The following is a 57,149-nucleotide window of genomic DNA, read 5'->3' as shown; positions in this document are numbered from 1 at the left end:
GGCGCGCCATCGCGCGCGGTGGCCGTGCCATTCCAGCGCACCACGACCTGGTCCTCGCGCGCCCAGATGGCCTGTACCCGGGGCACGATGGGTGTGGCCAGGCGCTGAGCGAAGGGACGCACGGCGCGCTCCAGGAAGTCCTCGCGGCCGTGGTAGGTGCCCGCCGCTGGACCGCTGCCCTGGATGGTCCAGACCACCGTGGGCGAGAGCAGGTCGTCGAAGAGACTGCCACGGCCCGCGCTCCAATTCGCGAAGGCCCGTTCGACCAGGCGCTGGTTACGTTCCGTTGTGGATTCGGCTGCGGCGACGCCGCTCCAGGGACTACTCAGCAGGACGAGCGACAGCAGCGCGCGCCCGGTCAGACGATTCGATGGATGCTGCATGGCGGTACCCTCGCGCAGGACGGAATGAGGTGGGCGGCGGCGCCGGCAAACGGCACCTGCCTGGAACCCACCTTAGGCCGCTGGCGGCGTCCGGATAACCCGCACCCGACTGGACACGTCGGTTAGCGCGCCTAACCGCCAGACGTCGCGATCCGCTTCTGACCGGCGGATGAAGCTCAGCGGCCAGCTTCCACGCCGTCTACCCTCAACCCACCAGCGGCGGCGTCCGCGGCGGTACCTGGCGTTTGGAACCGGTCGCCTCGTAGGCGGCGGCGAGCCTGAGCAGATTCGAGTCGTCATAGGCCCGCCCGGCGAAGGTCAGGCCCACCGGCATGCCGATGTCGGCCATCACGCCCATCGGTACGGTGACGGTCGGCACGCCCAGGTGGCGGATGGCGAGGTTACCGTTGGCGACCCAGACGCCATTGCTCCAGGCGATGTCGGCCGAGGCGGGATTGATCTCGGCATCCGCCGGGGCTACGTCGGCCACGGTGGGAAAGAGCACCGCGTCCAGGCCCTGGGCCTGCAGCCAGTCTTCCAGGTCGATCTTGCGCGTGTGCTCCAGGCCGCGCAGGCCGTCGGGGAGGGTGGTGATCTCGCCCAGGGTCTTGAGCCCCCGCTCGGCCATGCGCACGTATTCGGCCATGCCGGCGGCCAGGTCGCCTTCACGGTTGGGCAGGGTGCCGGGTTCGTGGGGAAAGATCAGCTCGCCTTCGACGTCCACCAGCCGGTTCAGGTTGGGATCGTTGTTGTCGCGCAGGAAGGTGTCGAAGCCCCAGGCGGACAGGTCCCAGAGTTCGTCGTGGAGAAAGGCCTGGGAGACGATGCCGCGGTTGAACACCGTGGGCGCGCCGGGGCGGTCGCCTTCGCAATTGGACACCAGCGGAAAGTCCACCTCCACCACGGTGGCGCCGGCCGCTTTCAGGGCGGCGCGGGCCTGTTCCCAGAGGGCGATGACCGAGGGCCGGGTATGGATGCGCTGGCCGGTGGGGCCCCCGATGCCGGGATTGGCGCTGGTGCCGGCCTCCGGGTCCTGGTTGATGAACATGCGCGGCACGCCGAGGCGTTTGCCGGCCAGGGCGCTCGCGTCGACGGCCAGGTCGCTATAGCGGGCCGGGCGGACCTCCGAGGCCTTGGGCAGTGGCACCCAGGGCTGCAGGCGCCAGAGGTCGCCGGAGGTGTCGGGATCGTCCGCCACCACCACGTCGAGCACTTCCAGCAGATCGGCCATGGTGCGGGCATAGGGCACCACCACGTCCATCGTCGGCGTCAGCGGCCAGTTGCCACGCACCGAGATGATCCCGCGCGAGGGGGTATAGGCGCAGAGCCCGTTGTTGGACGCCGGGCCGCGCCCGCTGGACCAGGTTTCCTCGGCCAGGCCGAAGGCGGCGAAGCTGGCCGCGGTGGCGGTGCCGGCGCCGTTGGAGGACCCGGAGGCGAAGGGCGCAGTGAGATAGCCAGCGTTGTAGGGACTTTCCGCGCGGCCATAGACACCACGCTGCATGCCACCGTTGGCCATGGGCGGCATGTTGGTCTTGCCCAGGCAGATGGCACCGGCGGCGCGCAGCCGTTCGATGGTGAAGGCATCGCGCTGGGCGACCAGGTCCTTAAACGCCGGACTGCCGGAGGCGGCGGTCAGCCCCTTGACCAGATAGCTATCCTTGGCGGTGTAGGGGATGCCATCCAGCGGCCCCAGGGTCTCGCCCCGGGCGCGACGGCGATCGGACTCGACCGCTTCGGCCAGGGCCTCGGGATTGCGCACCACCACGGCATTGAGCGCGGTGGCGCTGGCGGGCGGGTCGTAGGCATCGATACGGGCCAGGTAGGCCTCGACCAGCTGCACCGCAGTGGTCTGGCCGGTTTCGAGTGCGCGACGCAACTCGGCGATGGAACGTTCGGTAACTTCGATCATGGTGGGTCGCCGTTGAGGATTCTGGGATACGGAAGAGGCTGCTGTCAGAGGCCTTGAAGGAAAGAAGCACCGGTGCAGTGTACACCCGAAGCCTGCCGGCTTTTGATTGCGTCCGTGCATGGAAGCCTTGCCGAACTGCCCATGCAGGCTAGCCTGCCGATCTCTATGATTGGCCTGAATTGAACCTGTTCGCCGCCCTTGGCGGCGATCCCGTGGCTGGAGTGAATCATGCTGAAACGCCTAGGCAACGAGCGCACGGTGCTGCGCTTCTCCATCGTCGTCACGGTGGTCCTGGCGGTCGTGGGCATCGCCTTCGGGGTGCTGTCGGGTTCTTATGCCGTCGTCTTCGACGGCTTCTATTCGCTGACCGACGCCTTCATGAGTGGCGTGGCGCTGTTGGTGGCCATGCTGATCCATAGACACGGCCAGGAGGCGGAGGGCGACCGGCGACTGGCCGAGCGCTTCAACATGGGGTTCTGGCACCTGGAACCCATGGTGCTCGCCCTCAACGGCAGCGTGCTGTGCATCGTGGCCTGTTACGCGTTGGTCAACTCGATCATCAGCCTGATGAGCGGCGGCAAGGCGCTGGCGTTCGGCATGGCGCTGCTCTATGCGCTGGTTGCGGCCCTGTGCTGCTTTGGCTTCGCCGCCCTCGTGCATCGCTTGAACCGGGACATCCAGTCGGACTTTCTCAAGCTCGACATCAAGAGCTGGATCATGTCGGGCAGCATTTCGGCCGCCCTGGTACTGGCCTTCCTGGTTGGCGCCCTGGCCGAAGGCACGGCCTACGCCTGGATCACGCCATACATCGATCCCCTGGTGCTGTCGATCATCTGCGTACTCATCATTCCCATACCGCTGAAGCTGGTCTGGCAGGCCTTCACGGAAATCCTCATGGTGACCCCGCCGCAACTCAAGCAGCAGGTCGATGAGGTCGCCCAGGGCATGGTCTCGCGCTTCGGCTTTCTCGACTACCGTGCCTATGTGGCCAAGGTCGGCCGAGCCCGGCAGATCGAGCTGTACTTCATCGTGCCGGTGGGCTGGCCGGCCAAGACCCTGGACGAATGGGACGCCATCCGCGACGAGATCGGCGAGGCCATTGGCGGCGAGGGCCCGGACCGCTGGCTGACCATCGCCTTCACCACCGACCCGGCCTGGTCGCGCTAGCCTTGCCGGGCTAGCGGGAGGCGCAGAGGCGTTCGACGTCCGCAGCCAGCTGCTGGAGGATGACGCGGTCTTCGGCCTGGCGCAGGGTGGCTTCGGCCCGGGCCAGCGCCAGGCGGGAATGCCGCAGGCACTCGCGCCTGATCCGCGCATCGCCCTGGACCGCCAGGCGCGCCAGGGATTTCTGCAGCCGCATGCCCACCTCCACCAGGGGCGCCGCGTCGCGGCCCACCGGTAGAAAGAAGTCGTCGAAGAGATCGTCCAGCGACAGCTCCGGCACCTCGATCCGCGGATAGCGAGGCTCGACGGGCTCGCGCCTTTCGGTGAGTTCGGTGAGCAGCCGTTGGGCGCGACCGAGGATGGCGATGGCGGTGCCCGAATCGCTGCGCGAAGGCACCAGCGCCCCGGTGGCGATCTCGCCCAGCACCGTCAGGCCAAAGCGCGGATCCTGGTCGTGCACCCGGCGCGCATCCAGGGTGAAGGCGGCACGCAGGCGAGCGTCCTTTTCCGGCGGCAGGCCTTCCACCCAGAGCAGCGGCTGCGCCGGATCGAGAAAGGCGCCGGGCAGGGCGGCCAGGCGCAGGCGACCGTGGTCGCCGCAGAGGTCCGCCAGCAGCGGCATGTCTACCCGTTGCAGATAACCGGTGCGGTCCGCCAGGACCGGGCGGCCGTTGGCGGGTTCATCGACCGGCGCCGCCACCCCACCCAGGTAAGGATGGGTCAACCAGCGCTGCAGGCTATGCCGGGCGGCGTCTTCGATGCTGTCGCTGGTGGCATCCAGCTGCCCCAGCCGGGAGAGGTGGTCGATCCAACGCAGCAGGGTGAAGACGATCAGCAGGATCACCACCAGGGTGACGGCGAAGAGCACCACGCGGCCGTTGTCGCCGTAGAGGCCGGTGCTCAGGGCGATGATGCCGACCAGGCTGAACAGGAAGGAGCCGAGAAAGGTGGCCAGGGCGTTCTGGGTGGTGCTGTCTTCCAACAGCAACGGATAGGCCCGGGGCGTCACGCTGCTGGCGGCGGCGTTGTAGGCCGTCACCATGGTGCTGAGGGAAAAGGTGGTTACCGCCAGCATGCTGCTGGCGATGATGGTGAGGATCTTGTCGACGGCATCGGCGCCGACTTTGGCCGGCAGACTGGCCGGGATGTGGTCACGCAGGAGCAGGGCGAGGAGGGCGGTCGCCACCCCGGCGACCGAGAACAGGGTGGCGCGGAACCACAGGCGTCGCTGGAGTCCGCGCAGGACCCAGCCCAGGCGGGCCAGCACCGGCCGTCAGCCCATGGCCGGCGGAACGGGGGTGGCGCTCAGCTGGGCAAGACGCTGATCGGCCTGCTGCTGGAGCTTGTCGCGCATCTGCCGCGCGGCTTCCCGGGCGTCGCCGGATTTCAGGCCATTGCGGTCGGCATCCACGGTGGTCAGCACCGCACCGAGGGCACCATGCACCAGACGACCGCCGGCCAGGGTGTCGCTGCGCAGCGGTTCGACGGTGAGCGGCGTGGCGATCACGGCGAGATCCAGGGCTTCCAGGCACAGCTGAGCGGTAGCGATGGGGATCTGCACGGCGTTGGCCGCGGCCAGGTTGAGCGCCTGCTGGCGACGTTCGCCCTCGGCCCCGGCGCCACTGGCCTGACGATCGGCTTCCAGGTAGTTGGCGAAGGCCTGCACATCGGCATCGGCACAGGTGCTCAGAGCTTCCTGCAGGCGCTCGCCCAGGGTGATCAGCTCGGCGTGGCGGGTCACCGGCTGGCGCTGCTGGCTGAGCTTCAAGCCCTTGAGGACCAGCGCGACGCCCAGGCAGGCCGCCACGGTCGCCGCCGCGCCACTGCCCGGGGTGGGCAGGGTGGAACCGGTGCCGTCGCGGAACTGGGCGAGGGTCTGCTGCCAGAGAGTAGAGGTTTCGTTCATGCCAACCGCCTGCGAGCAAAGGGTAAGGGATTCGGTCATGACCGAACGCAGTTTGGATCCTGCGAAACGCCTGAGGTTCGCAAGCTAAGTGCAATAAGCGAAAGGGGTTATTTCGATTTACGTCGTACCTCGGACCCCGTTTCGGTTAAGGTATTCCTGAAACAATAAGTTACAAGGAGTCACCTGTGGATCCTGCTGCGCTCGCCTGGGTCGCCCACGACACCCGGCTGATCTCTTGCTGCCTGGCCGCCATCCTGGCCATCGTCCTGCTGATTGGCGTCACCCGGCTGCCACCCTTCCTGGCCATTCTCATCGGCACCTTCATCGCCGGCCTGGGGGCCGGGCTGCCCGCCGAAGCCGTGGCCAAGGCCTTCAGCAAGGGCGCGGGTGGCATCCTCGGCGAGGCCGGCATCATCATCGCTCTGGGCTCCATGCTCGGTGCGCTGATGGCGGAGTCCGGTGCCGCCGATCGCATCGCCAGCACCCTGCTGGGCCTGGGCAAGGGTCGCAGCCTGCCCTGGGTCATGGCCCTGGTGGCCATGGTGATCGGCCTGCCGCTGTTCTTCGAGGTCGGCCTGGTACTGATGGTGCCCATCATCTTCGTCATGGCGCAGCGCTCCGGGCAGCCGTTGCTGCGCATCGCCATTCCGGCCCTGGCCGGGATGACCACCCTGCATGCGTTGCTGCCGCCGCACCCCGGTCCGCTGATCGCGGTCGGGGCATTGCACGCGGACCTTGGCCTGACCATGCTCCTGGGCCTGGTGATCGCCATCCCTGCGGTGATCCTGGCCGGTCCCCTGTACGGCGGCTGGCTGTCGCAGCGCATGACGATCCAGCCGCCGGCGGAGCTGGGTGAGTTGTTCAGCGCCCGGGATCAGGGCGCGCGCCAGCCGGGTTTCGGTCTGTCGTTGCTGGTGATCCTGTTGCCGGTGCTACTGATGCTGGGCAGCACCTTCGCCAAGGTCGCCCTCGACCCGCACAGCGGTCTGGCGGAGGGGCTGAAGTTTCTTGGCGAACCCCTGATCGCCCTGGGGCTCGCCGTGCTGGCGGCCACCGTGCTGCTCGGCTGGGGCAGTGGCATGCCGCGCGAGCGCGTCGGTGGCGTGCTGCGCAAGAGCCTGGCGCCCATCGCCGCGTTGCTGCTCACCATCGGCGCCGGCGGTGGCCTCAAGCAGACCCTGCTCGACGCCGGGGTCAGCCACACCGTGGCCAAGGTCGCCGAGGGCGCCCATCTGCCCTACATCCTGCTGGCCTGGCTGATCGCCGTGGCGCTGCGCCAGGCGACCGGCTCGGCGACGGTGGCGACCACCACCACGGCCGGTATCCTGGCGCCGGTGGTGGCCGGGCTGGCCGGGCCGCAGGCCTCGCTGATCGCCCTGGCCATCGGCGCCGGCTCGGTGTTCTTCTGCCACGTCAATGACGCCGGCTTCTGGATGGTGCGCGAGTATTTCGGCCTGGAGCTCAAGCAGACACTGTGGGTCTGGTCGGTGCTGCAGACCCTGGTTTCCGTCACCGGTCTTGCCGGTACGCTATTGTTGTCACTCTGGATCTGACGAACCCCTGCCCATGGACAACGACTCCACCCTGCACCGGCCGCGGCGCCGCGATCTCTTCCTCGGATTCTTCGGCCTGGGCATCACCGCCTTCGGTGGGGTACTGCCGCTGGCGCGACGCTACCTGGTGGAGAAGCGGCGCTGGCTGTCGGCGGAGGAATTCACCGAATTGCTCGGCCTCTGCCAGTTCTTGCCGGGCGGCAACATCATCAACCTCTCGGTGGCGGTGGGCATGAGATTCGCCGGCTGGAGCGGTGCCCTGGCCGCTGCCGCCGGACTGCTGGTGGGGCCGACCCTGGTGGTGGTCGGCCTGGGCGTGCTCTACGACCGCTACCATGACGATCCCCTGGTGGGTCACGCCTTCGCCGGACTCGCCGCGGCGGCCGCCGGCCTGCTGGTGGCCATGGCGGTCAAGCTCATTCAGCCCCTGCGTGGTCGCTGGCTGGCCCTGGGCATCGCCTGCCTGGCCTTTCTCGCCCTGGCGCTGTTCAAGCTGCCGCTGCTCTGGACCATGCTGGTGCTCACCCCCATCAGCGTCCTGCTCAGCTATCGGCAGGGCCTATGAGCGCGACCCTGCTGGCCCTGGCGCTGATCTTCACCCAGCTCTCGCTGCTGGCCTTTGGCGGTGGCAACTCGGTGCTGCCGGAGATGCAGCGCCAGGTGGTGACGGTGTACGGCTGGATGAGCGCCGCCGACTTTGCCGCCCTGTTCGCCCTGGCCCAGGCGGCGCCCGGTCCCAACCTGATGATCGTGCCGCTGATCGGCTGGCACGTGGCCGGCTGGCCGGGTCTGCTGGTGACCTCCCTGGCCAAGTTCGTGCCGTCCTCGCTGTTGACCCTCGGCGTGCTGCACCTCTGGCAACGCTTCGCCGACCGCCCCTGGCGCCGTCATCTGCAGGCCGGACTGGTGCCGGTCACCGTCGGCCTGGTAGCTGCCAGTGCCTGGCTGGTGGGCGTGAGCGTGGCCACCACGCCGCTGTGGGTGCTGATCCTGGCGGCGGGTGCTCTGGGGTCGCTATTTACCCGCTGGCATCCGCTGTGGCTGCTGGCCGGCGGGACATTGGTCGGGATAGTGTTTGGTAGCTAAGCCAAAAAAGCTGGGCAAGATCGTCCAGCCATCGACCCGAGGACCTCACCTTGCAGCTAAGCCATCGGCCGGTCCAGGACAGTGACCTGCCCGCCCTATGCGAATTCTCCAAGAACCCCACGGAGCTGATGTTCTGGTTTCCCCGTGCCCAATTCCCGCTCACCCCAGTTCAATTGCAGGCCGCCATCGCGGAGCGTCGCGACAATCGCGTCGTGGTGGCGGATGGGCGAGTGGTGGGATTTTCCAACTTCTGCAGGTGGGCGGATGAGGTGTATGCGATTGGCAATGCCGTCGTTGATCCCGCCTACCGGGGGCAGGGGGTCGGACGTTACCTGCTGAAGATGATGATAGGGCGCGCGTTCGAGACACACGGCGCTCGTGAAGTGGTCCTTTCCTGTTTCAACGCAAACGTGGTGGGGCTACTGCTCTACCAAGCCTTGGGCTTCACCCCCTATGCCATCGAAGAGCGACGTTCGGTGGCCGGTGAGCGGGTGGCGCTGATTCATCTCAGACTGCCTCGGTCTTACCGGTGATCACCCGCCCCCAGAATCCCTCGCTGCGCGAACTGCTGTTCACGATACGCGGGTCCATCGTCCAGGCGATCTGGCGCAAGCTGCTCTATGTGATGCTGCTGAGCCTGGCGGTGACCCTCAGCCATGGCGTCATCCTGCGCTTCGACTTCGGCCTGACCACTACCCCGCTGACCCTCTGGGGCCTGACCCTGGCGATCTTTCTCGGCTTTCGCAACACCACCGCCTACCAGCGCTTCTGGGAGGCGCGAGGTCTGTGGGGCGAACTGCTGATCGCCGGACGCAACCTGGCGCGCCAGGTCGAGACCCTGTTGCCCAGCCTGAATGCGGTCGAGCGCCGCCAGCTGCTGACCCCGCTGTTGGCCTTTGGTTATGCGCTGCGTGATCACCTGCGCCGGGAAGCGCGGTCTGCTGATCTGCAGCGCGTGCTGGCGGGGGAGGAAACCCTGCTCGCGGCCCCTCACCGACCCAGTGCGCTGATCCGCCGGCTGGGCACGACGCTGGTTGCCCGGGCACGACAGGAAGGGCTCGGTGACCCGCTGATCGCCAACGTCGATAACCAGCTGGACCGGCTGACCACGGTGCTCAGCGGCTGCGAGCGCATCCGCCAGACCCCCATTCCCTATCCCTACATCCTGATGCTGCACCGGGTGGTGCACGTCTATTGCTTCCTGCTGCCGTTCTGCCTGGTGGACAGCCTGGGCTGGTTCACGCCGCTGGCGGTGCTGGTGCTCGCCTACACCTTCTTTGGCCTGGATGCCCTGGGCGACCAGATCGCCGATCCCTTCGGCACCCAGCCCAACCACCTGCCGCTGGACGCCCTCAGTCGTGGGCTGGAAATCGCCGTGCTGGATCTGCTGGGCGAACCCACCCCGGAGCCGATCCGCGCGGAGGCGGGGTTGTTGCGGTGATGGCGTGATGATTCGCGTTGATGCGATCGCGGCCATGGGCCGCTCCTACAGCAGAGGTGTATCTGTAGGAGCGGCCCATGGCCGCGATCAGAAGTGTGCCTCAGAGCGGTCACATCGGCGGATCGCCATGGCCGTGCCGTGCCGTGCCGTGCCTTGCTGTCAGGTGTCTTGAGCTTCTTTCGCTACCCGCCGTGGACGCCTGACCAGCTCCCCGCGACAATTCGGACACTGCTCCTGCAGCGGCCCCGCCGCGCATTCCGTGCAAAAGGTGCATTCATAGGAGCAGATCACCGCCTCCTTGCTCTCCATCGGCAACGCCTTGGCGCAGTGCTCACACGAAGTCCGCATTTCCAGCATGGCTGTCGCTCCCTGATCAGGCGCCGAAGCGCGCGGCGTAGTCCTGGGGGCTGACCGCCAGGTGCTTGTGAAAGGTGCGTCGCAGATTTTCCGGGTGGCCGAAGCCACACAGGCGCGAGACGGTGGCGATGGAGGCCTGGCCATCCTGCAGCAGTACTCGCGCCGTCTCCAGCCGGACCTGCTCGACATAGCGACCCGGACCCATGCCCACCTCGCGACTGAACAGCCGCGACAGCGTACGGGGCGCCATATGGGCGCGTTCGGCCAGACGTTCCAGCCCGAGGTCCTCGCCGAGGTGGCCGGGAATCCAGTCGAGCAGGGCGGCCAGGCGGGGCGTCCGTCCCGGATCGGGCGCCAGGCAGGCGCTGAATTGCGCCTGGCCACCGGGACGGCGAAGGAACATCACCAACCGCCGCGCCACCGCCAGGGCCAGGGGGCGCCCGAGATCGGCCTCCACCAGCGCCAGGGCCAGGTCGATACCGGCGGTGACGCCGGCCGAGGTGAAGACATGGGGATCGCCATCGCGCACCAGTGGATCATAGGTATGCAGGCGGTCGCCCTGGACCTCGATGTCCGGAAAGGCCGCCAGTTCGTCGACATAGGCCCAGTGGGTGGTGGCCCGGCGGCCGTCGAGCAGGCCGGCGCTGGCCAGCATCAAGGCGCCGGAACACACCGAGCCAAGACGCCGCACCCGGGGCTCCAGATCGCGCAGCCAGGCCTGCAGGCCGGCATCCTGGCGTAGCGTCTCGATGCCTATGCCGCCAGGGATCAGCAGGGTGTCCACCTCATCCACGTCCAGGTCGTACCAACCCTGTTCGGCCTGGATGCCGATGCCGGCTGACGTCCTGACCAAGCCTTCGGCGGCGCCCAGCAGGCGCAGCTGATAGTAGGCGGGCAGGCCCTGACGTTCCCGTTCCAGGTTGGCCGAGGCGAATACCTGCAGCGGGCCGGTGACGTCCAGGCTCATGACGTCGGGGTAGAGCAGGGCAGCGATCAGCGGCATGGGTGGCTCTCCGTAGCAATCCGGGAAGCATGCCTGGGCGTTCCTATTGGCGACAAGGTCAAAGATCCCACGGATCTGGCCATCGGTTGGCAGGTTGCATTTGGCGTGACCCGCGCCCGGCCTTATCATCGCCGCCCATGAACTACACCGATCCCAAGCAACTGGCACCCTTGCTGGAAGCCATCCTGCTCGCTGCCGGCCGCCCCCTGACCCTGGAGCGTCTGGCCGAACTCTTCGAAGAATACGAGCGCCCCGAGCCCGCCCACCTGCGTGCCGGTCTCGCCGTGCTCGGCGGCTCCTGTCGCAAGCGCGGCTTCGAACTCAAGGAGGTGGCGTCCGGCTATCGCCTGCAGGTGCGCGAAAAGTACGCGCCCTGGGTCGGGCGACTCTGGGAGGAGCGTCCGCCGCGCTATTCCCGCGCCATGTTGGAGACCCTGGCGCTGATCGCCTATCGCCAGCCGATCACCCGTGGCGAGATCGAGGAGGTGCGCGGCGTGGCAGTCAACAGCCAGATCGTCAAGACGCTGTTGGAACGCGACTGGATCCGCGTGGTGGGCTATCGCGACGTGCCCGGCCGCCCGGCCATGTTCGCCACCACCAAGACCTTTCTCGACTATTTCGACCTGCGCAGCCTCGATCAGCTGCCGCCCCTGGCCGAGGTCCGCCAGCTGGAACCCGAACCGGCGTCGGTGCTGGAAGACCCCGAGTTGAGCCTGGCGGCGCTGGGGGTAGGGGAGCCGGAGCAAGAAGAGGACACCCTGGTGGTTCCCGAGCGCACCAGCTTTCGCACCCTGCTCACCGAGCTGGACGCCATGGAGACCGGCCTCAAGACCGATTTCGACGACCTGCGCCAGGCGGCGGACGAAGAAGACGAGGGTTGAGTCAGCCCTGTTGGGCTTCGCTGCGCTCAGCCCAACCTACATAAGCCTCCCCGGTGGCTGATCCGTATCGCGGCCATGCCGGTGCGCCGTAGCGACCGCTCCAGGCTCCGATTTAACTGTAGGAGCGGCCCATGGCCGCGATATTCGAATAGGTTGGCGCTTCGCATAGCGAAGCCCAGCACTCTCGCCAAAACGAAAAAAGCGCCCGAAGGCGCTTTCTTCCAACCCAGACCTACAGACCTCAGGCCGGCGCGTTGACCAGCGCCTTGCAGGTATCGAGCATACGGTTGGAGAAGCCCCACTCGTTGTCGTACCAGGCCATGATCTTCACCAGCTTGCCGCTCACCTTGGTGTGGTTGGCGTCGAAGATCGACGACAGGCGGTTGTGGTTGAAGTCGATGGAGACCAGCGGCTTGTCGTTGTAGCCCAGCACCGGCGAAGCTTCGGCCGCCGCCTTCATGAAGGCGTTGATGGTCTTGGCGTCGGTTTCCTTGGCGGTCAGGATGGTCAAATCGACCAGCGACACGTTGATGGTCGGTACGCGCACCGCCATGCCGCTAAACTTGCCTTGCAGCTCCGGCAGTACCAGACCCACGGCCTCGGCGGCACCGGTCTTGGTCGGAATCATCGACTGGGTGGCCGAACGCGCCCGGAAGGGATCGGAATGGTAGACGTCCGACAGGTTCTGATCGTTGGTGTAGGCATGGATGGTGGTCATCAGACCGTTCTCGATGCCCAGCTCGCGCTGCAGTACTTGGGCGACGGGCGCCAGGCAGTTGGTGGTGCAGGAGGCGTTGGAGATGATCTGGTGCGACTGACGCAGGATGTTGTCATTGACGCCATAGACGATGGTGGCGTCCACGTCCTTGCCCGGTGCCGAGATGATCACCTTGGAGGCGCCGGCTTCCAGATGGGCAGCGGCCTTGTCGCGGCTGGTGAAGAGGCCGGTGCACTCGAACACCACGTCGACCTTCAGGTCCTTCCACGGCAGCTCGGCCGGGTTGCGGATGGCCGTCACGGCGATGCGATCGCCATTGACCACCAGCTTGTCGCCCTCGACGGACACCTCGGCAGGGAAGCGGTCATGAACGCTGTCATACTGTAGGAGATGCGCATTGATGGCGGCGTCGCCCAGGTCGTTGATCGCGACGACCTCCAGGTCCTGGCGATAGCCCTCGGTATACAGCGCCCGCAGCACGTTGCGGCCGATGCGTCCAAAACCATTGATGGCAATACGAATACTCATTGAGAGAAACCTCGCGATAGCTGGGTTTTGTTGTAAAAAACATTACACATGACGCGTGCTAAGCGGAATAATAGCGCCAATTTGGCTGTGAATGTTTTAAATAACAACAAATTTAGCCCGGTGGAGAATCGAAACCATGCATCCTCGCGTCCTCGAAGTCACACAGCGGTTGGTGGAACGCAGTCGTCCGACCCGTGAGCGTTACCTCGCCATGATCCGGGCCGCCGCCAGCGACGGTCCGCAGCGCGGCAAGCTGCAATGCGCCAATTTCGCCCATGGCGTCGCCGGGTGTGGATCCTCGACGGATAAGCAGCGCCTCCGTTTGATGGACCAGGCCAACGTCGCCATCGTTTCCAGCTACAACGACATGTTGTCGGCTCATCAGCCCTACGAGCACTACCCGGAGCTGATCAAACAGGCCCTGCGCGAGATCGGCTCCGTCGGTCAGTTCGCCGGTGGCGTGCCGGCCATGTGCGACGGCGTGACCCAGGGCGAGGCCGGCATGGAGCTCAGCCTGGCGAGCCGTGAGGTCATCGCCATGTCCACCGCCGTGGCCCTGTCGCACAACATGTTCGACGCCGCGCTGCTGCTGGGCATCTGCGACAAGATCATTCCCGGCCTGATGATCGGCGCGCTGCGCTTCGGCCATCTGCCGATGATCTTCGTCCCGGGCGGCCCCATGCCATCGGGCATCTCCAACAAGGAGAAGGCGCGCGTGCGCCAGGCCTTCGCCGAGGGCAAGGCGACCCGCGAGGAGTTGCTGGAGTCGGAGATGAAGTCCTACCACAGCCCTGGCACCTGCACCTTCTATGGCACCGCCAACACCAATCAGGTGGTGATGGAAGTGATGGGCCTGCACCTGCCGGGGTCTTCCTTCGTCAATCCCTACACCCCGCTGCGTGACGAACTCACCCGCGAGGCGGCGCGCCAGGTAACCCGCATCACCCATCAGGGCGGCAACTTCATGCCGCTGGGCGAGATCGTCGACGAGAAGTCCATCGTCAACTCCGTGGTCGCCCTGAGCGCCACCGGTGGCTCGACCAACCATACCCTGCACATCCCGGCCATCGCCCAGGCCGCCGGCATCCAGCTGACCTGGGACGACATGGCCGAGATCTCCGCGGTGACCCCGACCCTGGCGCAGGTCTATCCCAACGGCAAGGCCGACGTGAACCACTTCCACGCCGCCGGTGGCGTCAACTTCATGGTGCACACCCTGCTCGAAGCCGGGCTGCTGCACGAAGACGTCAACACCATCATGGGCCACGGTCTGTCGCGCTACCTGCAGGAACCCTTCCTGGTGGACGGCAAGCTGGAGTGGCGCACCGGGCGCGCCGAGAGCCTGGACGAAGACATCCTGCGGCCGGCCAGCCGCCCGTTCAACGAAGAGGGCGGCCTGCGCGTCATGCAGGGCAACCTCGGCCGCGGCGTGATGAAGGTGTCGGCCGTGGCGCCCAAACATCAGTTGGTCGAGGCCCCGGCGCGGGTCTTCCATGACCAGAGCGAACTGGCGGCCGCCTTCAAGGCCGGCGAACTGGAGCGCGACTTCGTCGCGGTGGTACGCTTCCAGGGACCCAAGGCCCTGGGTATGCCCGAGTTGCACAAGCTCACCCCCTACCTCGGCGTGCTGCAGGATCGCGGCTTCAAGGTGGCTCTGGTCACCGACGGCCGCATGTCCGGCGCTTCGGGCAAGGTTCCGGCGGCGATCCATGTCTGCCCGGAAGCCATCGACGGCGGTCCGCTGGCCAAGGTCTGTGACGGCGATCTCATCCGTGTCGATGGGCGTACCGGAGAGCTGAGGATTCTGGTCCCGGCGGACGAATGGATGGCCCGCCAGACGGTCGAAGCGCCCCAGGGCACCGGGGTAGGCTGTGGTCGTGAGTTGTTCGCCTTCATGCGCGGCGCCATGAGCACGGCTGAATCGGGTGCCAGTGCATTTACTTCCAGCCTGGAGGCGCTGAAATGAGTTTGGCTTTGGTTGGCGACATCGGGGGCACCAATGCCCGCTTCGCCCTGTGGCGTGACGGTCGCCTGGAGGCCATCGAGGTCTTCGCCTGTGCGGATTACGCCTGTCCGGAAGACGCGGTACGCAAGTACCTGGCGCAGACCGGCGTGGCGCTGGATGACATCACCGCCGTGTGCCTCGCCTGTGCGGGCCCGGTGGGCGAGGGTGACTTCCGCTTCACCAACAATCACTGGGTGATCAAGCGCGAGCAGTTCTGCCGCGAGCTGGGCCTGACCCATCTGCTGCTGATCAACGACTTCACGTCCATGGCCTGGGCGATCGCCCGCCTGGATCCGGCGGACTCCGTCCAGGTGCGCGACGGCATCGCCTTGCCGACCCGCCCGCGCCTGGTGATCGGTCCCGGCACCGGCCTGGGTCTCGCCAGCCTGGTGCCCAGCGGCAAGGATCGCTGGATCGTGCTGCCGAGCGAGGGTGGTCACGTCGACCTGCCGATCAACACCCAGCGCGAATTCGATATCTGGAAGATCCTCAAGCGTCAGTTCGGCAATCACGTCTCCGCGGAGCGCGTGGTGTCCGGCAGCGGCCTGGTCAACCTCTATCACGCGAGTTGCGAGCTGGACGGCCGGACCGCCGCCCTGCACAGCGCGGCGGACATCTGCGAGCTGGCGCTCAAGGGCGATCCCTATGCCGATGCCGTGCTGGAGCAGTTCTTCATCTGGCTGGCGCGGGTCGCCGGCAACGCGGCCCTGACCCTGGGCGCCCTGGGTGGCGTCTATATCGCCGGCGGCATCCTGCCGCGCTTCGTCGAGCGCTTCCAGAGCGGGGCCTTCGCCCATGCCTTCGCCGACAAGGGCAAGACCAGCAGCGCCTACCTCAAGGACATCCCGGCCTGGCTGGTGACCGCCGAGTATCCGGGGCTGTTCGGTGCCGGCGTCGCCCTGGATCAGACCATCGCAGAAGCGCGGCAGGCCTGATCTACCCCGGGGTCGGGCGACTACTCAAGGTCGCCCGACCCCGGTATGCTGCCGGCACTACCGGTAGCTGGCCTCCGGCCAAGACAACAAGAGCGAACATCGCCATGTCCACCCTGGGCAAATCCCTCCTGGTCGTCGACGACGACGGGGAAATCCGTGAGCTTCTCGACGCCTATCTCACCCGTGCCGGCTATCAGGTGCGCGCCGTTGGCGATGGCCGCGAGCTGCGCCGGGCGCTGGGGGACTTCGTCCCCGACCTGCTGATCCTCGACGTCATGCTCCCCGGCGAAGACGGCTTCGCCCTCTGCCGCTGGATGCGCGAGCAGTCGAGCTGCCGCCAAGTGCCCATCATCATGCTCACCGCCAGTTCCGACGAGGCGGATCGGGTCATTGGCCTGGAGCTGGGCGCCGACGACTATCTGGGCAAGCCCTTCAGCCCCCGCGAACTGCTGGCGCGCATCAAGGCGCTGTTGCGCCGGGCCGGCTTTGGCGAAACGCGTCCGGTGGCTACCGGTCTGCTGACCTTCGACGACTGGCGCCTGGATCCGGTCAGTCATCGGCTGTTCCACCGCGACGGCGAGGAGGTCATCCTGTCGGGCGCCGATTTCACCCTGCTCAAGCTGTTTCTCGATCATCCTCAGCAAATCCTCGACCGCGACACCATCGCCAATGCCACCCGTGGCCGCGAGGTGCTGCCGCTGGAGCGCATCGTCGACATGGCGGTGAGTCGCCTGCGCCAGCGCCTGCGCGACACCGGCAAATCGCCGCGGTTGATCCGCACTGTGCGGGGATCCGGCTACCTGCTCGCCGCCGAGGTCAGCGGACTGGTCGCCGATGCGGTGTAGCGGTCCGCTCGCGCGGCTGGTGCCGCGTTCCCTGCTGGCGCGGATGCTACTCCTGACCCTGCTGGCGGTGCTTCTGGCCCAGGGCGCCTCGGCGCTGTTCTGGTCGGCCGCATTGCGCAGCGATCGCAACCAGGGCCTGCAGACCGCGGCCCGCAGCCTGGGCTATTCCATCGCCGCCAGCGTGCGTTATTTCAGCCTGCTGCCACCGGCCTATCGGCCGCTGGTGCTGGAACAGCTGCGCAACATGGGCGGCACACGCTTCTTCGTCTCGCTCAACGAAAAGCCGCTGACCATGCAGGCGCTGCCGGATACGCCCGGCCGCCGGGCGGTGCTCCAGGGCGTCGAGGCGGTGCTGCGCGAGCGCCTGGGCGCGGCCATGCCCATGTATGTGGAATTCATCGGCCCGCAGCAGCTGCGGCTGTTCAACGGCGCCGTAGCGCTCGACGAATTGCCGCGCTCCTGGGCGCACTACGCCCTGAGTCTGGAGCCGCTGGAGCCGCCGGTGCTGGTGACCCAGATCCGCATCGGCGAAGGGGAGTGGGTCTATCTCGCCACCCTGATGCCGGCGCCCTACTACAGCCTGGACGAGTCCTGGCTGCCGCTGCAGCAGCTGCTGTTCATGGTGTTCAGCAGCGCCTTCCTGCTGCTGTTCATCGGCCTGCTGATCCGCTGGCAGAGTCGCCCGCTCAAGCGGCTGTCGCGTGCCGCGCGCGAGCTGTCGCTGGAGGTCCATACGCCGCCGGTGCGCGAGGAGGGCGCCCAGGAGATCCGCGAGGTCACCCGCGCCTTCAATGCCATGCGGGAACGCATCGCCCGCTACCTGGACGAGCGCGCCCAGCTGTTCAGCGCCATCTCCCACGACCTGCGCACGCCCATCACCCGGTTGCGCCTGCGCGCCGAGCTGGTGGACGACGAGGTGATGCAGGCCAAGCTGGTGCGCGATCTCGACGAGTTGGACCTGCTGGTCAAGGGCGCCCTGCAGTGCGTCAAGGACACCGACATCCACGAGAATCTGGAGCCGGTCGACCTGCAGGCGCTGCTGCTGCAGCTGGTGGAGCCCTTCACCCAGGAACAGCCACCGCGGGTGCGCCTCACAGGGGAAGCCCGGGGCACCCTGCTGGGCAAGCCGCTGGCGCTCAAGCGCTGCATCGGCAACCTGCTGGACAATGCTCTCAAGTATGGCTATCGCGCCCACCTGCAGGTGGAAGACGACGGTCATGCCTTCGTCCTGCATGTCGACGACGAAGGGCCAGGAGTGCCCGAGCAGGAGTTGGAGCAGGTGTTCCAGCCCCATGTCCGCCTGGCCACCGACCGCCAGGGTTACGGCCTGGGCCTGGGCATCGCCCGCAACCTGGCCCACGCCCATGGCGGCGAGGTGGAGCTGCGCAACCGCCGCGAGGGCGGTCTGCGGGTGACCCTGACTCTACCGCGCAGCTAGGCAGGACCCTACCGCTATGTCACCAGCTCGTGACAAAACGCCTTCCCTTCGTTACCCACGGCCGCAGTCGTCTGACTAGACTCGGCCCAGCTCCAATAAAAAAACAACAAGGAACGACCCCTCATGAAGGCATTGAATCGTCTCGCTCTCGCCGTTTCCCTTTCCTGCGCCGCGCTGGCTGCCCCCCTGACCGCCCATGCCGGTGAGGTCGAGGTGCTGCACTGGTGGACCTCCGGTGGCGAGGCTCGCGCCGTCGATGTGCTCAAGCAACTGATGCAGAAGCAGGGCGATACTTGGAAGGACTTCGCCGTGGCCGGTGGCGCCGGTGAAGCCGCCATGACCGTGCTCAAGACCCGCGCCGTCTCCGGCAACCCGCCCTCCGCCGCCCAGCTGAAGGGCCCGGACATCCAGGAATGGGCCGGCATGGGCTTCCTGGCCAACATCAGCGACATCGCCAAGCAGGGCAACTGGGACACCATCCTGCCCAAGCGCGTGGCCCAGACCATGCAGCACGATGGCGAATACGTCGCGGTACCGGCCGGCATCCACCGCATCAACTGGCTGTGGATCAACCCCGCCGTCTTCAAGAAGGCCGGCGCCAAGGTCCCCACCACCCTGGACGAATTCTTCGAAGCCGCCGACAAGCTCAAGGCCGCCGGCGTCGTGCCCCTGGCCCATGGTGGCCAGAACTGGCAGGACGGCACCATCTTCGAATCCCTGGTCATGGCCATCATGGGCCCGGAAGGCTACGACAAGGTCTTCGTGCAGACCGATGCCGACACCATCCGCAGCGACAAGATGGTCGAGGTCTTCAAGACCTTCAAGCGCATCAAGGGCTACGTCGATCCCAACGCCGCCGGTCGCGACTGGAACCTGGCCACCGCCATGGTCATCGAGGGCAAGGCCGGCATGCAGATCATGGGCGACTGGGCCAAGGCGGAATTCACCGCCGCCGGCAAGAAGCCGGGCGTCGACTACGAATGCGTGGTGATGCCAGGCACCCAGGGCGACTTCATCTACAACATCGACTCCCTGGCCATGTTCAAGATCAAGAACAAGGACAACCAGAAGGCCCAGGACGATCTGGTGCGCACCGTCATCGACAAGCCCTTCCAGGAGGTCTTCAACCTCAACAAGGGCTCCATCCCGGTGCGCAACGACATCGACCTGGCCAAGTTCGACAGCTGCGCCCAGCAGTCCGCCAAGGACTTCCAGGCGGCCAATGCCGAGGGCAAGGCCGAGCCGAGCATGGCGCACAGCATGGCCAACACCAGCTATGTGCAGGGTGCGATCTTCGACGTGGTGACCAACTTCTTCAACGACGCCAACGCCGATCCGAAGAAGGCCACCGAGCAACTGGTCGCCGCCATCCAGGCCGCGAAGTAAGCGCAAACAGCCATCGGTAAGGATTGTTTATCGCGGCCGTAGGCCGCTCCTACAGGCCAATCGTCGGCTGTAGGAGCGGCCCATGGCCGCGATCATCCAACTGCCTGACGCCCAGATAATACCACCCCTGAGAACGCCTCCATGGCTCTTACCGAAACTCTTCCCGCGACGGCGGTCAGCCGACGCCCGGACCGGCTGCAGCGCCTGCTGCCCAAGCTGGTGCTGGCGCCCACGGCCATCGCCATGGTCGTCTGCCTCTATGGCTACATGCTGTGGACGGCGGTGATCTCCTTTACCAACTCGCGTTTCCTGCCCAGCTACAATTTCGCCGGCTTCGCCCAGTACGCGCGGCTGCTGGAGAACGACCGCTGGCTGGTGGCCTGCAAGAACCTGGCGATCTTCGGCGGTCTGTTCATCCTGCTGAGCCTGGCCATTGGTGTCTTCTTCGCCATCCTGCTGGACCAGCGCATCCGCCGCGAAGGCTTCATCCGCACCATCTACCTCTATCCCATGGCGCTGTCGATGATCGTCACCGGCACCGCCTGGAAATGGCTGCTCAACCCCGGCATGGGGCTGGACAAGCTGCTGCGCGACTGGGGCTGGGAAGGCTTTCGCTTCGACTGGCTGGTGGATCCCGACCGAGTCATCTACTGCCTGCTGATCGCCGCCCTCTGGCAGGCCTCGGGCTTCGTCATGGCCATGTTCCTGGCCGGTCTGCGGGGCGTGGATTCCTCCATCCTGCGCGCCGCCCAAGTCGACGGGGCAGGGCTGCCCACCATCTACCTGCGCATCGTCCTGCCGAGCCTGCGGCCGGTGTTCTTCAGTGCGGTGATGATCCTCGCCCACATCGCCATCAAGAGCTTCGACCTGGTGATGGCCATGACCGCGGGTGGTCCCGGCTACGCCTCGGACCTGCCGGCGGTGTTCATGTACCAGCACACCTTCACCCGCGGCCAGATGGGCCTGGGTTCGGCCAGTGCGGTGTTGATGCTCGGCGCGGTGCTGGCGGTGCTGGTGCCCTATCTCTACTCGGAATTGCGGAGCAAGCGAAATGGCTAAGGCTCTGAACGTCAATCGCGTGGCCATCCACGCCACCCTGATCATCGCCTGCGCGGTCTATCTGGTGCCGCTGCTGGTGATGCTGCTGACCAGCTTCAAGACCCCGGATGATGTCCGTACCGGCAACCTGCTGAGCCTGCCCCTGGACTGGACGGTGATCGGCTGGCTCAAGGCCTGGGACGTGGTGCACAGCTACTTCTGGAACTCCTTCATGATCACCGTGCCCGCGGTGATCATCTCCACCTTCATCGGCGCGCTCAACGGCTACGCCCTGTCGAAGTGGCAGTTCCGCGGTTCGAATCTGCTATTCAGCCTGCTGCTGTTCGGCTGCTTCATTCCCTTCCAGGTGATCCTGCTGCCGATGTCCTTCACCCTTGGCCAGCTGGGCCTGGCCAACACCACCGCCGGCCTGGTGCTGGTGCACGTGATCTACGGCCTGGCCTTCACCACGCTGTTCTTCCGCAACTACTACGTGGGCATTCCCGATGCCCTGATCAAGGCGGCGCGGCTGGACGGAGCGGGCTTCTTCACCATCTTCTTCAAGATCCTGCTGCCGCTATCCACGCCCATCGTGATGGTCAGCCTGATCTGGCAGTTCACCCAGGTGTGGAACGACTTCCTGTTCGGCGTGGTGTTCGCCAGCGGCTCGTCGCAGCCCATCACCGTGGCCTTGAACAACCTGGTCAACACCAGCACCGGCGCGAAGGAATACAACGTCGACATGGCCGCCGCCATGATCGCCGCGCTGCCGACGCTGCTGGTCTACATCTTCGCTGGCAAGTATTTCGTCCGGGGCCTGACCTCGGGCGTGGTCAAAGGATAAGGAAGGCCACCATGGCAGCTCTCGAACTCAAAAGCGTACGCAAGACCTACGGCAACGCCGCCCAGGAAGCCCTCAAGGGCATCGACATCCGCATCGACGCCGGGCAGTTCCTCATCCTGGTGGGGCCCTCCGGGTGCGGCAAATCCACCCTGATGAACGCCATCGCCGGCTTGGAAGACATCAGCAGCGGCGCCATCTGCCTGGACGGCGAGGACGTCACCCAGGTCGAGCCCAAGGATCGGGATATCGCCATGGTGTTCCAGTCCTACGCCCTGTATCCGACCATGACCGTGCGCGAGAACATCGCCTTCGGCCTGAAGATCCGCAAGACGCCCAAGGAGCAGATCGACGCCGAGGTGGCTCGCGTGGCCAAGCTGCTGCAGATCGAGCACCTGCTGGAGCGCAAACCGGCGCAGCTCTCCGGTGGCCAGCAGCAGCGGGTGGCCATGGGTCGCGCCCTGGCGCGCCGGCCCAAGCTCTATCTGTTCGACGAGCCGCTGTCCAACCTCGACGCCAAGCTGCGGGTGGAGATGCGCACCGAGATCAAGCTGATGCACCAGCGCCTGCAGACCACCACTGTCTACGTCACCCACGACCAGATCGAGGCCATGACCCTGGGCGATCGGGTCGCGGTAATGAAGGATGGCGAGGTGCAGCAGTTCGGTACTCCCGAGGAGATCTACAACAACCCGGCCAATCTCTTCGTCGCCAGCTTCATCGGCTCGCCGCCGATGAACTTCGTGCCGGTGCGCCTGGAGGCGCGCGAGGGCAGGGTGGTCGCCCGCGTCACCGGCGATACCGGCGACAGCCAGGTGGATTTGCCCGATCTGGATCCGGCGCTGGCTGGCCGAGAGGCTATCCTTGGGGTGCGTCCGGAGCAGATCCAGTCGGCGCATCCGGCGGACAACGCGGTGCCAGGCATCCTGACGCGGATCCAGGTGGTCGAGCCGACCGGTCCCGACACCCTGCTGTATGCCGAATGGAACGGCACCAAGGTCTGCTGCCGGGTCGCTCCGGGCGAGGCGCCGCGGGCCGGCGACCAGGTGCTGTGGCGGATCGATTCGCGACGGGCGGTGCTGTTCGATCCTGCGAGCGGTCGCCGACTTTCTTGAACAGAGTTCATGGCTGAAACGTTACAGCAGTGGTAAGGTCCGCCCGCCGCCGCGCCTGAGGTCGGGTTGCGGCCTTACCAAAGGCTCGGGATCGACTCCCGGCTGCCGTGACAGACAGGAGAACAAGAATGGCACTACCCCGCGTTGTGGTCTTTGGCGAAGCCCTCACCGACATCGTCCAGGGTAATCCTGGCGAATGGCGGGGTTATCCAGGCGGCGCCCCCTGGAACGTGGCGCGTGGCCTGGCCCGGCTGGGCGTGACAAGCGCCTTTGGTGGTGCCATCAGTCAGGATGGCCTGGGTGATGAGATCGCCTGGCAATCGGAAACCGCCGGTCTCGATACCCGCTTCCTCCAGCGCGTCGCCGCCGACCCGCTGGTGGCCATCGTGCCGTCCAGTCGTCCGCCGCGCTATTTCTTCGCTGGCGAAGCCGATCTGCAGTTCGACCCGGCGCTGCTGCCCGAAGGCTGGCTGGAGGCCGCCGAAGTCTGCCATTTCAGCTGCATCAGCCTGGCCCGCTATCCGCTGGCCGATACCCTGCTGAACCTGGCGCGCCAGGCCAAGGCCGCTGGCAAGCGCCTGAGCTACGATCCCAACTGGCGCAACCTGATGGACGATCGCTATCGCCAGCAGACCTTTCCCGAACTGGTGCGCCTGGCCGACGACATCAAGCTGTCCGACGAAGACATCCGCCAGATCTATCCGGGCCTGGACGAGCGCGCCGCGCTGGACGAATTGCGCGCCCTCAATCCACAGGCCCGCATTCTCTTCACCCGTGGCGAGCACGGCCTGGTGCTCTATACCCCGGACGGCGAATGGCAGCAGCCCGCCATCGCCGTGGATGTCGTCGATACCGTAGGCGCCGGCGATGCCTCCATGGCCGGCTGGCTGGCCTCGGGCCTGCTGGGCCTGACCGACCTGCAGCAGCGCCTGAGATTCGCCGCGGCCAGTGCCTCGGTGTCCTGCCGCCATGCCGGCGCCTATGCGCCGACCCGTGCCGATGTCGAAGCCCTGCTGCAGGTGAGCCCTCACTAGACCGCTTTCCCACAACAACAATAGCCGCCAAGGAAACCCGATGGACTTCCCCGATTTTCGTCGTCGCGACACCCTGCTGGAACACGTCCGCCACACCCTGGCGTTCTACCATCCCCGCTGTGTCGATCCCCAAGGCGGCTTCTATCACTTCTTCAAGGATGACGGCACGGTCTACGATCGCCAGACCCGCCATCTGGTCTCCAGCACCCGCTTCGTCTTCGATTTCGCCATGGCCTACCGGCACTATGGCGATCCGGCCTTTCTGGAAGCGACCCGCCACGGCCTGAGATACCTGCGCGAGCGGCATCGCCAGGCCAACGGCGGCTATGCCTGGTTGCTCGACGGCGACACCGTGGTGGATGGCACCAATCACTGCTATGGCCTGGCCTTCGTGGTGCTGGCCTACGCCCACGGCCTGCAGGCGGGCATCCAGGAAGCGCGCAACTGGCTGAGCGAAGCCTGGGAATCCCTGGAAACCCACTTCTGGCGTGAAGCCGATGGCCTCTATGTCGACGAGATCAGTGCCGACTGGCAGACCGTGGCGCCGTATCGCGGCCAGAACGCCAACATGCACGCCTGCGAAGCCCTGCTGGCCGCCTTCGAAGCCAGCGGCGAGGTGCGCTACCTGGACCGCGCCGAGACCCTGGCGCGCAACATGACCCAGCGCCAGGCCGCGCTGACCCTGGGCCAGGGCGGGGTGGCCGACAAGGTCCCCGGTGGCCTGGTCTGGGAGCACTACCACAGCGACTGGTCCATCGACTGGGACTACAACCGCGACGATCCGGCCAACCTGTTCCGGCCCTGGGGTTTCCAGCCGGGGCACCAAATCGAATGGGCCAAGCTGCTGCTGATCCTCGAACGCCATCGCCCCCAGCCCTGGTTGCTGCCGCGGGCCCAGGCGCTGTTCGATATCTCCTGGCGCCTGAGCTGGGATGGCGAGCACGGCGGTCTCTACTACGGCTTCGCCCCGGATGGCTCACCCTGCGATCCAGACAAGTATTTCTGGGTGCAGGCCGAGGCCCTGGCCGCCGCGGCGCTGCTGGCCGAGCGCAGTGGCGAGGCCCGCTATTGGGAACACTATGAGGCGCTCTGGCGCTACAGCTGGACGCATTTCATCGATCACGAGCACGGCGCGTGGTGGCGCCTGCTCGACCGTCGGAACCACAAGTACTCCGACGACAAGAGTCCGGCCGGCAAGGTCGACTACCACACCATGGGTGCCTGTTACGAAGTCCTCAACGTCCTGCCGTAACTATTAGAGACGCGGGTTTCGGGCCCCCTGGGTGTCATCACTTCAATAAAAAGGGATCTCAGTAATGAACAAGCAAAACCACAAGAATCGTCCGGGGCGCGCACTGCCCCTGGTGTCGCTGCTGGCCCTGGCGGTCGCCGCGGGTGCCCAGGCGGCGCCCCAATCCAATCCGGGCGGTAACTTCAGTGGCGTCAACAATACCGAGGCCGCCTTCGAGCCGCTGGGCAACACCATGACCGGTGACTGGGGTGGCGTGCGCAAGGACCTGCGCGACAAGGGCTGGGACATCAAGCTCGAATACGTGGGCGAGGGCGCGACCAACTTGCGTGGCGGCTACGACGACGATCGCACCGGGCGCTGGAGCTCGCAGTACATGTTTGGCCTGTGGGGCGACATGAACAAGATCGCCGGTTGGGAAAACTCGGTGTTCAAGCTGGCCATCACCTCCCGTGACGGCCGCAACCTCACCGACGACCGCATCACCGATCCGCGCGTCGGCGGCTACTCCTCGGTGCAGGAAGTTTATGGCCGTGGCCAGACCTGGCGTCTGACCCAGCTGTGGCTGTCCAAGGGCTTCTTCGACGGTCGCCTGGATATCAAGGCCGGTCGCTTCGGCGAAGGCGAGGACTTCAACTCCTTCGAGTGCGACTTCCAGAACCTGGCGTTCTGCGGTTCCCAGGTCGGTAACTGGGAAGGCATCTGGTACAACTGGCCGGTCAGTCAGTGGGCCCTGCGCGTCAAGTACAGCCTGACCCCCGAGTTGTTCGTCCAAGTTGGGGCCTACGAGCAGAATCCGTCGCTGCTGGAAACCGGCAACGGCTTCAAGCTCAACAGCAGCGGCACCAAGGGTGCGGTCCTGCCGGTGGAAATGGTCTGGTCGCCCAAGGTCAACGGCCTGCCGGGCGAATACCGCGTCGGCTACTACTACAGCACTGCCGATGCCAACGACGTCTACGAAGACGTCAACGGCAACTCCGCGGCCCTCACCGGGCTGGACTACAAGGAACACTCCAGCAAGCACGGCTACTGGGTCGTGGCCCGTCAGCAGATCACCGCGCACAACGATGACCCGAGCCGTGGCCTGTCGGTATTCGCCAACTTCACCGCCCACGCCAAGGACGTCAACAAGGTCAGCAACTACGTGCAGGCCGGCCTGGTGTACAAGGGCCCCTTCGATGGCCGTCCCAAGGATGACATCGGCTTCGGCATCGCGCGCATCAGCACCAACAGCGACTTCCGCGACAACCAGCGCGCCCTCAACCAGGCCGCCGGCGCCACCGACTACAACGATCCGGCCTTCACGCCGCTGCAGCACAACGAGTACGACGCCGAGATCTACTACGGCGTGCACGTGACCAACTGGCTGACCGTGCGTCCCAACCTCCAGTACATCAAGAATCCGGGTGGTGTCCGTGAGGTCGACAATGCCGTGGTGGGCGGCCTGAAGGTTCAAGCGGTTTTCTAAATCGCCCCCATAGTCCGCCATCCTGCCCGATGGCGCTGGACAGGGCCCTGCAGTGGTTATACTGCAGGGCCTTTTTCATTTCCGAGGTTGCCGTGGGTAAGGTCGAAAGTCCCTGCATCAGCCAGTGCAAGATCAAAGACGACGTCTGCCAGGGATGTGGCCGCAAACGCTCAGAGATCAAGGGATGGAAAGAGCTGAAGGACCGCGAGCGCAAGGAAGTCATCGACAAGTCTAGGAAGCGCCTGAAGAAACTCAAGAAGGGCTGATGCGTTCCTGACGGCACCGTAGGTTGGGTTGAGCGCAGCGAAGCCCAAGGTTGCCCAGGCTGACTCCGCGTTGTTGGGCTTCGACGATAAAGCCGTCTCAGCCCAACCTACGGCGCTGATCGCGGCCATTGGCGGCTCCTACAGGTTAGCTCCGTACTTGTAGGAGCGGCCCATGGCCGCGATTGCCAATGTCGGAAACGCCTGCCTAATCAACAGGCATACCCCGAACCCGCTACTCCCGCTCCACCTCATCCAGCAATTCCATGAACGCCTGCGCCGCATTCGAATGGGTGCGCTCCGTATGCAGGATGTACCCCAACCGTCGCTCCAGCTGTATCCCCGGCAGCGGCAGCCGGCGCACCTGGTCGTCCAGCAGGGTCCGCGGCAGCACGCTCCAGGCCAGGCCGATGGACACCAGCATCTTGATCGTCTCCAGGTAATTGGTGCTCATGGCGATATTGGGTATCAGTCCCTGGGCATCGAACAATCCATGCACGATCAGCCGGGTAAAGGTGTTGCCACCGGGAAACACCGCTGGATGCCGTGCCACGTCGGCCAGGGTGACCCGGTCCTGGTTGGCCAGCGCATGCTCGGGCGCCGCCACGAAATCCAGGGGATCGCGCCACACCGGCACCGCCTTGATCGGCGCCGCGGTCTGGGGCGCCAGGGTAATGATGGCCAGCTCCACCCGCCCATGCAGGATCTCGTCGTAGGCGGCTTCCGAATCGAGAAAGCGGATATCCAGCGCCACCTCGGGATATTCCCGGGTAAAGCGCCTGAGGATCGGCGGCAACCGGTGCAGGCCGATATGGTGACTGGTCGCCAGCGTCAGTCGGCCGCCGATGGCACCATTGAGATTGGTCAGGGCGCGCCGGGTGTCATCGATCACGCCGAGAATCTGATAGGCGCGGGGGAGCAGGGCACGTCCGGCCTCGGTCAGGCTGACCTCGCGCCCGATGCGATCGAACAGTCGCAGCCCCAGCTGCAGCTCCAGCGCCGCGATGCGCTTGCTCACCGCCGGCTGGGTCAGGTGCAGGCGCTCGCCGGCGTCGGAAAAGCCGCCGGTTTCGGCCACCGCGACGAAGGCATTCAGATTGGCGAGGTCCAAACGTCGAATTCCTGTTGGTTATGCGCTTCATGAAAAAGATGAATTTGTTTCATGCGAGCCTAGCGCGGTATCTTTGACCCCACAAGCACCAAGGGCATGCAAAGGCCCGTGCCGTTCCACGCCTGATGAGGAATCCACCCATGGCTGGCAAGACGCTCTACGACAAACTCTGGGATATGCATCTGGTCAAGCAGCGCGACGACGGTTCGGCGCTGCTCTACATCGACCGCCACATCATCCACGAAGTGACCTCGCCCCAGGCCTTCGAAGGTCTGCGTCTGGCCGGCCGCAAACCCTGGCGCCTCGACGCCAACCTCGCGACCCTCGACCACAACGTGCCCACCACCCCGGACCGCAAGGAAGGCCTCGACTCCATCAAGGACGAGACCTCGCGCATCCAGGTCCGCACCCTGGACGAGAACTGCGACGACTTCGGTATCACCCAGTTCAAGATGAACGACGTCCGCCAGGGCATCGTTCACGTCATCGGCCCGGAGCAGGGCGCCGTGCTGCCCGGCATGACCGTGGTCTGCGGTGACTCCCACACCTCCACCAACGGCGCCTTCGCCGCTCTGGCCCATGGCATCGGCACCTCCGAGGTCGAGCACGTGCTCGCCACCCAGTGCCTGGTGGCCAAGAAGATGAAGAACATGTTGGTGAAGGTGGAAGGCGACTTGCCCTTCGGCGTGACCGCCAAGGACATCGTTCTCGCCATCATCGGCAAGATCGGCACCGCCGGCGGTAACGGCCATGCCATCGAATTCGCCGGCAGCGCCATCCGCGCCCTGTCCATGGAAGGCCGCATGACCATCTGCAACATGTCCATCGAGGCCGGTGCCCGGGTGGGCATGGTGGCGGTGGACCAGACCACCATCGACTACGTCGAGGGTCGTCCCTTCGCGCCCACTGGCGCCGTCTGGGAGGCCGCCGTGGCCGAGTGGCGTGGCCTGGTATCCGATGCCGATGCCCACTTCGATACCGTGGTCGAGCTCGACGCCACCCAGCTCAAGCCGCAGGTCAGCTGGGGCACCTCGCCGGAGATGGTCCTGGCCGTCGACCAGCAGGTGCCGGACCCGGCTCGCGAAGCCGATCCGGTCAAGCGCGGCTCCATCGAGCGCGCCCTGAAGTACATGGGCCTCAAGGCCAACCAGCCGATCACCGACATCGTGCTCGATCGCGTCTTCATCGGCTCCTGCACCAATTCCCGCATCGAGGACCTGCGCGCCGCCGCCGCCGTGGCCAAGGGCCGCAAGGTCGCCGCGACCCTCAAGCAGGCACTGGTGGTGCCAGGCTCCGGTCTGGTCAAGGCCCAGGCCGAGCGCGAAGGCCTGGACAAGGTGTTCATCGAAGCCGGCTTCGAGTGGCGCGAGCCGGGCTGCTCCATGTGCCTGGCGATGAACGCCGACCGCCTGGAGAGTGGCGAGCACTGCGCGTCCACCTCCAACCGCAACTTCGAAGGCCGGCAAGGCGCCGGTGGCCGTACCCACCTGGTGAGCCCGGCCATGGCCGCCGCCGCTGCCATCGCCGGTCGTTTCGTCGACGTCCGCGACTTCGCCACCGCCTGAGGAGCCTGACCATGCAAGCCTTTACCCAGCACACCGGTTTGGTCGCACCCCTGGATCGCGCCAACGTCGATACCGACCAGATCATTCCCAAGCAATTCTTGAAGTCGATCAAGCGCACCGGCTTCGGCCCGAACCTGTTCGACGAGTGGCGCTACCTGGACGTCGGCCAGCCCGGCCAGGACAACAGCAAGCGCCCGCTCAACCCCGAGTTCGTGCTCAACCAGCCGCGCTATGCCGGCGCCAGCATCCTGCTGGCCCGGGAAAACTTCGGTTGCGGTTCCAGCCGCGAACACGCGCCCTGGGCGCTGGATGGCTACGGCTTCCGTTCGGTGATCGCGCCCAGCTTCGCTGACATCTTCTTCAACAACAGCTTCAAGAACGGCCTCTTGCCGATCATCCTCAGCGATGCCGACGTCGACGACCTGTTCCGTCAGGTCGAAGCCAGCGAGGGCTACCAGCTGGTGGTCGATCTCGAGAGCCAGACCGTGCGCCGTCCCGATGGCGTGGCGCTGTCCTTCGAGATCGATGCCTTTCGCAAGCACTGCCTGCTCAACGGCCTGGACGACATTGGCCTGACCCTGCAGGATGCCGACGCCATCGGGAGTTTCGAAGCCTGCTATCGCCAGAGCAGTCCCTGGATGTTCCCCAGCGCCTGAACCCAGTCGCCGGCCCTGAAGGTCGGCGCTCTTTCCGGAGGCTCCATGAGCGGTGACCACGAGCAACACGTACAGCAGCAATTCGGCGCCACCGCCGAGGCCTACCTGACCAGTACCGTCCATGCCCAGGGCGCCGAACTCGCCGAATTGCGTGACGCCGTGGCCCAGCGCGAAGGCGCCAAGGTGCTGGATCTCGGGTGCGGTGGCGGTCACGTCAGCTACAACGTGGCGCCTGTGGCCGGCCAGGTGGTCGCCCTGGATCTGGCCGAGGAAATGCTCTCGGTGGTCAAGCGCACCGCCGCCGAGCAGGGCCTGGACAACATCAGCGTCCAGCCCGGCATGGCCGAGCACCTGCCCTTCGGCGACGCCAGCTTCGACTTCGTCTTCAGCCGCTATTCGGCGCACCACTGGCGCGACATCGGCGCGGCCCTGCGCGAAGTGCGCCGGGTGCTGCGACACGGTGGCGAAATGGCCATCATCGACGTGGTCTCGCCGGCCAACCCGCGCCTGGACACCTACCTTCAGACGGTGGAGATCCTGCGCGACATCAGCCATGTGCGTAACTACTCCCTGGCCGAGTGGCACCGCCTGCTGGACATGGCGCGCCTCGGCGTGACCCGCTGCCGCCGCCAGCGCCTGCGCCTGGACTTCGCCAGCTGGACCGGGCGCATGCGTACGCCCGAGCCGCAGTGCCAGGCCATCCGCAGCCTGCAGAACAAGATCGGTCAGGAAGTCCGCCAGTATTTCGAAATCGACCGCGACGGCTCCTTCAGCGTCGACGTCATGGTTCTCTGGGCCCAGCCCATCTGATTTGGAACAGGAAAAGACAATGAGCAAGCAGATCCTCATCCTGCCGGGCGACGGCATCGGTCCGGAAATCATGGCCGAGGCGGTCAAGGTGCTGGAAGCGGTCAACCGCGACCATGACCTCGGCTTCGAGCTGGTCCACGACGACCTGGGTGGCGCCGCCATCGATCGCTACGGCGTGCCTCTGGCCGACGAGACCCTGGCGCGTGCCCGCGCCGCCGATGCCGTGCTGCTGGGCGCCGTGGGTGGTCCCAAGTGGGACAAGCTCGAGCGCGACATCCGTCCCGAGCGCGGTCTGCTGAAGATCCGTTCAGCCCTGGGCCTGTTCGGCAACCTGCGTCCGGCCATCCTCTATCCGCAGCTGGCCGAGGCCTCGACCCTCAAGCCGGAAGTGGTCTCCGGCCTGGACATCCTCATCGTCCGCGAGCTGACCGGCGGCATCTATTTCGGCTCGCCGCGCGAGACCCGGGTGCTGGACAACGGCGAGCGCCAGGCCTTCGACACCCTGCCGTACAGTGAAGGCGAGATCCGCCGCATCGCCCGCGTCGGCTTCGACATGGCCCGTCTGCGCGGGAAGAAACTGTGCTCGGTAGATAAGGCCAACGTCCTCGAATCCAGCCGCCTGTGGCGCGAAGTGGTGGAGGAGGTGGCCAAGGACTATCCCGACGTCGAACTCAGCCACATGTACGTCGACAACGCCGCCATGCAGCTGGTCCGGGCACCCAAGCAGTTCGACGTCATCGTCACCGACAACATGTTCGGCGACATCCTCTCCGACGAAGCCTCAATGCTGACCGGCTCCATCGGCATGCTGCCCTCGGCGTCCCTGGATGCTCACAACAAGGGCATGTACGAACCCTGCCACGGCTCGGCGCCCGACATCGCCGGCCAGGGCGTGGCCAATCCGCTGGCCACCATCCTCTCGGTGGCCATGATGCTCAGATACACCTTCGGCGCCGCCGCGGCGGCCGAGGCCATCGAGGCGGCGGTGGGCCAGGTGCTGGATCAGGGCCTGCGGACCGGCGACATCTGGTCGGAAGGCAAGCAACGGGTGGGTACCCGCGAGATGGGCGAAGCAGTAGTAGCGGCGCTCGTTAGGCGTTAATCTGATCGGCCGCCAGGGGAGGCGGCCGTCCTCCAAGACAACAAAGGTGCAGTAGCGATGAAACGTGTAGGTCTGATCGGTTGGCGTGGCATGGTGGGCTCCGTGCTCATGCAGCGCATGCTCGAAGAGCGGGATTTCGACTTGATCGAGCCCGTGTTCTTCACCACTTCCAACGTCGGCGGTGAAGGCCCGGCCATTGGCAAGGGCGTGGCGCCGCTCAAGGATGCCTACAGCATCGACGAGCTCAAGACCCTCGACGTCATCCTCACCTGCCAGGGCGGCGACTACACCTCCGAGGTGTTCCCCAAGCTGCGCCAGGCCGGTTGGAAAGGCTACTGGATCGACGCGGCTTCCAGCCTGCGCATGCAGGATGACGCCGTCATCGTGCTGGACCCGGTCAACCGTCGCGTCATCGACCAGGCCCTGGCCGATGGCCGCAAGGATTTCATCGGCGGCAACTGCACCGTCAGCCTGATGCTGATGGCCCTGGGCGGGCTGTTCGAAGCCGGTCTGGTGGACTGGATGAGCGCCATGACCTACCAGGCGGCCTCCGGCGCCGGTGCCCAGAACATGCGCGAACTGATCCGCCAGATGGGCGCGACCCACGCCGCCGTCGCCGACAGCCTGGCCGATCCGGCCAGCGCCATCCTCGACATCGACCGCCAGGTCGCCGAGACCCTGCGTAGCGAAGCCTTCCCCACCGAGCAATTCGGCGTTCCCCTGGCCGGCAGCCTGATCCCCTGGATCGACAAGGAACTGCCCAACGGCCAGAGCCGCGAGGAATGGAAGGCCCAGGCCGAGACCAACAAGATCCTCGGACGCTTCAAGAATCCCATCCCGGTGGACGGCATCTGCGTGCGCATCGGCGCCATGCGCTGCCACAGCCAGGCGTTGACCATCAAGCTCAACAAGGACGTGCCGCTGTCCGACATCCACGGCCTGATCAGCCAGCACAATCCCTGGGTCAAGCTGGTGCCGAACAACCGCGACGTCAGCATGCGTGATCTGACGCCGGCTGCCGTGACCGGCACCCTGAGCGTACCGGTCGGCCGGCTGCGCAAGCTGAACATGGGTTCCCAGTACCTGGGTGCCTTCACCGTTGGCGACCAGCTGCTGTGGGGCGCCGCGGAGCCGCTGCGGCGGATGCTGCGAATCCTGCTCGAACAGTGAGTCGACGGTTAAACGTTTGCTTAGGGAGGAGGGCCGCCAGTAAAGTGCGGCCCTCTTTCGTTGCGGACCGTTCCCATCATGACTGCCAGAGATATCGCCCTCATCGGCGCCACCAGTGCCCATGGCGAAGCCATTCGTGAACTCCTCGACGAGCGCGACGTGCCCCTCGGCCGGCTGCACCTGCTCGCCAGTGGTGAGTCGGCAGGTCAGAATCTGCCGTTCCGAGGCAGCAACCTGCGCGTCACCAGCGTTGACGGCTTCGATTTCGCCCAGGTCGGCATCGTCATCCTCGCCGTACCGGCCACCGTGGTGGAAGGTCTCAAGCCGCAACTCACCGCCGCCGGTTGCGCCGTGCTGGATCTCAGTGGCGCCTCGGCCGCGCGCTCCGTCCTGCCCCGGATCAACGGCGAGCGTCTGGACAATCTCTCTGCCGCCGCCTGGCTCGGGGTGCCCCTGGCAGCCACCCAGGCGGCCGCCAGCGTGGCAGCGGTGCTCGCTCGCCTCAATACCCTAGGTGACGCCTCCTTGACCGCCTGCCTGGCGGCGTCCGGCGCTGGCCGTGGCGGCGTCGAGGAATTGGCGCGTCAGGCCACCGAATTGCTCAATGGCCGGCCGGTCGAGGCACGGCTGTTCGAGGGCCAGCTGGCCTTCAATCTGCTCGGTCGCACCGGTGCGCCGGCCGCGGATGGCTATACTGCCCAGGAACATCGCCTGCTGGACGAATGTGAGCAGGTGCTGGGCGAGACCTTGCCGGTACTGGATGTCACCGCACTGCAGGCGCCGGTGTTCTTCGGCGACAGCCTGGCGCTGAGCCTGAGGGCCCGGGCGCCCTGGCAACTGGAGCAGGTGCTGGAAGCCCTGGGGGACGAGCCGGGCCTGGCGCTCGACGAAGAGCTCGATTGTCCGTCCGCGGTAGGCGATGCCCTGGGGCGGGAAGAGGTGTTAGTAGGGCGCGTCCGACTGCATCCACGGGATGCTCGACGACTGGAGTGTTGGCTGGTGGCGGACAACGTCAGATTATCGGCGCTCACAGCCGTTCAGCTGGCCGAATTGTTGCTTAAACAGTCGGCCTAAAAGATACTTCGTGAAATGCTTCGCCCTTTTGGCTTGAGCAAAGGGGTGGTGGACATGGCACGCAGCGATGGACACAGGCGCCCGCACGGTGGCGCGATCGACAGCTTCTAAAAAGGGACGGTCATGGTTCGAGTTCAGAAACTGGTGCGGGCAATTGCAGCGGCGAGCGCCTTGATGTCTGGCGCGGCCCAGGCCCTCAGCCTGGGGGAGATCCACCTCAATTCCGCCCTCAATCAGCCCTTCGATGCCACCATCGATCTGTCGGACCTGCGCGACCTTGGCGCCGCCGAATTGCGCCCCAATCTGGCCTCCGCCGAGGATTTCGGCAAGGCTGGGGTGGACCGCGCCTTCTTCCTCAACGATCTCAAGTTCACGCCGGAGGTGCGCAATGGGCGCACCGTCATCCGCGTGACCTCGGCGCGCCCGGTGCGCGAGCCCTATCTCAACTTCCTGCTCGAAGTGAACTGGCCGAGTGGCCGGATCCTGCGCGAGTACACGGTGCTGCTGGATCCGCCGCTCTATACCCCGCAGGCCGCGGCAGCGCCGTTCGCACCTCAGGTCCCAGCCGCACCGCGGGCGCGCACCACCTCGCCAAGTGCGCCGCGTCCGGCCGCGTCCCCTGCCGCGCCGGCGCCGAGCGCGACCCAGGCGCCTGGCACCTACACCACCGAGCGGCGCGATACCCTCTGGGAAGTGGCGGCGCGCAATCGCCCGGCGTCCAGCGTCACCGTTGATCAGACCATGCTGGCGATCCAGGACCTGAATCCCGACGCCTTCATCGATCGCAACATCAACCTGATGAAAAGCGGCCAGGTGCTGCGCCTGCCCGATCAGGCCCAGGCCGGCGCGCGGCCCCAGCGCGAGGCGGTGGCCGAGATCGCCCGCCAGACCCGCGCCTGGAAGCAGGGTGGCGACAGCGCCTCCGCGGGGACGCCACGCCGGCAGGTAGATGCATCGGCCCAGCCGAGTGGCAACGAGACGTCGACACCCGCCGCGCCCAAGGACAACCTCAAGCTGCTCTCCGGTCAGCCTTCCGGTCGCGCCGGCGAGTCCGCCGGTGGCAAGGGCGGTGACCAGGCCCTGGCCGATCGCCTGGCGGTGACCCAGGAGAGTCTGGACACCACCCGCCGCGAGAACGAAGAACTCAAGAGCCGCCTCGGCGATCTGCAGTCGCAGCTCGACAAGCTGCAGAAGATCATGCAGCTCAAGGACGCCCAACTGGCGCGGATGCAGGCCAACATGGCCAATCCCCAGGCCGCGGGCCAGCCGGCCCAGCCGCCGGCATCGCCTGAAGCCGCGGCTCCGGTTACGCCCGCGCCGGCCGAGAACACCGCCACGCCTGCGCCTCAGGAGCCGGCGGCAACGACTCCGGCCACTCCAGCCGAAGGCACCCCCGCACCGACCACCACGCCGCCCGCCAGCGAGGCAGGTACCGGCGCGGCACCGCCCGCTGCCAGCGAGCCCAAGGTCATTCCGGTCACGCCAAGCACCCCGGCGACCGAACCGACCGAGGCGACCAACAGCTTCCTCGACGAAATCCTCAGCAATCCGCTGTGGCTCGGCATCATCGGCGGCAGCGCCTTGCTGGCGCTGCTGGTCCTGCTGATGATCAACTCGCGTCGCAATGCGGTGAAGGAGGCCGAGCGTGAGCGTGACGCCGAAGCGGCGCGCAACGATACGGTGTTCGAGGCGGATCCCGAGCTTGGCGATCACCACGCACTCGCCGGCCTGGAATTGGGGCAGGGTACCCAGGACAGCGCGCAGGACGCCGACGCCCAGGACGACGCCCTGGGTCAGGCCGACATCTACATGGCCTATGGTCGCTTCAGTCAGGCGGCTGAGGTGCTCAAGAAGGCCAGCGACCAGGAGCCCCATCGCGCCGATCTGCGCCTCAAGCTCATGGAAGTCTATGCCGAGATGGGCGACAAGGATGGCTTCCAGCGCGAGGAGCGCGAACTCAAGGAGATCGGCGGCGCCCAGCCGGCGGTCGAGCACCTGAAGTCGCGCTATCCGGCAATGGCCACCGTGGCGGTGGCCTCGGCTGCAGTCGGGGCGGCTGCCCTGGCCGCCGCCCACGAACTGAGCGAGGAGCAGACCCGCAATCAGGGTTTCTCGGCCACCGAGGACAGCCAGGACTTCGATCTGTCCCTGGATGACTTCGGCAGCGAGGACACCCAGTCGAATCAGCCGGCTGGTCCGGCCGAGGAGCCGCTGTTTGGCGAAGCCTTCGCCGATGCTCAGGCCAAGGCCGCCGACTCCCGCGACGATTTCGACTTCGATCTCAATTTCGATGCCGAACCCACGGCTACCTCGGCGACCACTCCGGCCGCCAAGGACGACGACTTCGCCCTGGACTTCAGCGAATTCGAGCGGCAGGGCGATCCGGCACAGGACGAGCCGCTCGCGGGTACCAACGCGGGTTCGGCTTTCGACGAGCCGCTGGATGCGCCCGCTACGCAGACCGCCGACGCCGAGCTGCCAGCAAGTTTCGACCTGTCCGATTTCGACGACGAGCAGCCGGCGCCCAAGCGCGAAAGCGACGAAGAGTTCGCCGCCCGCCTGCAGGAGGCCTCGCGCCAGTTCGATGCCGAGACCACCAGCGGCACAGGCGGTGGCGACGGTCTGGACGACTTCGACTTCCTCTCCGGTGAAGACGAGACCGCCACCAAGCTGGACCTGGCGCGCGCCTACATCGACATGGGCGATCCCGAGGGTGCCCGCGACATCCTCGATGAGGTGCTGGCCGAGGGCAATGCCGGACAACAGCAGGAAGCGCGGGAGATCATCGCCCAGCTCAGCTGACCGCGGCCGGGCTTGGCAGAGGAGGGGAGGCGCTATAAGCTGCCTCCCCTTTTTTTCGCCTGGCCGTCGCCTTGGATTTTCTAGACCCCACCATCATCGTTCCGCCCCAGCGCATTGCGCTCGGCGTGGAGTACAAGGGCGCGCGCTATCGCGGTTGGCAGCGCCAGCAGCCGGGCGTGCGCTCCGTCCAGGAGACCCTGGAAGACGCTCTGTCCGAGGTCGCCGCGGCGCCCATCGCGCTGCACTGCGCCGGGCGTACCGACTGTGGGGTACACGCCACCGGCCAGGTGGTGCATTTCGAATCCCCCGTCGCGCGGCCGCTCAAGGCCTGGGTGATGGGCACCAACGCCAATCTGCCGTCCGACATCAGCGTCACCTGGGTCAAGCCGGTCAGCAACGAGTTCCACGCCCGTTTCAGCGCCATGGCACGGCGTTATCGCTACGTGATCTACAACGACCCGATCCGGCCCGCCCACCTCGCCGAGGAGGTCACCTGGAATCATCGTCCGCTGCGCATTGAGCCCATGCGCGAGGCGGCCCAGGTGCTGCTCGGCACCCACGACTTCACCTCCTTTCGGGCCAAGGCCTGCCAGGCCAAGTCGGCGATCAAGACCATCCACCACCTGCGTCTCTGGCAGAGCGGGCGGCTGATCGTCCTCGACATCCGCGCCAATGCCTTCCTGCACCACATGGTGCGCAACATCGCCGGGGTGCTGATGGCGGTGGGCTGTGGCGAGCGGCCGGTGGAGTGGGTGAGCGAGGTCCTGGCGGCGCGGGAGCGACGGTTGGGTGGCGTTACCGCCCATCCCTATGGCCTCTACCTGGTGGACGCCGAATATCCCGAAAGCACGCCCGTGCCCAAGCGGCCGCTGGGGCCGCTGTTCCTGGGGCATATCCCCGAGCTGGATGACCCCCAAGGCTGACGCTGCGCGGGTGGTCTGCTAACATCCATCGATTTGGAACGAGGTCATTCCGGTTTGGCTAACGTTCGAGTGAAGATCTGCGGGATCACCCGGGTCGAGGATGCGCTGGCTGCCGCGGCTGCCGGCGCCGATGCCATCGGTCTGGTGTTCTATGCGCGCAGCCCGCGCGCGGTGAGCGCTGCCCAGGCGCGTCAGATCGTGGCGGCGCTGCCGCCCTTCGTGACCACCGTCGGGCTCTTCGTCGATGCCTCGCCCTGCGAGATCGAGGAGACGCTGGATGCCGTGCCCCTGGATCTCCTGCAATTCCACGGGGACGAGACGCCGGCGCAATGCGCCCGTTACCGCCGTCCCTATATCAAGGCCCTGCGCATGCGCGAGGACATCGACCTCGTCGCCATCGCCGGTGACTACGCCGGCGCCCGCGGCTTGCTGCTCGACACCTATGTCGCCGGCGTGCCCGGGGGGACCGGTCAGGCCTTCGACTGGACACGGGTGCCGCGGGACCTCTCGCTGCCGCTGATCGTGGCGGGCGGGCTGGACGCGGACAACGTCGCCACGGCCATCGCCGCGTCCCGGCCCTATGGCGTGGACGTGAGCGGCGGCGTAGAGCAGGCCAAGGGCATCAAGGATGCCGCCGAGATCGCGCGTTTCGTGGCGGCCGTGCGAGGTGCCGCGGTCGCCTGATGTGACCCTCGTCAGGTGGTCGCCGTCCACACCTGCGACATATTCAAGCGGATCCGCCCCTGGTGGGTCTGCAGTCCGGCTCCCAGGGGGCCGGCATGCGACAACAGGGTAGCGGCCCGGGATACAGCGGGCGCTGCCGAACCTATTACAGATGCTCAAGGAAGGCGTGGCCCAGGCCGCGCTGGGAGCCCATGCAAGTGGAGAGAGATGCATGAGCAATTGGCTGGTCGACAAACTGATTCCTTCCATCATGCGGTCCGAGGTGAAGCGCAGTTCGGTGCCGGAAGGTCTTTGGCACAAGTGTCCGGCCTGCGAAGCGGTCCTCTACCGTCCGGAGCTGGAAAAGAACCTGGACGTGTGCCTGAAGTGCGGTCACCACATGCGTATCAACGCGCGTCGCCGCCTGGACATCTTCCTCGACGCCGAAGGTCGTGAAGAGTTGGGCACCGAGCTGGAGCCGGTGGACCGGCTGAAATTCCGCGACAGCAAGAAGTACAAGGATCGCTTCACTGCAGCGCAGAAGGAAACCGGCGAGAAAGACGCCCTGATCTCCATGCGTGGCACCCTCAAGGGCATGCCGGTAGCGGTCTGCGCCTTCGAATTTTCCTTCATGGGCGGCTCCATGGGCGCCGTGGTTGGCGAGCGCTTCGTGCGCGCGGCCAACGTGGCCCTGGAACAGCGCTGCCCGCTGATCTGCTTCTCCGCCTCCGGTGGTGCGCGGATGCAGGAAGCCCTGATCTCCCTGATGCAGATGGCCAAGACCTCCGCGGTGCTGGCGCGCCTGCGCGAAGAGGGCATCCCCTTCATCTCGGTGCTGACCGATCCGGTTTACGGTGGCGTCTCCGCCAGTCTGGCGATGCTGGGTGACGTCATCGTCGCCGAGCCCAAGGCGCTGATCGGCTTCGCCGGCCCGCGCGTGATCGAGCAGACCGTGCGTGAAAAGCTGCCGGAAGGCTTTCAGCGCAGCGAATTCCTGCTGGAACATGGCGCCGTCGACCTCATCGTGTCGCGCAAGGAATTGCGTGATCGCCTGGCGCGTCTGCTGGCGACCTTCCAGCACCAGCCGGTTCCGGCGGCCTGATGGCTGCGCGCAGCCTCGCGCAGTGGCTGGCCTATCTCGAGCAGCTGCATCCGTCGGCGATCGATATGGGCCTGGACCGGGTGCGCGAGGTCGCGCAGCGGCTGGGCCTGACCCGGCCGGCCCCGCGGGTGGTGACCGTGACCGGCACCAACGGCAAGGGCTCCACCTGTGCCTTTCTCGCCAGCCTGCTGCGCGCCAGCGGGCAGCGGGTGGGCGTCTATGCCTCGCCGCATCTGGTGCGCTACAACGAGCGCGTCGACGTGGATGGCACCCTCGCCAGCGATAGCGAGCTCTGCACCGCCTTCGCCGCGGTGGAAGCCGCGCGGGGCGAGATCAGCCTGACCTATTTCGAAGTGGGTACCCTGGCCGCCTTCTGGCTGTTCGAGCGTGCCCGGCTGGACGTCGCTGTTCTCGAAGTTGGTCTGGGCGGGCGCCTGGATGCGGTCAACCTGATCGACGCCGATCTGGCGTTGGTTACCAGCATCGGCCTGGATCACGCCGAATGGCTGGGCGATACCCGCGACAGCGTCGCCGTGGAAAAGGCCGGGATCTTCCGCGCTGGCAAGCCGGCCCTCTGTGGCGATCTGCAGCCGCCCGCGCCGCTGGCCGCAGCCGCCGAACGCCTGGGTGCCCCCTTGCTGCTGCGCGGGGAAGCCTTCGATCTGCAGATCGAGAGCGCCAGCTGGTTCTGGCGCGGACGCGATGCCCAGGGCAATGACCTGGCGCTGCCGGGCCTGCCGCTGCTGGATCTGCCCATGGAAAATGCCGCTCTGGCCCTGCAGGCCTACGCCTTGCTCGACCAGCCCTGGCTGCCGGAGCGGATCGCGGTGGCGCTCCAGGCCACGCGCATGACCGGTCGGCTCGATCGTCGCCAGGTCGAGCGGGCAGGGGAAACCCTCAATGTCCTGCTGGACGTGGCCCACAATCCCCACGCCGCCGAGTACCTGGCCCGGCGCCTGGCGATGAAGCCGGTCGCCGGCGTGCGGCGTGCGGTGTTCGGCGTCCTGGCCGACAAGGACCTGGACGGCATCCTGGCGCCCCTGGCGGCGCTGTTCGCCGACTGGGCGGTGGCGAGTCTGCCGACCCCGCGCAGTCGCGACGGCGCCGAGGTGGCCGCCATCCTGAGGGCGCAGGGTGCCCGGGCCGAGGCCCATGCTTCGCTGCTGGCGGCCTTCGAAGCCCAGCTGGCGGCCAGTTCGGCAGCCGACGAGGTGGTGGTGTTCGGCTCCTTCTACAGCGTCGCCGAGGTCCTCGCGCAGCTCTCTTCCCTATCCGAATCCGCGGAGGCATAACCCATGCTCAAGCAAAGAGTCATAGGCGCGCTGGTACTGCTGGCGCTGATCATCATCTTCGTACCCATGCTCTTCAATCGCCAGGACGACGCCCGCAAGGTAGCGGTCGAGGCGCCGCCCCAGCCGGCCGCGCCCACCGTGCCCAGTACCGAGGTTCAGCCGGTGCAGACGCCCGAGGCGCCGCCGGTGGTGGTGGTGCCGGACGAGCCGGCCAAGCCGCTCGGCAAGCCGCAGACGCCCATCGCCGGTACCTCCGGTCAGGCGCCGGCGCAGAATGCCCCGGTGACGGCGCCGCCGCCCCAGCCTGCCGCGCCGGTCGCCAAGGCGCCTGCCACCCCTGCGCCCGTGGCCAGTGCTCCCGTGGCACCGACGGCTACCCCGGCGCCGGCGGCCAAGCCGGACTCGCGCCTGGGCGCGGCCAACCTGCCCAACAGCTGGTCGGTGCAGCTCGCCAGTCTGTCGTCCCGGCCCAGCGCCGATGCCCTGCAGGCCAAGCTGCGCAGTCAGGGCTACAACGCCTATGTGCGGACCGCCGATGGCATGAATCGCGTCTTCGTCGGACCGGTGATAGAGCGCAGCGAGGCGGATCGCCTGCGCGATCAGCTCAACAAGCAGAATGGCGTCAAGGGTTTCGTCGTACGCTTTCAGCCGGAGCGCGGTTAACCCGGTCACAAGGCTCTGCTAGAATGCAGGGCCTTTTTGTAAGTGGACCTTGCCGTGGGCTTCACCTGGGTGGACTGGGCGATCGTCGCCGTCGTCATTGTTTCCTGCCTGATCAGTCTCAGGCGCGGCTTCGTCAAGGAAGCGTTGTCATTGGCCACCTGGATCGTGGCCGGTGGCGTGGCCTGGGTCTTCGGCGGGGCGCTGTCCAACTACCTGGTCGACTATATTCAGGTGCCTTCCGGGCGGGTGATCGCCGCCTGTGTCATTCTCTTCGTGCTGACGCTGCTGGTCGGTGCCCTGGTGAGCTTCTTGCTTGGCGAATTGATCCGCGTCACCGGATTGTCGGGCACCGATCGCTTTCTCGGCATGGCCTTTGGCGCCGCCCGCGGTGCGCTGTTGATCACTGTGGCCGTGGGCCTGTTGAGCCTGGGGCCGGTCCAGCAGGATGGCTGGTGGCAACAGTCGGTGCTGGTTCCACATTTTCTTTTAGTGGCCGATTGGTCGAAGAATCTGCTGTTGGGCTTTGCCGGCCAATGGCTGGGCGCGACGCCCATGCCCAGTCTGCAACTGCTGCCGCAGCTGGGGCCCAAGGCTCCTTGAACGCTTTTCCAGGCCTCGCACTGCCGGGGTCATCCTGCGATGGTTCGCCGTCGCATCACTTGAAACAGTGGGGTCGCGTCACATGTGTGGCATCGTAGGTATCGTGGGCAAGACTAACGTCAACCAGTCGTTGTACGACGCGCTCACCGTCCTTCAACATCGCGGTCAGGATGCCGCCGGTATCGTCACCAGCCTGGACGGTAAACTCTTCCTGCGCAAAGACAACGGCCTGGTCCGCGATGTCTTCCAGCAGCGGCACATGCAGCACCTGGTCGGCCACATGGGCATCGGCCATGTGCGCTATCCCACCGCCGGCAGCTCCAGCTCCGCCGAGGCGCAGCCTTTCTACGTGAATTCGCCCTATGGCATCACCCTCGCGCACAACGGCAACCTGACCAACGTCGAGCAACTGTCCCGCGAGATCTACGAATCCGATCTGCGCCACGTCAACACCACCTCCGACTCCGAGGTGCTGCTCAACGTCTTCGCCCACGAGCTGGCGGTACGCAACAAGCTGCAGCCCACCGAGGACGACGTCTTCGCCGCGGTTTCCGAGGTTCATGAGCGTTGCCGTGGCGGTTACGCCGTGGTGGCCATGATCACCGGCTATGGCATCGTCGGCTTTCGCGATCCCAACGCCATCCGCCCCATCGTCTTCGGTCAGCGCCACACCGAATACGGCGTGGAGTACATGATCGCCTCCGAGAGCGTCGCCCTCGATGTACTCGGCTTCACCCTGATCCGCGACCTGGAGCCTGGCGAAGCGGTGTACATCACCGAGGACGGGCGTCTCTACACCCGCCAGTGCGCGCAGAATCCGCACTACGCACCCTGCATCTTCGAACACGTCTACCTGGCGCGCCCGGATTCCATCATCGACGGCATCTCGGTCTACAAGGCCCGCCTGCGCATGGGCGAGAAGCTCGCCGAGAAGATCCAGCGCGAGCGGCCCGAGCACGACATCGACGTGGTCATCCCGATTCCGGACACCAGCCGCACCGCGGCGCTGGAGCTGGCCAACCACCTGGGCGTCAAGTTCCGTGAGGGCTTCGTCAAGAACCGCTACATCGGTCGGACCTTCATCATGCCCGGCCAGGCCGCGCGCAAGAAGTCGGTGCGCCAGAAGCTCAACGCCATCGAGCTGGAATTCCGCGGCAAGAACGTGATGCTGGTGGATGACTCCATCGTCCGCGGCACGACCTGCAAGCAGATCATCCAGATGGCCCGCGAAGCCGGCGCCAAGAAGGTCTACTTCTGCTCGGCTGCCCCGGCGGTGCGCTTCCCCAACGTCTACGGCATCGACATGCCCAGCGTGCACGAACTGATCGCCCACGGCCGCACCACCGAGGAGGTCGGCGAGTTGATCGGCGCCGACTGGCTGATCTACCAGGATCTGCAGGACCTGCAGGAAGCCGTGCGTACCCGCAAGGCGCCCAAGGTTGAGCAGTTCGACTGCGCGGTGTTCGATGGCGAGTACATCACCGGCGACGTCGATGCCGCCTATCTGAATCGGATCGAGCAGGCGCGCAACGACGCGGCCAAGGGCAAGCACAAGGCGGTCAGCGCCATCATCGATCTCTACAACGACTAAGGAGCTGCACATGAGCCAAGACTGGGATGCCGGACGCCTGGACAGTGATCTCGAAGGCGCGGCCTTCGAGACCTTGGCGGTGCGGGCAGGGCAGCAGCGCTCGCCTGAAGGCGAGCATGGCGAAGCCCTGTTCCTGACCAGCAGCTATGTGTTCCGGACCGCCGCGGATGCCGCGGCGCGCTTCGCCGGCGAGGTGCCGGGCAACGTCTACTCGCGCTACACCAATCCCACCGTCCGTACCTTCGAGACCCGCATTGCGGCCCTCGAAGGCGCGGAGCAGGCGGTGGCCACCGCCTCGGGCATGTCGGCTATCCTGGCCATGGTCATGAGCCTGTGCAGCGCCGGCGACCATGTGCTGGTCTCGCGCAGCGTGTTCGGCTCCACCATCAGCCTGTTCGAAAAGTACTTCAAGCGCTTCGGTATCGAGGTGGACTATCCGCCGCTGGCCGATCTCGATGCCTGGCAGGCGGCCTGCAAGCCCAATACCCGGCTGTTCTTCGTCGAGTCCCCGTCCAATCCCCTCGCCGAGCTGGTGGACATCGCCGCCCTGGCCGAGATCGCCCATGCCCAGGGCGCGCTGCTGGCGGTCGACAACTGCTTCTGCACCCCGGCGCTGCAAAAGCCGCTGGCGCTGGGTGCCGACATCGTCATCCATTCGGCGACCAAGTACATCGATGGCCAGGGCCGCGGCATGGGCGGCGTGGTCGCTGGCCGTGCCGAACAGATGAAGGAAGTGGTGGGCTTCCTGCGTACCGCCGGACCGACCCTGAGCCCCTTCAACGCCTGGCTGTTCCTCAAGGGCCTGGAGACGCTGAAGATCCGCATGCAGGCTCACAGCCAGACCGCGCTGGAGCTGGCGCGCTGGCTGGAAGGCCAGCCCGGCGTCGAGCGGGTTCACTATGCCGGCCTGCAAAGCCATCCGCAGCATGAGCTGGCCTGCCGTCAGCAGTCAGCCTTTGGCGCCGTGGTGAGCTTCGAGGTGGCCGGTGGGCGCGACGCTGCCTGGCGTTTCATCGATGCCACTCGGATGATTTCCATCACCACCAACCTGGGCGATACCAAGACCACCATCGCCCACCCGGCGACCACCTCGCATGGGCGGCTGTCGCCGGCCGAGCGTGCCAACGCCGGGATCCGCGACAGCCTGATCCGCATCGCCGTGGGTCTCGAAGACCTGGGCGATCTGCGCCAGGACCTGGCCCGCGGACTGGCGGCGCTATGAGTCTGACGTTCGCACCGGTAGAACTGCGCGTCGCCCTGGTCACGGGTGCGGCGCGGGGGATCGGGCTGGGCATCGCCGCCTGGCTGGTGGCCGAAGGCTGGCGGGTAGTGGTGGCCGACATCGAGCAGGAGCGCGGCGCCAAGGTGGCTGCTGCCCTTGGCGAACGCGCCTTGTTCGTCGCCCTGGACGTGGCTGACGAGAGTCAGGTGGAGTCCGCCGTCGCCCAGGTGATCGGCCAGTTCGGGCGGCTGGACGCCCTGGTCAACAATGCCGGTCTCGCCACCGCCCAGGGCCAGCCGCTGGAAAGCCTGGCGCTGGCCGAGTGGCGCAAGGTGCTAGGGGTGAATCTGGACGGCCCCATGCTGATGGCCAAGCATTGCGCGCCCTATCTGCGCGAGCAGCAGGGCGCCATCGTCAACATCGCCTCGACTCGAGCCCGGCAGTCCGAGCCCCACAGCGAGGCCTATGCCGCCAGCAAGGGCGGATTGCTGGCCCTGACCCATGCCCTGGCCATCAGCCTGGGCCCGGAAGTGCGGGTGAATGCCCTCTGCCCGGGTTGGATCGATGCGCGCGATGCCCATGTCCGCGAAGCCGAGCCGCTGTCCGCCACCGACCATGAGCAGCATCCGGTCGGGCGGGTAGGGACGGTGGAAGATGTCGCGGCCTGCGTGGCCTGGTTGCTGAGCGGCAACGCTGGTTTCATCAGCGGTGAGGCTATCACCTTGGACGGCGGCATGACCCGCAAGATGATCTATCGGGAATAGCGCCTCGTAGAAAATAAAATTGGAAAATTCCTTGACGGATCAAGGGGCTACGAGGAGAATGCGCGTCACCCGAAGGGGATGGCTGATTAGCTCAGCTGGGAGAGCACCTGCATCACACGCAGGGGGTCGGCGGTTCGATCCCGTCATCAGCCACCAAACTCTTCGGGAAGTGTTCCGCAAGGTACACGCACTGCGCGGCGGTAGTTCAGTCGGTTAGAATACCGGCCTGTCACGCCGGGGGTCGCGGGTTCGAGTCCCGTCCGCCGCGCCATATGAGTTGTTTTGGGTCCTCTGAACTGCCCGAACGACGCAAGAGAAGCTGCCTTAGGGCAGCTTTTTTTGTGCCTGGAAAAAAGCCGTGCCTACCGTTTGCCAGCAGGCGTCGCGGCAAGCGCGTTTGGCCATGAGCGTCAGGATGTCATGGCCCTCCACCAGGAGGCCGAGGTACAGGAAACCGTCGATGGTCCGCGGCCGGAGAGGAACGACGGCGTTGGCGGCGCTTCGGCGGCTGCTGCAGGGCAGGCCGGTGGCCTCGTGCCGATCGTGAATTCGGCCACCCCCGACCTGAGACCGGCGCGCCACCTCGTTGCTGGCGCTGGACCCCTGGCTGGCGCCTGTAGCGGGATCGATGTCCTCGGCCATCAGGACCTGTTCTCCGACGGCGCTAGCGCGCCGGGGCACCCAACTGGGCCGAGATGCGCGCCGTGGTGGCGAGCATCTGCTCGACGTACTCGGCCTTGAGGTCTTCACGAAAGCGGAAGCAGGGAAAGGAGACGCTCAGGCCGGCGATGACCTGGCCGAAGCGATCGCGGATCGGCGCCGCCAGGCACCTCATGTTGTCTTCGAATTCCTCATGGTCCTCGGCGAAACCCAACGCGCGGACGCGTGCCAGTTCCGTCAGGTAGGCAGCCAGGCTGTCGAGGGTGTTGGGCGTGCGACGGACAAAGGTCTCCTGGGCGAGGATCTGTCGTACCTCGGCCTCCGGCCGCCAGGCCATCAGCACCTTGCCGATCCCGGTGCAATACAGCGGCGCCCGCCGCCCGATACGCGAATACATGCGCAGGGTGTAGCGCGAGTCGAGCTTGTGCACATAGACGATGGCGCCCTCGTCGAAGATGCCGAGGTGGACGGTCTCGCCGGTGAGGTCGTTGAGCAGGCGCATGCCCGATTCGGCTTCGCGGACCAGTTCCAGCTGCGGCAGGGCGCGGGCGCCCAGTTCGAACAGCTTGACGCTCAGGCGGTAGCGGTCCTCGGCATCCTGGACCACATAGCCCAGGGCCTTGAGCGTCTGCAGGAAGCGGTGGACGGTGCTTTTCGACAGGTCCAGCTGCTGCGCCAGCTCCGAGACGCCGCAGTCGTCCTCGCGTTCGCCGAGGGCTTCCAGTACGGCCAGGGTACGTCCGACCGCACTGACCATGTCGTTGCCGAGAGAAGTCGATTTTTCCATGAGACCGCCGGTCGCCTATTTGGTGGAACAGTGTTCCATTCTGATTGACGGATGCGGGAATTGCCAGCAACACTGGGTCCAGCAAAACGGAACACTGTCCCGAAAGTAGCTCGACGACGGTGACCGTCCCCTTCGGTGGCTCAGGTCGCCGGATCGAACAAGAACAATAGCCAGGTCCACAGTCATGATGCCCGTACGCCAGCCGCTGGTTGTCTCTTTGTCTTTTCGCGCTCTGATCAGGCGCGGATCTTCGCCTGTCGCCAGGGTGCAAAGTTCGTCTACGGCCTGGAGCAAGGACGCATGAGCGCGGCCTTCCTAGCGACTCCCATCACCCGCATCGGCCTCATCGGTGAATGCATGGTCGAGTTGCGCAGCCAAATGGATGGCCAGCTGGGCCAGGCCTTTGGCGGCGATACCCTGAATGCTGCTGTCTATCTGCGGCGGCTATTGGGGGGCGACGGGGTGCAGGTGGATTACCTCACCGCGGTGGGCGACGACAGCCTGAGCCAGGCCATGCGCGCCTGCTGGCGTGAGGAGGGCGTAGGGGACGAGCGGGTACGGGTGCTGCCCGGACGTCTGCCGGGCCTCTATCTGATCCAGACCGACGCCGACGGCGAGCGGCGCTTTCTCTACTGGCGCGGCGAGGCGGCGGCGCGTGAGTGTTTCGACGGTGCCGAGGCCCAACCGCTGCTGGCGTCTCTGGCCGAGTATCAGGTGCTCTACCTCAGCGGTATCAGCCTGGCGGTGCTGACCGATACCGGCCGCGAGCGGCTGCTGGAGGCTCTGCGCCAGGCTCGTGCCGCCGGCACCCGCATCGTCTTCGACAACAACTACCGGCCGCGGTTGTGGCCGAGTGTCCAGGCCGCGCGCACGGCCTATCACCGGCTGTTGCAACTGACCGATCTGGCGCTGGTGACCTGGGAAGACGATGCCGCCCTGTTCGGTTTCGCCGACGAGGCGGCGCTGTTCGCCCAGTACGCCGAGTGGGGCGTGGCCGAGGTAGCGCTCAAGCGCGGCGCACGCAGCTGCCTGCTGCAGAACCGCCAAGGACGCCAGGAAGTGGCCGGCGAAGCGGTGGCCCGGGTGGTCGATACCACGGCCGCCGGGGACTCCTTCAGCGCCGCCTACCTGGCCTGCCGCCTTCAGGAGGGAGCGCCCGCAGTGGCCGCCTCCTGGGGCCATCGCCTGGCGGCCACGGTCATCCAGCATCCCGGCGCGCTCATCTCGCGCGCGGCCATGCCGGCCATGCCGCCCCTGTTTCTTTCTCTCACTGCCCAGGCCTGAAGCCATGAAGATCACTGAAGCCCGCGTCATCGTCACCTGTCCCGGTCGCAATCTGGTCACGCTCAAGATCGTCACCGACGAAGGCCTCCATGGCCTGGGTGACGCCACCCTCAATGGCCGCGAGCTGGCGGTCGTCGCCTACCTGGAGGAGCACGTGCTGCCGGCGCTGATCGGTCGTGACGCCCACCGCATCGAAGACATCTGGCAGTACCTCTATCGCGGTGCCTACTGGCGGCGCGGACCGGTGACCATGACCGCCATCGCCGCGGTGGACGTGGCGCTCTGGGATCTCAAGGCCAAGGCCGCTGGTATGCCGCTGTACCAGCTGCTCGGCGGCAAGAGCCGCGAGCGGGTGATGGTCTATGGCCATGCCACCGGCAAGGACATCGAGAGCTGCCTGGACGAAGTGGCCCGCCATGTCGAGCAGGGCTATCGCGCGGTGCGGGTGCAGTGCGGGGTGCCGGGCATACCCACCACCTATGGCGTGGCCAAGCGCGAGGGCGAGCGCTACGAACCGGCCGACAGCGACCTGCCGGCCGAGCACGTCTGGGACACCGCCAAGTACCTCAATCACGTGCCCAAGCTGTTCGCCGCGGTGCGCGAGCGCTTCGGCGACGACCTGCACCTGCTGCACGACGTGCACCACCGGCTGACGCCCATCGAAGCGGGGCGGCTGGGCAAGAGGGTCGAGGAATACAACCTGTTCTGGCTGGAGGACTGCACCCCGGCGGAAAACCAGGAAGCCTTCCGGCTGATCCGCCAGCACACCACCACGCCGCTGGCGGTGGGCGAGGTGTTCAACTCCATCCACGACTGCCGTGAGCTGATCCAGGAGCAGCTGATCGACTACATCCGCGCCACCCTGGTGCATGCCGGCGGCATCACCCACATGAGGCGCATCGCCGACCTGGCGGCGCTCTACCAGGTGCGCACCGGCTTCCATGGCGCTACCGACCTGTCGCCGGTGTGCATGGGCGCGGCGCTGCACTTCGACACCTGGGTACCCAACTTCGGCATCCAGGAGCACATGCCCCACGAGGCGCGCATCGACGAGGTCTTTCCCCATGCCTATCGCTTCGAGGACGGCCATTTCACCCCGGGCGAGGTGCCCGGCCACGGCGTGGACATCGACGAGGACCTCGCCGCCCGTTATCCCTACAAACGCGCCAGCCTGCCGGTGAACCGGCTGGTGGACGGCACCCTGTGGCATTGGTGAGCGAGGAATCCAGGATGAAAGCCTTTCAGGTCAGAGCACCCCACGAATTCAGCATCGAAGAGGTCGCGGTGCCCGCGCTGGCGCCCGGTGAGGTCCGGGTCGGGGTGGCCTATGCCGGCATCTGCGGCTCGGACATGCACATCATCCACGGCCAGAACGCCTTCGTGCGCTTTCCCCGCGTCACCGGCCACGAATTCGCCGGCGTGGTGCGCGAGGTGGGCGAGGGCGTCAGCGGCCTGGCGGTGGGCGACCCGGTCTGCGTCGATCCGGTGATCGCCTGCGGCAGCTGCTATCCCTGCCGCATCGGCCGCCCCAACGTCTGCAGTCGCCTGCAGGTGCTGGGTGTGCATCGTGATGGCGGCTTCAGCGAAGAGGTCTGCGTGCCCGCGGCCAATGCCCATCGCCTGCCGCCCGGTTTGCCGCTGGCCCAGGCCGCGCTGGTCGAGCCCTACAGCATCGCCCTCAATGTGCTGGAGCGGATGCAGGTCTTTCCCGGCGATTCATTGCTGATCTATGGCGCCGGGGTGATCGGCCTGACCCTGGTGCAGATGGCCAGGGCGCTGGGCATCGCCGACATCACCGTGACCGATGTGCTGGACGATCGCCTGGCCACCGCCCGTGCCCTGGGCGCGACCCGCACTCTCAATGGCCGCGATACCGATGTCGAGGCGGCGCTGCGCGAGGCCACCGGCGGCGAGGGCGTGCCCCTGATCGTCGACGCCGCCTGCCATCCGGCCTTGCTTCCGGAGATCGTCCGCCTGGCCTCGCCGGCCGGGCGCATCGGCCTGCTGGGCTTCAGCGCCACGCCCAGCGAGCTGGTGCAGCTGGAGATCATCAAGAAGGAACTGACCCTGGTGGGCTCGCGGCTCAACAACGGGCGCTTCCCGCGGGTCATCGAGCTGCTGGCGGCGGGCAAGCTGGATGCCGCGGCGCTGATCAGCCATCAGGTGGCCAGCCAGGAGATGCCGAGCGCCATCGAGCTGATCGAAAGGCACCCCGAGCAGACGCGCAAGGTGCTGGTGCAGTGGGGCGGCAACGTCTGAAAAATCCGACTCCCCCTGGGGAGTTCTCTTATGCCTTACCGAATAAAGACAATGAGCGGGAGGTAACAAATGGCTGGACAAGGTCGTGGGCTGGTACTCGTCATGCTGTTCCTGGCGGGAGTCGTCAACTATCTGGATCGCTCGGCGCTGTCGGTGGCGGCGCCATTGATCCAGAAGGACTTCGCGCTGAGCGCCGGCGAGATGGGGCTGCTGTTCAGCGCCTTCTTCGTCGGCTATGCGGCGTTCAACTTCATTGGCGGCTGGGCCGCCGATCGCTATGGCGCCAAGACCACGCTGCTGCTGGCCATGGTGCTCTGGTCGGCGTTCAGTGGCCTGACGGTGCTGGCCTCGGGCTTCGCCGCGCTGATCGTGATCCGGGTGCTGTTCGGCATGGCCGAGGGGCCCTTGAGCGTCTCCACCAGCAAGATGGTCAACAACTGGTACGCGCCCCATAACCGGGGTCGCACCCTGGGCCTGTCGATGTCGGGCACCCCTTTGGGCGGGGCCATCTCCGGCCCCATCGTCGGGGTGATCGCCGTGGCCTACGGCTGGAAGGTGTCCTTTATCGTCATCATGCTGATCGGCTTCGTCTGGGCCGTGGTCTGGTACCTCTGGATCAAGGACAAGCCGACCGGCCAGTTGGCCGCCGACATCGCCGCCGAGGAGCGCGCCGTGGCCGTGGTGGATACCGAGGTGCGGCCGCTCAAGTACTATCTGCGCCAGCCCACGGTGCTGTTCACCGCCCTGGCGTTCTTTGCCTACAACTACACCCTGTTCTTCTTCCTGACCTGGTTTCCCAGCTACCTGATCCAGGCCTACGGCCTCAACGTGAAGGACATGAGCATCGCCACGGTGATCCCCTGGGTGCTGGGCTTCATCGGCCTGGCGGTGGGCGGCTATCTGTCCGACTGGGTGTTCCGCAAGACCGGCCGGCTGATGTTCTCGCGCAAGGTGGTGCTGGTGACCTGTCTGCTGGCCTGTGCCCTGTGTATCGCCGTGGCTGGCCTGGTCAGCACCCTCTATGCGGCCGTGGCGCTGGTGGCGCTCTCGGTGTTCTTCCTCTATCTGACCGGCGCCATCTACTGGGCGATCATCCAGGACACGGTGCCGGCGGCGCGGGTCGGCGGGGTGAGCGGCTTCATGCACTTCCTGGCCAACACCTCGGGCATCATCGGCCCGGCGGTGACCGGCTACCTGGTGCAGTTCACCGGGGCCTTCACCAGCGCCTTCCTGCTGGCCGGCGCCCTGACCGTGATCGGCTCGCTGTGCGTGGCGCGCTTCGTCAAGCCGCTGGCCGAGCGGCCGGCGAGCGCACCGACCGAGCTGGCCGCGGGAGGCACCCGATGAGCGACTTCGAACGGATCCCCTCGCGCTATCCGGCGCCGGCCATCGGTATCGTCCACCTGGGACTGGGCGCCTTCCACCGTGCTCACCAGGCGGTCTACCTGGAACGCAACCTGGCTCGCCATGGTGGTGGTGCCTGGGGCCTGAGCAGCGCCAACCTGAGGTCGGGGCGGGCGCTGGTGGAGACCCTGCGCGCTCAGCAGGGTCGCTATCACGTGGCCGAGTACCGCAACCGGCGCGAAGGGGTGCTGCGCGAGATCGGCGCCCTGCGCGAGGTGCTCTATGCCGGTGACGGCGGTGCCGAGCGCGAGGCCCTGCTGGCGCGGCTGGCCGATCCCGGGGTGCGCATCGTCACCCTGACGGTGACGGAAAAGGGTTACTGCCTGAGTCCCGCCAGCGGTGCCCTGCGGCGCGACGATCCCGGCATCGTCCACGACCTCGCCGAACCGCGGGCGCCGCGCACCCCACCGGGGCTGCTGGTGGAAGGCCTGCGCCGCCGGCGTGCCGCGGGTATCGCACCCTTCACCGTGCTCTGCTGCGACAACATGCCCGACAACGGCCAGCGGACCCGCCAGGCGGTGGTGTCCCTCGCCGAGGCCCAGGACGCGGGCCTGGCGGCCTGGATCGCCACCGAGGTGGCCTTTCCCTGCAGCATGGTGGATCGCATCGTGCCGGCCATGGACGAGGCCGCCTTCGCGCGCTTGCGCGACCTTGGCTGTGACGATCCCGCTGCGGTGGTGGGTGAGGCGTTCAGCCAGTGGGTGATCGAGGATCGCTTTCCCCAGGGACGCCCGGACTGGGAGCACGAAGGGGTGCAGATGGTGGCGGACGTCCGCCCCTTCGAGACCATGAAGTTGCGCCTGCTCAATGGCAGCCATTCGCTGCTGGCCTATGTGGGCAGCCTGGCCGGCCACGGCACCGTGGCCGAGGCCATGGCCGACCGTCAGCTGGCCGCTCTGGTGCACCGCTACATGAGTCGCGAGGCGGCGCCAACCCTGGACATGCCCGATGGTGTCGATCTCGACGCCTATGCCGAAGCCCTGGTCGCACGCTTTCGCAACGATGCCCTGCAGCACCGGCTGCGCCAGATCGCCATGGATGGCTCGCAAAAGCTGCCCCAGCGCTGGCTGCTGGGAGCCCAGCGGCTGCTGGAGCAGGGCGGTGATTTCTCCTGTACCGCCCTCGGCGTGGCGGCCTGGATTCACTTTGGTGACGCCGAGGGCGAGGCCCTGGACGATCCCCTGCGCGCCACCCTGGCCGCCTTGCCTAAGGGCGTGGCGCGGGTCGATGCCGTCCTGGCGCTAGCCGAGGTCTTTCCGCCAGCGTTGGCCGAGCAGGCCGCCTTCCGCGAAGCGGTGCAGCAGGCCCATCGGCGCATCGCCGAGGCGGGCATAGGCGCGGCCATCGCCGACTTGACCGATCAAGGAGTCTGACATGGAACATACCTGGCGCTGGTTCGGCCCGCGCGATCCCATCTCCCTCGCCGATATCCGCCAGACCGGTGCCACCGGCATCGTCACGGCGCTGCACGAGATTCCCAATGGCGAGGTCTGGCCGGTAGCGGCCATCGCCGAGCGCAAGGCGCTGATCGAGGCGGCGGGTCTGAGCTGGTCGGTGGTGGAAAGCATCCCGGTGCACGAAGACATCAAGCGTGGCCTGCCGGGGCGCGAGCGCTACCTGGACAACTACCGGCAGAGCCTGCGCAACCTCGCCCAGTGCGGCATCGACGTGGTCTGCTACAACTTCATGCCGGTGCTGGACTGGACCCGTACCCAGCTGGCGCACCGGCTGCCCGACGGCGGCTGGGCGCTGAGATTCGATCAGGACGCCTTCGCCGCCTTCGACCTCTGCATCCTGCAGCGGGACGGGGCCGAAGCGGACTACTCCGCCGCGGAGATCGAACGCGCGCGCCGCTATCACGACGGTCTCGACGCGGCCGGTCGCGAAGAGCTGGTACGCACCCTGATCGCCGGGCTGCCCGGTGCCGAGGAAGGCTATTCGGTCGCCAACCTCCGACAGTTGCTGGCCACCTATGCCGGGATCGACGCCGCGCGCCTGCGCGAGCACCTGGCGGTCTTCCTGCAGGCCGTGGTGCCGGTGGCGGAGGAGGTGGGGATCCGCCTGGGGGTGCATCCGGACGATCCACCCCGGCCGCTGCTGGGATTGCCGCGCGTGGTCTCCACCGCTGCCGACGCCCAGTGGCTACTGGAGGCGGTGCCCAGCCCCGCCAACGGCCTGACCTTCTGCACCGGCTCCTATGGCGTGCGCGCCGACAACGACCTGGTAGCCATGGCCCGCCAGTTCGCCCCGCGCATTCACTTCGTCCACCTGCGGGCGACCCGCCGCGAGGCAGATCCACGCAGCTTCCATGAGGCCCATCATCTGGACGGCGACGTGGACATGGTCGGGGTGATCCGGGAATTGGTGCGCGAGGAGCATCGCCGCGAACGCGAAGGCGGGGCGCGCCTGCCGATGCGACCGGATCACGGTCACCAACTGCTGGATGATCAGGGTCGACGGACCAATCCAGGTTACTCGCTGATTGGCCGGCTCAAGGGCCTGGCCGAATTGCGCGGCGTAGAACAGGCTGTGCGTCGTCTGGAAGAGGAGAAACACTGATGTTGACCATCGTCTGTCAGGAGCCCGGTCTGCTGCGCGCCGAGCAGCGGGAGAAGCCCCCGCGTCGCCCGGGCGAAACCCTGGTGCGCATCGAGCGGGTCGGGGTGTGCGGCACCGACCTGCACATCTTTTCCGGCAATCAGCCCTACCTGAATTATCCGCGGGTCATGGGCCACGAGATCTCCGCCACGGTGACCGAGACCGAAGCCGACTCGGGCCTCGCCGAGGGCGACCTGGTCTATGTGATGCCCTATTTGTCCTGTGGCGATTGTGTGGCCTGCCGCCAGGGTAAGACCAACTGCTGCACCCGCATCCAGGTCCTGGGCGTGCATTGCGATGGCGCCATGACCGGTTACCTGAGTCTGCCCCACAGCGCGCTGTTCCGTGCGGATGGCCTGGATGCCGATCAGGCGGCCATGGTGGAGTTTCTCGCCATTGGCGCCCATGCGGTGCGGCGCAGTGTGGTAGCCGCTGAGCAGCAGGTGCTGGTGGTGGGCGCCGGTCCCATCGGCATGGCGGTGGCACTGTTCGCCCACCTGCGCGGGGCGCGGGTGACGGTGCTGGACGGCCGTACCGATCGCCTGGCCTTCTGCGCCGAGCATCTTGGGGTGCAGGCCACGGTCGCGCTTGGCGAGGACGACGAGGCGCGCCTGCGCGAGCTCACCGGCGGCGATTTCTTCGACGTGGTGTTCGACGCCACCGGTAATCCCCGTGCCATGGAGCGCGGCTTCGCCTTCATTGCCCATGGCGGCAAGTACGTGCTGGTGTCCATCGTCCAGGGCAACCTGAGCTTTGCCGATCCGGAATTTCACAAGCGCGAGGCGACCCTGCTCGGTAGCCGCAACGCCACTGCCGAGGATTTCCGCCACGTGCACGATTGTCTCCGACGCGGGCTGGTACCCACCCAGGCATTGAATACCCACCGACTGCGCCTGGAGGAGGTGCCCGAGGCTTTCCCACCCTTGCTCGATCCTGCCGAGGGTGTGGTCAAGGCCCTCATCGAATGCTGAAGCGGAGACGGACATGGAACTGATCACCCGCAGCGGCGCCGCGGCGGCCGCCCGCGCCACCCTGCGTCTGCATCCCCAGGATGATGTGCTCATCGCCCGCCAGCCACTGGTGCCGGGCCTGGAACTGCCGGAGGAAGGGGTGCAGGTTCGCGAACCTGTGCCTGCCGGTCACAAGGTCGCCGTGCGCCCTATAGCGGTGGGCGAGCCGGTACGACGCTATGGTCAGATCATCGGCTTCGCCCGCGAGGCCATCGCCGCCGGCAGCCACGTCCACGTGCACAACCTAGCCATGGGCGACTTCACCCGGGAGCATGCCTTTGGTATCGAGGCCCGTGGCGCACCAGCGCCCATCGAGCGCAGTTTCCTGGGGATCGTCCGGCCGGACGGGCGGGTAGCGACCCGCAACTACATCGGCATCCTCACCTCGGTGAACTGCTCGGCGACGGTGGCGCGAGCCGTGGCCGACCACTTTCGGCGTGACGTCCACCCCGAGGCGCTGCAGCCCTATCCCCATGTCGACGGCGTGGTAGCCCTGACCCATGGCGTCGGTTGTGGCATCGATACCCAGGGAGAGGGCATGGCGGTGCTGCGTCGCACCCTGGGCGGCTACGCGGCCCATGCCAATTTCGCCGCCGTGCTGTTCATCGGCCTGGGCTGCGAGGCCAACCAGATCCCCACGCTGCTGGCTGACCAGGGTCTCGCCGAGCATGCGGGGCTGTGCAGCCTCAACATCCAGGACAGCGGCGGTACCACCGCCACCGTTGCTCGCGGCATTGAAGCCGTAAAAGCCCTGTTGCCTGCGGCCAACGAGGTGGAGCGCGAACCGGTCAGCGCCCGGCATCTGATCCTTGGTCTGCAATGCGGCGGATCGGACGGCTATTCAGGCATCAGTGCCAACCCGGCGCTGGGCCGCGCGGTGGATCTGCTGGTGGCCGCCGGCGGCACCGCGATCCTTTCGGAAACCCCGGAGATCTACGGCGCCGAACACCTGCTCACCCGACGCGCCGCCAGCCCGGCGGTAGGCGAGCGACTGGTGGAGCGCATCCGCTGGTGGGAGGACTATTGCGCCCGTGCGGGCGCCAGCCTGGACAACAATCCGTCGGCGGGCAACAAGGCGGGTGGCCTGACCACCATCCTGGAGAAATCCCTCGGCGCGGTGATCAAGGCCGGCTCCACCGATCTCATGGCGGTCTACGGCTATGCCGAACCGGTGCGCAGCCCCGGTCTGGTGTTCATGGACACCCCCGGCTACGACCCGGTCTCGGCCACCGGTCAGGTGGCGGGCGGCGCCAACCTCATCGCCTTCACCACCGGGCGCGGTTCCGCCTATGGCTGTGCACCGACGCCATCGCTCAAGATCGCCACCAACACCCGCCTGTGGGAGAGTCAGCGCGACGATATGGACGTGGATTGCGGCGGCCTGGTGGACGGCAGCACCACCCTGGAAGAGCGCGGCGCCTTCATCTTCGAACGCCTGCTGGCACTGGCCTCGGGTGAGCGCAGTCGCAGCGAGTTGCATGGCTATGG

At 66.5% G+C, this 57,149-nt stretch carries 53 protein-coding genes and 2 tRNA genes (2 of these 55 cut by a window edge); 45 read left to right on the top strand and 10 right to left on the bottom strand.

Annotated features, from left to right (window positions below):
• Together C722_RS0115215 and C722_RS0115210 are read right to left on the bottom strand one after the other, a co-directional pair.
• Positions 1-383: the 5' portion of a nuclear transport factor 2 family protein gene (locus C722_RS0115215; protein WP_017641325.1), read on the bottom strand. 160 nt of this gene lie to the left of the window's left edge; 383 of the gene's 543 nt are visible here — the first part of the coding sequence; the start codon lies at positions 381-383; its stop codon lies off the left edge, out of view.
• 205 nt (positions 384-588) lie between these two features.
• Positions 589-2,295 carry an amidase gene (locus C722_RS0115210; RefSeq protein ID WP_017641324.1) on the bottom strand — a complete coding sequence of 569 codons (1,707 nt, stop codon included), beginning with the start codon at positions 2,293-2,295 and terminating at the stop codon, positions 589-591.
• A gap of 228 nt (positions 2,296-2,523) precedes the next feature.
• Here C722_RS0115210 and C722_RS0115205 point away from each other — a divergent pair, with 228 nt between their 5' ends.
• Positions 2,524-3,462, top strand: a complete 939-nt coding sequence (locus C722_RS0115205; RefSeq protein WP_017641323.1) for a cation diffusion facilitator family transporter — start codon at positions 2,524-2,526, stop codon at positions 3,460-3,462.
• Positions 3,463-3,472: 10 nt separating this feature from the next.
• Here C722_RS0115205 and C722_RS0115200 read toward each other — a convergent pair whose 3' ends face one another.
• The gene (locus C722_RS0115200; RefSeq protein WP_017641322.1) at positions 3,473-4,726 is read right to left on the bottom strand and encodes a DUF2254 domain-containing protein; all 1,254 of its coding nucleotides are present in this window, start codon (positions 4,724-4,726) and stop codon (positions 3,473-3,475) included.
• A 6-nt stretch (positions 4,727-4,732) separates the two neighbouring features.
• Entirely contained in the window at positions 4,733-5,365 is a 633-nt protein-coding gene (locus C722_RS0115195) for a cyclodeaminase/cyclohydrolase family protein (protein WP_017641321.1), read from the bottom strand.
• Between the two features lie 185 nt (positions 5,366-5,550).
• Between C722_RS0115195 and C722_RS0115190 the strand changes: the two genes are divergently transcribed.
• Genes C722_RS0115190 through C722_RS0115170 form a run of 5 tightly spaced genes read left to right on the top strand, consistent with a single transcriptional unit; the run spans position 5,551 to position 9,445 of the window.
• A complete protein-coding gene (locus C722_RS0115190) occupies positions 5,551-6,918 on the top strand; it encodes a gluconate:H+ symporter (RefSeq protein WP_017641320.1) in 1,368 nt (455 codons plus the stop codon).
• A 13-nt stretch (positions 6,919-6,931) separates the two neighbouring features.
• Positions 6,932-7,483: a chromate transporter gene (locus C722_RS0115185; RefSeq protein WP_017641319.1), complete on the top strand. Its 552-nt coding sequence runs from the start codon at positions 6,932-6,934 to the stop codon at positions 7,481-7,483.
• Positions 7,480-8,004 carry a chromate transporter gene (locus C722_RS0115180; RefSeq protein ID WP_017641318.1) on the top strand — a complete coding sequence of 175 codons (525 nt, stop codon included), beginning with the start codon at positions 7,480-7,482 and terminating at the stop codon, positions 8,002-8,004. The genes C722_RS0115185 and C722_RS0115180 overlap by 4 nt, the downstream gene beginning before the upstream one ends.
• Positions 8,005-8,054: 50 nt before the next feature.
• Positions 8,055-8,537 (top strand): GNAT family N-acetyltransferase, encoded by a 483-nt coding sequence (locus C722_RS0115175; RefSeq protein ID WP_017641317.1) that lies wholly within the window; start codon positions 8,055-8,057, stop codon positions 8,535-8,537.
• On the top strand, positions 8,534-9,445 hold the full coding sequence (locus C722_RS0115170; protein ID WP_017641316.1) for a bestrophin family protein: 912 nt from the start codon (positions 8,534-8,536) through the stop codon (positions 9,443-9,445). Before C722_RS0115175 ends, C722_RS0115170 begins: the two co-directional genes overlap by 4 nt.
• A gap of 159 nt (positions 9,446-9,604) precedes the next feature.
• Here C722_RS0115170 and C722_RS25855 read toward each other — a convergent pair whose 3' ends face one another.
• Complete coding sequence (locus C722_RS25855; protein ID WP_256204540.1) at positions 9,605-9,793, bottom strand: DUF1272 domain-containing protein; 189 nt, start codon at positions 9,791-9,793, stop codon at positions 9,605-9,607.
• Positions 9,794-9,818: 25 nt separating this feature from the next.
• On the bottom strand, positions 9,819-10,805 hold the full coding sequence (locus tag C722_RS0115165; protein ID WP_017641315.1) for a GlxA family transcriptional regulator: 987 nt from the start codon (positions 10,803-10,805) through the stop codon (positions 9,819-9,821).
• Positions 10,806-10,942: 137 nt separating this feature from the next.
• Here C722_RS0115165 and scpB point away from each other — a divergent pair, with 137 nt between their 5' ends.
• Entirely contained in the window at positions 10,943-11,686 is a 744-nt protein-coding gene (scpB, locus tag C722_RS0115160) for an SMC-Scp complex subunit ScpB (protein ID WP_017641314.1), read from the top strand.
• 241 nt (positions 11,687-11,927) lie between these two features.
• On the opposite strand, the gene gap is transcribed toward scpB, so the two are convergent.
• Entirely contained in the window at positions 11,928-12,932 is a 1,005-nt protein-coding gene (gap, locus tag C722_RS0115155; protein ID WP_017641313.1) for a type I glyceraldehyde-3-phosphate dehydrogenase, read from the bottom strand.
• 136 nt (positions 12,933-13,068) lie between these two features.
• Between gap and edd the strand changes: the two genes are divergently transcribed.
• The 12 genes from edd to C722_RS24990 all read left to right on the top strand — a co-directional run bounded on the left by edd (position 13,069) and on the right by C722_RS24990 (position 26,552).
• Positions 13,069-14,898 (top strand): phosphogluconate dehydratase, encoded by a 1,830-nt coding sequence (gene edd, locus C722_RS0115150; protein WP_017641312.1) that lies wholly within the window; start codon positions 13,069-13,071, stop codon positions 14,896-14,898.
• A complete protein-coding gene (locus tag C722_RS0115145; RefSeq protein WP_007158679.1) occupies positions 14,895-15,872 on the top strand; it encodes a glucokinase in 978 nt (325 codons plus the stop codon). Before edd ends, C722_RS0115145 begins: the two co-directional genes overlap by 4 nt.
• A 104-nt stretch (positions 15,873-15,976) precedes the next feature.
• Positions 15,977-16,717 carry a response regulator gene (locus C722_RS0115140; protein ID WP_017641311.1) on the top strand — a complete coding sequence of 247 codons (741 nt, stop codon included), beginning with the start codon at positions 15,977-15,979 and terminating at the stop codon, positions 16,715-16,717.
• Positions 16,707-18,155, top strand: a complete 1,449-nt coding sequence (locus tag C722_RS0115135; RefSeq protein ID WP_017641310.1) for an ATP-binding protein — start codon at positions 16,707-16,709, stop codon at positions 18,153-18,155. Before C722_RS0115140 ends, C722_RS0115135 begins: the two co-directional genes overlap by 11 nt.
• A 123-nt stretch (positions 18,156-18,278) precedes the next feature.
• A complete protein-coding gene (locus C722_RS0115130; RefSeq protein WP_017641309.1) occupies positions 18,279-19,541 on the top strand; it encodes an ABC transporter substrate-binding protein in 1,263 nt (420 codons plus the stop codon).
• Positions 19,542-19,682: 141 nt separating this feature from the next.
• Positions 19,683-20,600, top strand: coding sequence for a carbohydrate ABC transporter permease (locus tag C722_RS0115125; RefSeq protein WP_017641308.1), 918 nt, complete (start codon positions 19,683-19,685; stop codon positions 20,598-20,600).
• The gene (locus C722_RS0115120; protein WP_017641307.1) at positions 20,593-21,423 is read left to right on the top strand and encodes a carbohydrate ABC transporter permease; all 831 of its coding nucleotides are present in this window, start codon (positions 20,593-20,595) and stop codon (positions 21,421-21,423) included. The genes C722_RS0115125 and C722_RS0115120 overlap by 8 nt, the downstream gene beginning before the upstream one ends.
• A gap of 11 nt (positions 21,424-21,434) precedes the next feature.
• Positions 21,435-22,535, top strand: coding sequence for an ABC transporter ATP-binding protein (locus C722_RS0115115; protein WP_017641306.1), 1,101 nt, complete (start codon positions 21,435-21,437; stop codon positions 22,533-22,535).
• 128 nt (positions 22,536-22,663) lie between these two features.
• The gene (locus C722_RS0115110) at positions 22,664-23,569 is read left to right on the top strand and encodes a carbohydrate kinase (RefSeq protein WP_017641305.1); all 906 of its coding nucleotides are present in this window, start codon (positions 22,664-22,666) and stop codon (positions 23,567-23,569) included.
• 40 nt (positions 23,570-23,609) lie between these two features.
• Positions 23,610-24,821 carry an AGE family epimerase/isomerase gene (locus C722_RS0115105; protein WP_017641304.1) on the top strand — a complete coding sequence of 404 codons (1,212 nt, stop codon included), beginning with the start codon at positions 23,610-23,612 and terminating at the stop codon, positions 24,819-24,821.
• Between the two features lie 64 nt (positions 24,822-24,885).
• Positions 24,886-26,286, top strand: a complete 1,401-nt coding sequence (locus C722_RS0115100) for a carbohydrate porin (protein ID WP_017641303.1) — start codon at positions 24,886-24,888, stop codon at positions 26,284-26,286.
• 92 nt (positions 26,287-26,378) lie between these two features.
• Entirely contained in the window at positions 26,379-26,552 is a 174-nt protein-coding gene (locus C722_RS24990) for a DUF1289 domain-containing protein (RefSeq protein WP_081594595.1), read from the top strand.
• Between the two features lie 232 nt (positions 26,553-26,784).
• On the opposite strand, the gene C722_RS0115090 is transcribed toward C722_RS24990, so the two are convergent.
• Positions 26,785-27,660 carry a LysR family transcriptional regulator gene (locus tag C722_RS0115090; protein ID WP_017641301.1) on the bottom strand — a complete coding sequence of 292 codons (876 nt, stop codon included), beginning with the start codon at positions 27,658-27,660 and terminating at the stop codon, positions 26,785-26,787.
• 140 nt (positions 27,661-27,800) lie between these two features.
• On the opposite strand from C722_RS0115090, the gene leuC reads away from it, so the two are divergent.
• The 18 genes from leuC to C722_RS0115000 all read left to right on the top strand — a co-directional run bounded on the left by leuC (position 27,801) and on the right by C722_RS0115000 (position 45,930).
• The gene (gene leuC / locus C722_RS0115085) at positions 27,801-29,225 is read left to right on the top strand and encodes a 3-isopropylmalate dehydratase large subunit (RefSeq protein WP_017641300.1); all 1,425 of its coding nucleotides are present in this window, start codon (positions 27,801-27,803) and stop codon (positions 29,223-29,225) included.
• An 11-nt stretch (positions 29,226-29,236) separates the two neighbouring features.
• Complete coding sequence (gene leuD / locus C722_RS0115080) at positions 29,237-29,881, top strand: 3-isopropylmalate dehydratase small subunit (protein WP_017641299.1); 645 nt, start codon at positions 29,237-29,239, stop codon at positions 29,879-29,881.
• A 45-nt stretch (positions 29,882-29,926) separates the two neighbouring features.
• On the top strand, positions 29,927-30,691 hold the full coding sequence (locus C722_RS0115075; protein WP_017641298.1) for a class I SAM-dependent methyltransferase: 765 nt from the start codon (positions 29,927-29,929) through the stop codon (positions 30,689-30,691).
• A 19-nt stretch (positions 30,692-30,710) separates the two neighbouring features.
• Positions 30,711-31,793: a 3-isopropylmalate dehydrogenase gene (gene leuB, locus C722_RS0115070; RefSeq protein ID WP_017641297.1), complete on the top strand. Its 1,083-nt coding sequence runs from the start codon at positions 30,711-30,713 to the stop codon at positions 31,791-31,793.
• A gap of 57 nt (positions 31,794-31,850) precedes the next feature.
• Positions 31,851-32,963: an aspartate-semialdehyde dehydrogenase gene (gene asd, locus C722_RS0115065; protein WP_007158663.1), complete on the top strand. Its 1,113-nt coding sequence runs from the start codon at positions 31,851-31,853 to the stop codon at positions 32,961-32,963.
• 78 nt (positions 32,964-33,041) lie between these two features.
• On the top strand, positions 33,042-34,037 hold the full coding sequence (locus tag C722_RS0115060; RefSeq protein ID WP_037064022.1) for an aspartate-semialdehyde dehydrogenase: 996 nt from the start codon (positions 33,042-33,044) through the stop codon (positions 34,035-34,037).
• A gap of 123 nt (positions 34,038-34,160) precedes the next feature.
• Positions 34,161-36,839, top strand: a complete 2,679-nt coding sequence (locus C722_RS0115055) for a FimV/HubP family polar landmark protein (protein WP_026083877.1) — start codon at positions 34,161-34,163, stop codon at positions 36,837-36,839.
• 71 nt (positions 36,840-36,910) lie between these two features.
• Positions 36,911-37,762, top strand: coding sequence for a tRNA pseudouridine(38-40) synthase TruA (gene truA / locus C722_RS0115050; protein ID WP_017641294.1), 852 nt, complete (start codon positions 36,911-36,913; stop codon positions 37,760-37,762).
• 54 nt (positions 37,763-37,816) lie between these two features.
• Positions 37,817-38,446, top strand: a complete 630-nt coding sequence (locus tag C722_RS0115045) for a phosphoribosylanthranilate isomerase (protein WP_026083875.1) — start codon at positions 37,817-37,819, stop codon at positions 38,444-38,446.
• 211 nt (positions 38,447-38,657) lie between these two features.
• A complete protein-coding gene (gene accD, locus C722_RS0115040) occupies positions 38,658-39,527 on the top strand; it encodes an acetyl-CoA carboxylase, carboxyltransferase subunit beta (protein WP_017641292.1) in 870 nt (289 codons plus the stop codon).
• Entirely contained in the window at positions 39,527-40,819 is a 1,293-nt protein-coding gene (gene folC / locus C722_RS0115035) for a bifunctional tetrahydrofolate synthase/dihydrofolate synthase (RefSeq protein ID WP_017641291.1), read from the top strand. Before accD ends, folC begins: the two co-directional genes overlap by 1 nt.
• Positions 40,820-40,822: 3 nt before the next feature.
• Positions 40,823-41,482: an SPOR domain-containing protein gene (locus C722_RS0115030; protein ID WP_017641290.1), complete on the top strand. Its 660-nt coding sequence runs from the start codon at positions 40,823-40,825 to the stop codon at positions 41,480-41,482.
• Between the two features lie 54 nt (positions 41,483-41,536).
• Entirely contained in the window at positions 41,537-42,082 is a 546-nt protein-coding gene (locus C722_RS0115025) for a CvpA family protein (RefSeq protein WP_017641289.1), read from the top strand.
• An 82-nt stretch (positions 42,083-42,164) separates the two neighbouring features.
• Positions 42,165-43,673: an amidophosphoribosyltransferase gene (purF, locus tag C722_RS0115020; RefSeq protein WP_017641288.1), complete on the top strand. Its 1,509-nt coding sequence runs from the start codon at positions 42,165-42,167 to the stop codon at positions 43,671-43,673.
• Positions 43,674-43,683: 10 nt separating this feature from the next.
• Positions 43,684-44,895, top strand: a complete 1,212-nt coding sequence (locus C722_RS0115015; protein WP_017641287.1) for an O-succinylhomoserine sulfhydrylase — start codon at positions 43,684-43,686, stop codon at positions 44,893-44,895.
• Entirely contained in the window at positions 44,892-45,659 is a 768-nt protein-coding gene (locus tag C722_RS0115010; protein ID WP_017641286.1) for an SDR family oxidoreductase, read from the top strand. Before C722_RS0115015 ends, C722_RS0115010 begins: the two co-directional genes overlap by 4 nt.
• 80 nt (positions 45,660-45,739) lie before the next feature.
• A tRNA-Val gene (locus C722_RS0115005) sits at positions 45,740-45,815 on the top strand.
• A gap of 38 nt (positions 45,816-45,853) precedes the next feature.
• Positions 45,854-45,930 (top strand) — tRNA-Asp (locus C722_RS0115000).
• A gap of 53 nt (positions 45,931-45,983) precedes the next feature.
• Here C722_RS0115000 and C722_RS0114995 read toward each other — a convergent pair.
• Together C722_RS0114995 and kdgR are read right to left on the bottom strand one after the other, a co-directional pair.
• On the bottom strand, positions 45,984-46,301 hold the full coding sequence (locus C722_RS0114995) for a hypothetical protein (protein WP_017641285.1): 318 nt from the start codon (positions 46,299-46,301) through the stop codon (positions 45,984-45,986).
• Between the two features lie 22 nt (positions 46,302-46,323).
• Complete coding sequence (gene kdgR, locus C722_RS0114990; RefSeq protein WP_026083874.1) at positions 46,324-47,106, bottom strand: DNA-binding transcriptional regulator KdgR; 783 nt, start codon at positions 47,104-47,106, stop codon at positions 46,324-46,326.
• Positions 47,107-47,406: 300 nt separating this feature from the next.
• On the opposite strand from kdgR, the gene C722_RS0114985 reads away from it, so the two are divergent.
• The 8 genes from C722_RS0114985 to C722_RS0114950 form a co-directional block, all read left to right on the top strand.
• Positions 47,407-48,390 carry a sugar kinase gene (locus C722_RS0114985; RefSeq protein WP_017641283.1) on the top strand — a complete coding sequence of 328 codons (984 nt, stop codon included), beginning with the start codon at positions 47,407-47,409 and terminating at the stop codon, positions 48,388-48,390.
• A gap of 4 nt (positions 48,391-48,394) precedes the next feature.
• Positions 48,395-49,606, top strand: coding sequence for a D-mannonate dehydratase ManD (gene manD / locus C722_RS0114980; RefSeq protein WP_017641282.1), 1,212 nt, complete (start codon positions 48,395-48,397; stop codon positions 49,604-49,606).
• A gap of 14 nt (positions 49,607-49,620) precedes the next feature.
• On the top strand, positions 49,621-50,649 hold the full coding sequence (locus tag C722_RS0114975; RefSeq protein ID WP_017641281.1) for a Zn-dependent oxidoreductase: 1,029 nt from the start codon (positions 49,621-49,623) through the stop codon (positions 50,647-50,649).
• 69 nt (positions 50,650-50,718) lie between these two features.
• Positions 50,719-51,996 (top strand): MFS transporter, encoded by a 1,278-nt coding sequence (locus C722_RS0114970; RefSeq protein ID WP_026083873.1) that lies wholly within the window; start codon positions 50,719-50,721, stop codon positions 51,994-51,996.
• Positions 51,993-53,426: a mannitol dehydrogenase family protein gene (locus tag C722_RS0114965; RefSeq protein WP_017641279.1), complete on the top strand. Its 1,434-nt coding sequence runs from the start codon at positions 51,993-51,995 to the stop codon at positions 53,424-53,426. The genes C722_RS0114970 and C722_RS0114965 overlap by 4 nt, the downstream gene beginning before the upstream one ends.
• 1 nt (position 53,427) lies before the next feature.
• Positions 53,428-54,612, top strand: a complete 1,185-nt coding sequence (gene uxuA, locus C722_RS0114960; protein WP_017641278.1) for a mannonate dehydratase — start codon at positions 53,428-53,430, stop codon at positions 54,610-54,612.
• Positions 54,612-55,622 carry a zinc-binding alcohol dehydrogenase family protein gene (locus C722_RS0114955; RefSeq protein ID WP_017641277.1) on the top strand — a complete coding sequence of 337 codons (1,011 nt, stop codon included), beginning with the start codon at positions 54,612-54,614 and terminating at the stop codon, positions 55,620-55,622. Before uxuA ends, C722_RS0114955 begins: the two co-directional genes overlap by 1 nt.
• A gap of 13 nt (positions 55,623-55,635) precedes the next feature.
• On the top strand, positions 55,636-57,149 hold the 5' portion of the coding sequence (locus tag C722_RS0114950; protein ID WP_017641276.1) for a UxaA family hydrolase. The gene runs 43 nt beyond the window's last position; 1,514 of the gene's 1,557 nt are visible here — the first part of the coding sequence; its start codon is at positions 55,636-55,638; the stop codon falls past the right edge of the window.

Origin of the sequence: Pseudomonas sp. 313 (assembly GCF_000316965.1) — a bacterium.
In the GTDB taxonomy this organism is placed as follows: domain Bacteria; phylum Pseudomonadota; class Gammaproteobacteria; order Pseudomonadales; family Pseudomonadaceae; genus Chryseomonas; species Chryseomonas benzopyrenica.
The sequence above is the reverse complement of the archived record's forward strand: the minus strand, read 5'-3'. Positions and strand labels throughout refer to the sequence as shown.

Coding starts and splice junctions, on each gene's coding strand:
- C722_RS0115210 (WP_017641324.1), bottom strand. CDS start 2,295: ATGATCGAAGTTACCGAACGTTCCATCGCCGAGTTGCGTCGCGCACTC.
- C722_RS0115205 (WP_017641323.1), top strand. CDS start 2,524: ATGCTGAAACGCCTAGGCAACGAGCGCACGGTGCTGCGCTTCTCCATC.
- C722_RS0115195 (WP_017641321.1), bottom strand. CDS start 5,365: ATGAACGAAACCTCTACTCTCTGGCAGCAGACCCTCGCCCAGTTCCGC.
- C722_RS0115185 (WP_017641319.1), top strand. CDS start 6,932: ATGGACAACGACTCCACCCTGCACCGGCCGCGGCGCCGCGATCTCTTC.
- C722_RS0115180 (WP_017641318.1), top strand. CDS start 7,480: ATGAGCGCGACCCTGCTGGCCCTGGCGCTGATCTTCACCCAGCTCTCG.
- C722_RS25855 (WP_256204540.1), bottom strand. CDS start 9,793: ATGCGGACTTCGTGTGAGCACTGCGCCAAGGCGTTGCCGATGGAGAGC.
- C722_RS0115165 (WP_017641315.1), bottom strand. CDS start 10,805: ATGCCGCTGATCGCTGCCCTGCTCTACCCCGACGTCATGAGCCTGGAC.
- scpB (WP_017641314.1), top strand. CDS start 10,943: ATGAACTACACCGATCCCAAGCAACTGGCACCCTTGCTGGAAGCCATC.
- gap (WP_017641313.1), bottom strand. CDS start 12,932: ATGAGTATTCGTATTGCCATCAATGGTTTTGGACGCATCGGCCGCAAC.
- edd (WP_017641312.1), top strand. CDS start 13,069: ATGCATCCTCGCGTCCTCGAAGTCACACAGCGGTTGGTGGAACGCAGT.
- C722_RS0115145 (WP_007158679.1), top strand. CDS start 14,895: ATGAGTTTGGCTTTGGTTGGCGACATCGGGGGCACCAATGCCCGCTTC.
- C722_RS0115140 (WP_017641311.1), top strand. CDS start 15,977: ATGTCCACCCTGGGCAAATCCCTCCTGGTCGTCGACGACGACGGGGAA.
- C722_RS0115135 (WP_017641310.1), top strand. CDS start 16,707: ATGCGGTGTAGCGGTCCGCTCGCGCGGCTGGTGCCGCGTTCCCTGCTG.
- C722_RS0115130 (WP_017641309.1), top strand. CDS start 18,279: ATGAAGGCATTGAATCGTCTCGCTCTCGCCGTTTCCCTTTCCTGCGCC.
- C722_RS0115125 (WP_017641308.1), top strand. CDS start 19,683: ATGGCTCTTACCGAAACTCTTCCCGCGACGGCGGTCAGCCGACGCCCG.
- C722_RS0115120 (WP_017641307.1), top strand. CDS start 20,593: ATGGCTAAGGCTCTGAACGTCAATCGCGTGGCCATCCACGCCACCCTG.
- C722_RS0115115 (WP_017641306.1), top strand. CDS start 21,435: ATGGCAGCTCTCGAACTCAAAAGCGTACGCAAGACCTACGGCAACGCC.
- C722_RS0115110 (WP_017641305.1), top strand. CDS start 22,664: ATGGCACTACCCCGCGTTGTGGTCTTTGGCGAAGCCCTCACCGACATC.
- C722_RS0115105 (WP_017641304.1), top strand. CDS start 23,610: ATGGACTTCCCCGATTTTCGTCGTCGCGACACCCTGCTGGAACACGTC.
- C722_RS0115100 (WP_017641303.1), top strand. CDS start 24,886: ATGAACAAGCAAAACCACAAGAATCGTCCGGGGCGCGCACTGCCCCTG.
- leuC (WP_017641300.1), top strand. CDS start 27,801: ATGGCTGGCAAGACGCTCTACGACAAACTCTGGGATATGCATCTGGTC.
- leuD (WP_017641299.1), top strand. CDS start 29,237: ATGCAAGCCTTTACCCAGCACACCGGTTTGGTCGCACCCCTGGATCGC.
- C722_RS0115075 (WP_017641298.1), top strand. CDS start 29,927: ATGAGCGGTGACCACGAGCAACACGTACAGCAGCAATTCGGCGCCACC.
- leuB (WP_017641297.1), top strand. CDS start 30,711: ATGAGCAAGCAGATCCTCATCCTGCCGGGCGACGGCATCGGTCCGGAA.
- asd (WP_007158663.1), top strand. CDS start 31,851: ATGAAACGTGTAGGTCTGATCGGTTGGCGTGGCATGGTGGGCTCCGTG.
- C722_RS0115060 (WP_037064022.1), top strand. CDS start 33,042: ATGACTGCCAGAGATATCGCCCTCATCGGCGCCACCAGTGCCCATGGC.
- C722_RS0115055 (WP_026083877.1), top strand. CDS start 34,161: ATGGTTCGAGTTCAGAAACTGGTGCGGGCAATTGCAGCGGCGAGCGCC.
- accD (WP_017641292.1), top strand. CDS start 38,658: ATGAGCAATTGGCTGGTCGACAAACTGATTCCTTCCATCATGCGGTCC.
- folC (WP_017641291.1), top strand. CDS start 39,527: ATGGCTGCGCGCAGCCTCGCGCAGTGGCTGGCCTATCTCGAGCAGCTG.
- C722_RS0115030 (WP_017641290.1), top strand. CDS start 40,823: ATGCTCAAGCAAAGAGTCATAGGCGCGCTGGTACTGCTGGCGCTGATC.
- purF (WP_017641288.1), top strand. CDS start 42,165: ATGTGTGGCATCGTAGGTATCGTGGGCAAGACTAACGTCAACCAGTCG.
- C722_RS0115015 (WP_017641287.1), top strand. CDS start 43,684: ATGAGCCAAGACTGGGATGCCGGACGCCTGGACAGTGATCTCGAAGGC.
- C722_RS0115010 (WP_017641286.1), top strand. CDS start 44,892: ATGAGTCTGACGTTCGCACCGGTAGAACTGCGCGTCGCCCTGGTCACG.
- C722_RS0114995 (WP_017641285.1), bottom strand. CDS start 46,301: ATGGCCGAGGACATCGATCCCGCTACAGGCGCCAGCCAGGGGTCCAGC.
- kdgR (WP_026083874.1), bottom strand. CDS start 47,106: ATGGAAAAATCGACTTCTCTCGGCAACGACATGGTCAGTGCGGTCGGA.
- C722_RS0114985 (WP_017641283.1), top strand. CDS start 47,407: ATGAGCGCGGCCTTCCTAGCGACTCCCATCACCCGCATCGGCCTCATC.
- manD (WP_017641282.1), top strand. CDS start 48,395: ATGAAGATCACTGAAGCCCGCGTCATCGTCACCTGTCCCGGTCGCAAT.
- C722_RS0114975 (WP_017641281.1), top strand. CDS start 49,621: ATGAAAGCCTTTCAGGTCAGAGCACCCCACGAATTCAGCATCGAAGAG.
- C722_RS0114970 (WP_026083873.1), top strand. CDS start 50,719: ATGGCTGGACAAGGTCGTGGGCTGGTACTCGTCATGCTGTTCCTGGCG.
- C722_RS0114965 (WP_017641279.1), top strand. CDS start 51,993: ATGAGCGACTTCGAACGGATCCCCTCGCGCTATCCGGCGCCGGCCATC.
- uxuA (WP_017641278.1), top strand. CDS start 53,428: ATGGAACATACCTGGCGCTGGTTCGGCCCGCGCGATCCCATCTCCCTC.
- C722_RS0114955 (WP_017641277.1), top strand. CDS start 54,612: ATGTTGACCATCGTCTGTCAGGAGCCCGGTCTGCTGCGCGCCGAGCAG.